Genomic DNA, 56,695 nt, shown 5'->3' on the forward strand with positions numbered 1-56,695 from the left:
CCGGTGCAGCTGCCCGGCGTCGGCGGCGGCCCGGGCGGCCAGGGCCAGCCGCCGCAGCCGGTGGGGCGTCTCGACGCTGAGCTGGGCCGCGCGGTCGTACGCGGCGGCGACGGCGGCGTATCCGCCGCGGGCCCGCGCGAACTCGGCGGTCTCCTCCAGAACGGACGCCACGTACTCGTCGGGCTCGCTGGTGGCGGCGGCGAGGTGCCACGCGCGCCGGTCGATGTTGCCGACGCAGGGCAGCGCGTCGGCGAGGGCACGATGCGCGGCGAGCCGGGTGCCGACCGGGACGCTTTGGTACGCGGCGGCCCGGATCAGGGGATGCCGGAACGCCAGCCGCCCCTCCGCCAGCCGGACGAGGTCCCTGCGTTCGGCGGGTTCGAGGTCCTCGATCCGCGCGCCGAGCCGCGACGCCGCGGCGATCACGGGCGTGAGGTCGCCGGTGCCCTCGGCGGCGGCGACCGCCAGCACGGTCCGGGTCGGCTCGGGGAGCGCCGCGATGCGTTCGGCGAAGGTCTGCTGGATGCGCGTGTGGGGCAGCGCGCCGAGATACTCGCCGATCCGGCCCTCGCGTTGCGCGGCCGGAAGCTCGCGCAGCGCCAGCGGATTGCCCCGGGCCTCGCCCATGATCTGGTCGCGGACATAGCGCGGCAGGTCACCGGCGTGCTCGGCCAGCAGCTCGGCCGCCGCCGCCGCGTCCAGCCCGGTGAGCCTCAGCTCGTCGAGGCCGGGCGCCGGGAACGGAGGCGCATGCACGTCACGGGCCGCGAAGACCAGCACCACGCCCTCGGCGTTCAGCCGCCGCGCGGCGAACAGCAGCGCGTCCGCCGACGCCGGGTCGAGCCAGTGCGCGTCGTCCAGCAGCACCAGGAGCGGGCGTTCCTCGGCGAGGTCGCCCAGCAGCGTCAGCACGGCCAGCCCGATCAGGAACCGGTCGGCACCGGACTCGGCGAGCCCGAGCGCCCCGTTCAGCGCGTGCGCCTGGCGCTCGGGCAGCTTGCCTACCCGGTCGGTGACCCGGCTCAGCAGCAGGCTGAGCCCGGCGAACGGAAGGTCGCTCTCGGCCTCGACACCGACGGCCCGGAGCACCTGGAACTCCGGGGCGGCGGCATCGGCTAGGTGGCCGAGCAAGGTCGACTTGCCGATGCCCGCCTCGCCCCGGACGACCACGGCGGTGCTGCGCCCGTCACGGGCGCCGGCCAGCATCCGGTCGAACTGGGCGATCTCGTCGGCTCTGCCATGCAGCATGGTCAGGAGCGTACGCCCTGAATGACCTGACCGGATCAGGCGCCGGACCTAGGCCTTACGGCCGAGGCCCTACGGCCGGGGAGTCCGGGACCAGGACCACCTTGCCGACCGTGCCCCGGCCGAGCAGCTCGGTGTGCGCCCGTGCCGCCTCCCGTAGCGGGAAGCTCTGCACGGCCGGAACGAGCCGTCCCGCCGCGGCCTCGGCCAGGGCCTTCTCCTGCATGGCCCGGAGGCCGCCCGGCACGTTCACCAGCCGGGTTCCCAGCGCGACGGTGACCTCGGCCATCTTGTCGAACAGATCCCTGGTGGTCAGCTCGGTCATCGTCCCGGAGGACCAGCCGAACAGCAGCATCCGGCCGCCGAACCCGAGCAGCTCGAACGCCTCGCGTCCCGCCGTTCCGCCGACCCCGTCGTAGACCAGCGTCACGGCCCGCCCGCCGAGCGCGTCCTCGACCTCCTTGGACCAGCCGGGCACGCTGTAGTCGACCGCCACGTCCGCGCCCGCCGCCCGCACTCGTTCGACCTTGGCCGTCCCGCCCGCGACGCCGGCGACCGTGGCCCCCGCAGCCTTCGCCGCCTGGACGAGCAGCAGCCCGATCCCGCCCGCCGCCGCTGTGACCAGCACCACGTCGTCACGTGTCACCGCGCCGATGTGGTGGATGGCCAGCGCCGTCCGTCCCGTGCCCACCATCGCCACGGCCGTCCCGAAGTCCAGGCTGTCCGGGATCTCGAAAAGCGCATCGGCCTCGCGCACCGCGAGCTCGGCGTAACCGGCGTTGACCAGCCCGAGATGGGTGACGACCCGCCTGCCCAGCCAGCTCTCGTTCACACCCTCGCCGACCTGGTCGACGATCCCGGCGACCTCGCGGCCCGGGGTGACGGGAAGATCGGGCAGCGGGAAGGGCAACCCGTCGGCGTCACCGGCCTGCACCGCCGTGTCCAGCAGGTGGACCCCGGCGGCCCGGACGGCGATCCGCACCTGGCCGGGGCCCGCCACCGGGTCGTCGACCTCTTCGTACCGCAGGTTCTCGGCCGGGCCGAACTCGTGCAGTCGGATGGCACGCATGTCGATCACTCCCTTCGTTCGATGCCCTCACGCTAGGAATGTCGATCACCCGCTCGCCTCCGTCAGGTGACTGGGGTCGGCCCGGTCGGCCCCGACCCGGTCACGCGACAGAGGCGACCCGGACACGCCGGTTCCTAGCGTCACCGCCATGAACAAGAACCTCTCCCTTGAAGCCCTCGAAGCCCCTGGCACCCCGGCCCCGCCCATGCGCTGGGCGCCCGTGATGGTGACCGCGCTCGCCATGCTGATGGTCACCCTCGAACTGAGCCTCTCCTCGGTCACCCTGCCCGCCATCGGATCGGAACTGGACGTCGGATCCGCCGCGACCAAGTGGGTGATCCTGGCGTACGCGCTGCCCACGGCCGCGCTGGCGATCCCGCTCGGCCGCTGGGTCGACCACGCCGACGCCCGGAAGGTCTTCCTATACGCGGTGACGGGCGTCGCGATCTCCAGCGTGCTGGCGGCGGCGGCCCCGACGTTCTGGCTGCTCGTGGTCGCCCGCGTCCTCCAGGGAGTCCTCGGAGCCGCCGTCGCGGCCGTCTACATGCCGATCGTCGCCGCGTCCGTGCCGCCCGAACGGCGCGGCCGTGCCCTCGGCTACGTCGCGACGGTCATGCCTCTCGGCGCGATGGCGGGCACGTCGATCGGCGGCTTCGTCGCCGACGGCCTGGGCTGGCGGCCCGTTCTCCTCCTCAAGCTGCCGATCCTGGTGGTGGTTCTCTGGCTCGGCTACCGGGTCCTCCCGCGCGGTGAAGGCGCCCTGCCGCGGCCCGACCGCGCGCTGTACAGCGACACGCTGATCCTCGGCGGAGCCGTGACGGCGCTGCTTCTGGCCTTCGACCGGGTCGAGGCCGACGCGTTCGCCCTCGCCGCGGTCCTCGCCGTCATCGCGATCGGACTGGGCGTCTGGTGGACGCGCCTTCCGAGCTCCCGTCCGATCCTCACCCTGTCCCGGCGTCCCGCGTTCGGCCTGCCACTGCTGGGTCTTCTGCTTCTGGCCTCCTACATCGGGCTGACGCTCTTCCTCCTGCCGTTCTACGTGTCGGACGTCGTGGACGGCGGCCCGTCGATGATGGGTCTCGCGCTGATGTTCTTCGTCGGCGCCTTCGCGGCGGGCTCACCGATCAGCGGCAACCTCGCCGACAGGTTCCCGGTCCGGCTGGTCGCCACCGCCGGCGCCGCGTTGAGCCTGGCCGGAACGCTGCTGACCCTGACCCTGGGCCCGGACGCCGGGGTCGTGGACCTGGCCTGGCGCCTGGCTCTGATCGGCCTGGGGCAGAGCCTGTTCAACGTGCCCAACAACACCGCGATCCTGGCCGCGACCCCGCCGGACATGGTCGGTGCGGGCAGCGGCGTGAGCATGACCGTCCGGACCCTGGCGTTCACGGTCGGCCCGTCCCTGGCGGCGCTCGCCTACACGCTGGGCGGATCCGGGGCCGGCGGGTTCCGCGCCGGTGTGATCCTCATCGCCGTCCTCCAGGCCGCGGGCCTTCTGGCGGCCGTGGCCGCCCGCCCCGCGCGGTCATGAACGGCCGGCGGTCCGGACGAACGAACACGACGGACAACCCGTGCGCCTCCGTGGGCACGGGTTGTCCGTCGACTTCGTTCGTACGGGCATTCGTTCGTTCGGGCATCCGGTCCTCAGCGTCCGGTGACGCGGCGCACCAGGTCACGGGTCTCGGTGCGGCGCTTCCAGGCGATGACCGCGAAGATGACGCCCATCACCGCGGGCAGGACGGCCAGCTCGGGCGCGTCCAGCGCGGTGCACTGGGCGATGATCGCACCGGTCATCACGCCGATCAGCCCGGTCGCGGCGGCGCCGGCGAGGCGCGGGACCAGCAGTCCGATGCCGCCCGCCAGCTCGACGGCGCCGGTGACGTACATGAACCAGTCACCCCAGCCGATCTTGGTGAAGGTCTCCACCGCGTCCTTCTGGCCGGCGAACTTCGGCGACGCCGAGGCGATGACGAGGAACAGGCCGAGGACGATCTGGAAGCCCCACAGCACCCGGTGCACGGTGCGGCGGTCGGTGGCGGGGGCGGCGGTGGTGGCGTGGGCGGCCATGGTGGTGTTTCCCTTCGTGACGAGCGGTGCTCCAGCTGCATCCGTTGTGTCTCGTCGGGATAGACCGGCCCCTCATCGCGGACTCATCGCGATCCGGGGAATTTTTTCGAAGAACTTTCCCGGGCTCCCGCGGCCGGGAAGGGCGGCGGCGGGAGCCCGGGTCAGGCCGTGCTCAGGCCGTGCTCGGGCAGGCTCAGGAGAACGACGGCATGATCTCGTCGTGGATGAGGCGGAGCTGGGTGTTCACGTCCGCGACGCCGGCGACCTCGCGGCCGGTGAAGGACTTCACCAGGGCGCTGTCGGTGATGGCGAGGATCATGTGGTTGACGCCGGACGGTGCGATCTCGCTCTCGATCTTGGCGGTGACCTCGGCCGGGGTGCCCGCGAGCGAGAGCTTCTCGGTGATGTCCGGGGTGGTCAGCTCGATGGCCCTGGCCAGGTCGCCGCCGCCGATCGCCTCGATGATCGGCGCGACGTCCGCCGGGCTCACCCCGTTGCGCTCCAGCTGCTCGGCGGGCATCGCCGAGGCGTAGAGGCCCACCATGCTGCGGGCGGCCTCCTTGGCGGCGGCCGAGTCGGGGCCCGTCGCGAAGACCACCCACGCGCCGATGTCCATCGACCGCCAGTCCTTGCCCGCGCGCTCGGCACCGATGCGGAAGTGCTTCACCGCGTAGTCGTACGCCTCGCGCGAGTAGGACAGCGCGTGGTGCACACCGTCGGACAGTTCGCCGGCCGCCTCGAACGACTTCGGCCCGCGCATCGCACCGATCTTGACGGGCAGGTGCTCCTGGACCGGGCGGGCGAACGTGAACAGGCCGTCGTAGGAGTAGAACTCGCCGTCCCGCGTGATCGTGCCCTCGTCGAGGAGCGTCCGGACGACCCCGACGGCCTCCTTCACCCGGGTGAGCGGCTTGGTCTTCGTCCAGTCAATCTTGTATTGGGCGAGCACCCCGAAGTTGCCGCTGCCCAGCACGACCTCGGCGCGGCCACCGGTGAGCTCGTCCAGGGTCGCGGCGGCCTGCGCGATGAGCGTCGGCTCGCGGAGCGTCACGGCGGAGACGCTCGGGCCGAGGCGGATCTGGGAGGTCTGCGCCGCGGCGGCCGCGAACAGCAGCCACAGGTCCTTGTGCCACGGCTCGTCGGCCGCGTAACAGGCGTAGAAGCCGAGCTCGTCGGCGAGCCTGATGGAGGCGAGCGACTCCGTGAGCGGGTAGTCCGGGAGCATCGCGTAGCTGAACTTCATGGATCTCCTTGCCTTTCGGGTCAGCCCTTGATCTGGGTCCAGGCGCGGGCCCAGCCGTCGTAGTCGACGCAGGAGGCGCCGCGGTCGTCGCCGCAGTCGGCCACCGGCGTCCGCCAGAACGCGATGCGGCGGTAGAACGCGGCGTCGCCGACCTGGAAGTTCTTGCAGAACCCCGGCGCGGTGAACCGGCACGCCTTCGGGTTGGCGGGGGCCTCGCCGAACCACTGCGCGACCTGCGCCTGGACGCGGGCCGAGGTCACCCAGTTCATCCACCGGTACATGCAGTTCGGATGCTGGGCCTTCGACGAGATCATCCAGGTGTCCGACCAGCCGGTCGCCCCCTCGGTGGGGATGGTGGTGTCGACCGGGACCTTCTGGTCCTTGGCCAGGTTGGCGATGACCTGCCACGACGTTCCCGCGTGGTTGTCGCCGCTCTTGAACGACTGGACCTCGTCGAGGTAGTTGTGCCAGTACTGGTTGATGCTGGGCCGCTGCTTCTTGAGCAGGTCCACGGCCGCGTCGAACTGCTTCTGGTCGAGCGCGTAGACGTCCTCGATGCCGAGGTCGGGCCGGTGGGCCTTGAGGTAGAGCGCGGCGTCGGCGATGTAGATGGGCGAGTCGTAGGCGGCGACGTGACCGGCGGCGGGTGAACGCGGGTCCCAGACGACGTTCCAGGACGTGGGCGGCTGGGCGAACTTGTCGGTCCGGTACATCAGCAGGTTCGCGCCGTAGCCGTGCGGCGCCCCGTACATCTGGCCCTTCACCGAGTTGTAGGGCTGGTTCTTGAGGTAGCCCGCGATGTCGCCGTAGTTGGCAAGCAGCCCCGTGTTGACCGGCGCGACGTCGCCGCCGTAGATGAGCCGCAGGCTCGCGTCGCCGGACGCCGAGACGCCGTCGTAGCGGCCGGTCTTCATGAGGGCGACCATCGAGTCCGAGGTGTCGGCGATCTTCGCGTCGACCCTGCAACCGGTCGCCCGCTGGAACGGGGTGACCCAGTCGGCGGACCTGTCGTTCGAGCCGTTCTCGGCGTAGCCGGCCCAGACGACGAGGTTGAGCCGGCCCTCGCCGCGGCCGATTTCCTGCTGGACCGGAATCGCGGGTGGGGCCGCCTCTCCCTTCGGATCGCCGCCGCTGCAGGCGACGGCCGCGGCGGCCGTCAGGACGGCCGTCAGCACGGTGCGGACGAGGCGTACGGATCGAACGTTGATCACGATCGACGGAGTCTAGGGGCACGGAGGGTCGCCACGGGGTGCGATTCGCGTTATCTCGTCTTGATCGCCAAAATTCTCGACATAGAAGCCCATATAGATCGCTTCGGTAGTAGCCTCTCCTGGGTTCGTCGCTATCCGTCACCGACTGAAAGCCTTCCGCTGTGCGAACAAGGGGCCGCCGAGTGGGTTCGGGAGCTGGTCATCGGCGTGGCCGATCGGGACCGGGCCGGTTCAGATCCGTCCGCTTCAAGGTCGTGGCGCTGGTGCTGGTGTCGCTGGTGTCGCTGAGCGCGCTGTGGGCGTTCGCGGCGAGCCTCACGCTGGGCGACGGGTTGAACCTGCGCAAAGTGGACACCGTTCACGACCATTTCGGTTATCCGTCCGGCGCGCTCGCGAGCGCGCTGCAGGCCGAACGCCGGCTGTCGGCGGTCTTCCTCGGCAGCGGCACGGCTGGCGACCAGGCGGCGATGGAGTCCGGCCGGCTGGTGACCGACCGGCAGGCCGAGCTGTTCCGCCGGCTGGCCGCCGACCGCGGCGCCCAGGACGCCGCCTCGGCGCAGGCCAAACGGCTGGCGGGCCGGATCGTCGAGCAGCTCGACGGGCTCCCGGCCACGCGGGCGGCGGTCGAGCGCAAGCGCATGACGCGCGCACAGGCGTTCGGCAACTACACGGCGCTGATCACCGACCTGGGAACGTTGCAGGGCGCGCTGTCCACGCTCCGCAACGCCGACGTGGCCCGGGACGCGCGCAACCAGGTCGCGCTGGTCCGTGCTCGCGAGATGCTCTCCCAGGAGGACGCGTTGCTGGCGGGCGCGCTGGCGGCGGGCCGTGTGACGGCGTCGGAACGCGCCGAGTTCAGCCGGATGGTCGGCGCCCAGCGTACCCTCTACAACCTCGCGGCCCCGGAGCTGACGGACGCCGAGCGGACCTACCTCCAGCGCATCACCGGGACGCCGGAGTACGGCCGGCTCCGCGTGCTGGAGGACCGGTTCGCCGGGCTGAGCCGCCGCAAGCCGGAGGCGGGCGCGGACGTGCTGTGGAAGACGACCGCCGACTCCAACCTCACCCGGCTGCGCGGCCTGGAGCTCGCCCTGGCCGAGGCCGCCGAGCGCCGCGCCGAGCCGATCTCGGACCGCATCATGCTGCGCCTCGTCGTCGCCGGCGCGCTCGGCCTCGTCGCGGTCATCGTCTCGATCGTGCTGGCGATCTGGGTCGCCCGCTCGGTCATCCGCGACCTGTCCGGCCTGCGCCGGGAGGCGCTCGACCTCGCCAACGTCCGGCTGCCCCGGGTGATCCGGCGGCTCCGCCGCGGCGAGGAGGTCGACGTCGCGGCCGAGGCGCCGCCGCTGGCGTTCGGCACCGCGGAGATCGACCAGGTGGGCCAGGCGTTCAACGCCGCGCGGCGCACCGCCATCCAGGGCGCGGTCGAGGAGGCCGCCCTGCGCCGCAGCATCAACGACGTCTTCGTCAACCTGGCCCGCCGCAGCCAGGCGCTCCTGCACCGCCAGCTCGGCCTGCTCGACGCGATGGAACGGCGGATCACCGAGCCGGAGGACCTGGAGGACCTGTTCCGCGTCGACCACCTCGCCGCCCGCATGCGGCGCCACGCCGAGGGCCTGATCATCCTGTCCGGCCAGGCGCCCGGCCGGGCCTGGCGCAACCCGGTGGCGGCCATGGACGTCGCCCGCGCCGCCGCCTCCGAGGTCGAGGACTACACGCGGGTCAACGTGGCGCCGATGCCGAGCGCGGCCGTGGCCGGCATCGCCGTCGCCGACATCGTCCACCTGCTCGCCGAGCTCATCGAGAACGCCGCGATCTTCTCACCGCCGCACACGACCGTCCAGGTCAGCGGGCAGCAGGCGGCGCGCGGCCTCACCATCGAGATCGACGACCGCGGCCTCGGCATGACGCCCGAGGCGCTCGCCGCGGCCAACGAGCGGCTGGCCTCCACGGGCGACTTCGACCTGTCCGACACCGCGCAGCTCGGCCTGTTCGTGGTCGGCCGCCTCGCGCGGCGCCACAACGTCAAGGTGTCGTTGCGCGCGTCCCCGTACGGTGGCACGACAGCGATCGTCCTGCTGCCGCTCGACATCGTCACGCTGGGCGAGCAGCACGAGCTCGACGCGGGACCGGCCGCCCTCACCCGCCGAGCCGAGGACGCGCGCGTCCCGGCCGGCGTGTCGCACGGCCTGCGGGAGGGGACCGGTCCCCTTCCCGAGCTCGGCCCCGGCACGGGCGGCTCGCTGCTGCGCCTGCCGCTGGAAGCGGGCTCCCAGCCGCCGCAGCCCGAGGTGCCGCGGCCTGGCGTTCTGCAGCCGGAGGCGCTGCAACCCGAGGTGCCGCAGCCCGAGGTGTTGCGGGCGCAGGCGCCGCCGCCCACCGGCCCGCCGGTCACCTCCGTGCCGCCGCCGGTGTTCGACGAACGTTCGCCCGCGCCGGTGGTGCCGCCCGAGTCCGCTCTGCCGCCGGTGCCGCCGGGAGAACGGCCCGAGCTCCCGACCCGCCGCAGAGACCCGCAAGACCCCGCCGGGGCCCGGCCCGCCCTGCCGCAGCGCGTCCGCCAGGCCAACCTGGCGCCACAGCTGCGCAGGGACGCCACGGGCACGACGGGCGAGCTGGTCCTTCCGGCGCCGGTCGAAGCCCGCACCGAACGCTCGCCCGACGAAGTCCGCTCGATGATGTCGGCCATCCAGGCGGGCACCAGGCGCGGGCGTGCCGAGCCTGTGGAGGGCGGCGAGGAGTCGTGATCAGGTGATGGCCGGACCCGGGCACGAGTGGTTCGACGAGGAGGCCGGTCCCCTCGTGCGTTCGTACGCGCTGACGCGCGGGCGGGCCCGCCCGGTCACCCGCGAGGGCTTCGACATGATGGCCGTCGTCGAGACCCGGGGACGTCCGGCGTACGGCCAGCAGGGGATCGGGCCCGAGCACCTGGCCATCCTCGACCTGTGCGAGCGGCCGCTGCCCGTCGCGGAGATCTCCGGGCAGCTGCGGCTCCCGCTGGTCGTCGTGCGGGTGCTTCTCGGCGACCTGCTCGACCAGAGCCTCATCGGTGTGGTGCGCCCCCGGCGCGAGGAGACGGTCTACAACGACGGGACCGTCAGCGAACAACTGCTCAGGGAAGTGCTGCATGGACTCGAAGCCCTCTGAAACGGTCCCGTACCCGGTGAAGATCCTGGTGGCGGGCGGCTTCGGAGTCGGGAAGACCACGCTGGTCGGCAGCGTCAGTGAGATCCGCCCGCTGCAGACCGAGGAACTGCTCACCGAGCAGAGCGTCGGCGTCGACGACACCTCCGGCGTGGAACGCAAGACCACGACGACCGTCGCCATGGACTTCGGCCGCATCACGCTCAGCGAACGGCTCGTCCTCTACCTGTTCGGCACGCCGGGCCAGGACCGGTTCTGGTTCATGTGGGACGAGCTCGCGGAGGGCGCGCTCGGCGCCGTCGTGCTGGCCGACACGCGCCGGCTGGCGGAGTGCTTCCCGGCCGTCGACTACTTCGAGCGACGCGGCCTGCCGTTCATCATCGGCGTGAACTGCTTCGACGACGGCTACGACTACACCGCCGAGGAGATCTCCGCCGCGCTCGACCTGGGCGCGGACATTCCCGTCGTGCTCTGCGACGTACGCCGGCGCGAGTCGGGCAAGCAGGTCCTCACCATGCTGGTCCGCCACGTCATCGGCCGCCAGGCCGCCCGGCGCACGGCGGCCGAGGCCACGTCCGGCTGATCGCCCGGGGCCGCGCATGGTCCACCCCACGTGCTCGACAGCGCGGGCCGGGTGCCCGGCCCGCGCGACGGCGTCCTCACCGAGCCCGTCCCGGCGTGACGAGCTCGGCGTCGGCCGCGCGTTCGTCCGGCGGGACCGGCCGCTGTTCGGCGGCCCGGTCGGCGGGGGTCTTGAGCGGGACCTGCTGGACGAACCAGGTCGCGGCGAAGGCCAGCACGCCGAGGGCCGTCGCCAGCAGGAACACCTGGCTGGTGCCGGCCGCCACCGCCTGCTCGTACACGTGGCGCACGGCGTCCGGCAGCTTGGCGAGCGCGGCCGAGTCGAGCTGCGCGTTCTCGCTCGCGCCGGAGGCCGCGCCGCGGTCGGCCATGACCTCCCGCACCCGGCCGTTGAAGAGCGCGCCCGCGACCGCCACGCCGATCGAGCCGCCGATCGTGCGGGAGAGGGTGGCGGTGGACGAGGCGACGCCGATGTCCTTCAGCTCGACGCTCTGCATCGTGATGATCATGGTGGTCTGCATCAGGCAGCCCATCCCGGCGCCGAGGAAGGCCATGAAGACCATCGACATCGGACGGCTGGTGCCGGTGTCCATCCGGCAGAGCAGCAGCATGCCGGTCGTGATCAGCGCGCCGCCGGCGACGACGATCGGCTTGTAGTCGCCGGTCCGGGTGATGAACGGGCCGGCGAAGGCGTTGATCAGCACCATCGACAGGAAGACCGGCATCATCAGGATCCCGGCGTTGGTGGCCGACGCGCCCTGCACCGCCTGCTGGAAGAGGGGCAGGAAGGTCATGGCGCCGAACATCATGACGCCGAGCATGAAACCGATCAGCGTGACCAGGGTGAAGTTGCGGTTGCGGAAGAGACCGAGCGGCAGCACCGGCTCGGCGGCGCGGCGTTCGACGAACAGGAACGCGGCGCCCGTGGTCACGGTGAGCACGCCGAGGCCGACGATCGTGGCCGAGTCCCACGCGTACTGGTTGCCGCCCCAGGTGGTGGCCAGCACCAGTGACGCGATCGCGGTGCCGAGCAGCGCCACGCCGAGGTAGTCGATGCGCGCCTCGCTGCGCTGTTTGGGCAGGTGGAGCACGGTCGCGACCATCACGAGGGCGAGCGCGCCGAGCGGGAGGTTGACGTAGAAGCACCAGCGCCAGCTCAGGTTGTCGGTGATGAAACCGCCGATCAGCGGGCCGCCGATCATGGTCAGCCCCATGACGGCCGAGATCATGCCCTGGTACCTGCCCTGCTCGCTCGGCGGGAAGAGGCTGGCGATCAGCGCGAACGCGCCGACCATCAGCCCGCCGCCGCCGAGCCCCTGGACGGCACGGAACGCGATCAGCTGGGTCATGTCCTGGGACACGCCCGCGAGCACCGAGCCGATGAGGAAGATGACGATCGAGGTCAGGAAGACGCCCTTGCGGCCGTACAGGTCGCCGAGCTTGCCCCAGACCGGGGTCGACACGGCGGTGGCCAGGGTGTAGGCGGTGACCACCCAGGACAGATGCGCCATCCCGCCGAGGTCGCCGACGATCGTGGGCATCGCGGTGCCCAGGATGAGGTTGTCGAGGGACGCCAGCATCATCGCGATCAGCACGGCGCCGAGGACGACGTACTGGTTCCTGGCCTTCGGTGGTGACTCGGCGGTGACGGCCGGCACTTCGGACATGAACGGCTCCTGGGGGCGAGGCCGGAGCGCAACTTACTTGCCGCCCGGCTAGTTATCTTGGGCGACCGTACGGCGCTAACTAGCCGGGCGTCAAGTAAGTTAGGCTCCGACCATCGACCTAGGCCCACGGGGAAGGAGCGTGTCGTGGCCAAGACGCAGACCCGCCGCAAGGACACGCGCCAGCGCATCCAGGACACGGCTCTGGAGCTGTTCCTCGAACACGGCTACGAGAAGACATCGCTGCGCGAGATCGCCGAACGGCTGGAGGTCACCAAGGCGGCGCTCTACTACCACTTCAAGACCAAGGAGGACATCGTCCTCAGCCTCTTCGACCGGCTCGGCACGTCGTTCGACGAGCTGATCGCTTGGGCCGAGGGGGAGCCGCCGACCCTGGAGACCCGGCGCGAGCTGCTCCGGCGTCTCAACGAGGAGCTCGCCGGGAGCACACCGCTCTTCCGTTTCCTGCAGGAGAACCAGGCGGCCATGCGCGACATGCGTCCGGGCGAGGACTTCAAGGACCGGATGCAGTCACTCGCCCGCCTGATCATCGACCAGGAGGCGGACGTCGTCGGGCGCGTCCGCTCGGTGAGCGCCCTGTTCACCGTCTACTTCGGCGGATTCGCGGTGCAGGCCATGGAGGGGCCGATGGAGGAGAAGCGGGCCGCCCTTCTCCAGGTCGCCGACGAGATGCTGACCGCCGCGCACGTGCGCGAGCCCGGCCAAGACGCGGCGAGCGAGGACGCGTCCAGTGGGGACGCGTCCTAGCTCGCGGCATGTCGTCGACAGCGTTATGAGGCCGCCGGACGGATGTGGTGCGTGAGCCGGAACATGTCCCTGGGGTCGTAGACCGCCTTCAGTTCGGCCAGCCGCCGGTAGTCCTCCGGCTCGTACGCGGCGCGCACCTGCTCCTCGGTCGCGTTGTCGCCGAAGAGGAAGTTGAGGTGGCGGCCTCCCGTCGCCCACGGCTTCATGACGTCGGCGAAGGCGCCGTGGACCGGCTCGGGGGCGCCCGGCGTCTCCGAAGGCTCAAGCTTGGTCAGCACGCCGATCAGATACTGCGCGCCACGGTGGCCCACGGCACTCGGGATCGCGGGCGCCGCGGCCAGCGCGCCGCCGAGGTGGCGTACTTCGACGATGGCCCGTTCGGGGGCGCCCGGCCCGGTCAGGTCGAGCACGGCCTGGACCGACTCCGCGCTCAGCTCGTTCAGGAGAACGTGGCTGGAGCGGTAGGCCATCGGCTGATCCGGTTCGTTGTGGATCGTCGCGCTCTTGGCGTACGGCATCGTCTCGACCGTGTCGATGAGGCGCGGCCCCAGGGCGCGCAGGGGCGCGACGAGGCGTTCGCCTTCGGCGGGATCACCGGCGTAGGCGATCCGGATGTGCGCGACATGGCGGCCGCGGAAGACCTCGGGGATCTGCGGAACGTCCGGGAACGGCATCAGCGCGATCGACGAGGTCATCTCGTCGGGGACGCCGGCGGACCACTCCCGGAACGTCCGCAGCGCCTCCGCCGCGAGATCGGTGTCGAAGTAGAGGCCGCCGCCGTAGATCGTGTCGACCGGAACGAGTTCGATCTCCATCCCCGTCACGACGCCGAAGTTGCCGCGCCCGCCGCGCAGCGCCCAGAACAGGTCCGGATCGGTGTCCGGGGTGACGGTGCGCAGGGCGGCGTCGGCGGTGACGACCTCGACGCGGCGGACGCGGTCGGCGGCGTTGCCGTAGCGGCGGGCCAGCAGGCCGACGCCGCCGCCGAGCGTGTACGAGACCGCGCCTACGCCGGGGTACGAGCCGTTCAGCGGAGCGAGGCCGTGGCGCGCAGCTTCCTGGACGACCTCGGCCCAGCGCACCCCCGCCTCAACCCAGGCCGTCCGGGACCCGGCGTCGACGCTCAGGCCGGTCATCCGGCGGGTGCTGATCAACAGGCCGCCCGTCGCGTCGGCGGGCATCCCGTGCCCGGTGGCCTGCACCGCGACCGGCAGCCCGTGCGCGCCCGCGTACTCCACCGCCGCCCGGACGTCCGAGGCGGAGACGGCCGCGACGATCAGTTCCGGCCGGTGCGGTCCGGCGAGCTGGTAGCCGACGCGCTCGCCGTCGTAGCCGTCGTCGCCGGGCCGGATCACCGTCCCGTCCACGCGCGCGGCCAGCGTCTCGAAGTCGTTCATGCTTGCTTCCCCCTCGATGTGGTGCCTTGCGTTATCCACCCTGCCGTCCGGTTTGCCAGAAGTCCAAGAGATAGATCTTCTCGCTGCTAGCATCGTTGGTTATGGAGCTTCGGCAGCTCGAATACCTCGTGGCGGTCACCGAGGAGGCGAGCTTCACCCGCGCCGCCGCGCGGCTGCACGTCGCCCAGCCAGGGGTGAGCGCCCAGATCCGCCAGCTCGAACGCGAGCTCGGGCAACCGCTGTTCGACCGCTCCGGCCGCACGGTGCGCCTCACCGAGGCGGGCAAGGCCGTACTGCCCTACGCGCGGGCCGCCCTGTCCGCGGTCGCCGGGGCGCGGCTCGTGGTGGACGAGCTGACCGGGCTGGTCCGCGGGCACGTCACCGTCGGGGTGATCGAATGGATGAAGATCCTTGACCTGCCCGGGCTGCTGGCCGACTTCCACCGGGACCACCCGCAGGTGGAGATCACCCTGTCCGAGTCCCGCGCCGCCGACATGATCGACTCGCTCCGCGCCGGCCGGCTCGACCTCGGCTTCATCAGCATGGGCACGACGCCGCCGGAGGGCCTGGAGACCCAGATCATCCTGGCGCAGGACGTGGTCGCCGTCGTCGCCCCGGGCGACCCGCTGGCCCGGCGCGACACGATTCCGCTGACCGCCCTCCGGGACCGGGCGCTCATCTGCCTGCCGAAGGGCACCGGGCTGCGCGCGATCATCGACGAGGCGTGCGCCGCCGCCGGCTTCACGCCCGGCGTCTCGTTCGAGATCGGTGACCCGCCGATGCTCGCGCAGCTGGCCGCGCTCGGCCTCGGCGTCGCGGTCCTGCCGCGCTCGGCCGCGCTCGCCTACCGCGACGGGCTGCGGCTGATCGAGATCACGCGGCCCCGCATGACCGGGCGGATCGCGCTCGCCTGGCGGTCGGGAGGGCCGACGAGCCCCGCCGCCCGAGCGCTCATCGAGCTCGCCCGCACGCGCCTGCCCGAGGACGATCAGCGGTGATCAACCGGTGAGGTCGACCAGGCGGCCGTGATCGACCGGTGACGTCGTCCAGGCGGCCGTGCTCGACCGGTGACGTCGTCCAGCCGAGCGTGATCAGCCGGCGGCGTCGTCCAGCCGGCTGAGCGCGGGATTGCGGACCTGCTGGAAGATCACGGAGGTGCGGAAACCGGCGATCTCCTTGCGCTTGCTGAGCCGGTCGAGCAGGAACGAGTGCAGGTGGTCGAGATCCCGCACCCCCACGTGCAGCAGGAAGTCGTCGCCGCCCGCGACGACGAAGACGCTGATCACCTCCGGCAGGCCCGAGGCGAACTCCTTGAACGTGTTGATGACCGAGCGGTTCAGCGGCCGTACCTGGATCGAGACCAGCGCCTGCACGCCTCGGTTGAGCGCGGCGAGGTCGATGTCGGCGTGGTAGCCGCGGATCACGCCGCGCCGGGTGAGTGACCGGACCCGTTCCAGGCAGGTGGACGGGGCGATGCCGAGGCGCCTGGCCAGTTCGCGGTTGGACTGGCGCGCATCCGTTTGGAGGAGGCGCACGATCTCCGAATCAAGTTCGTCCATGACCGGATTATGGCTGGTGTTTCCGGTCAAACGTTCATCTGAGGGGCTATCCGGCCATACAGGTGACTACGTTCACCCTCACTGTCTCGAACGTATGGGGGGATCGTGGTGACATCGGCGACAAAGGGCAGCTCCGTCCGGCCCGTCCGGAACACGGGCGGACTGGGACTGGGAGAGGGCACGGCGCTGCTGGTCGGTTCGGTGCTAGGCCCCGGTGTCCTGGCATTGCCCCACCTCGCCGCGGCGGCGGCCGGACCGGCGTCGATCCTGGCCTGGCTCGCTTTGCTGGCGCTGAGCGTGCCGGTGGCGACCACGTTCGCGGCTCTCGGTTCGCGGCTTCCTGATGGCGGCGGTGCAGCGACCTACGTGGCCCGTGCCTTCGGGGCGCGGGCGGGCGCCGTCGTGGGCTGGTGGTTCTATGCCGCGGTGCCGGTCGGCACGCTGGCGGGAGCGCTGATCGGCGGCGAGTACGTCGCGGCGTCCCTCGGCGGCGGCCGGGCCATGGCGGTGGCGATCGCCTGCGGCCTGCTGGCCCTGGCGTTCGCGGCCAACCACGCGGGCCTGCGCATGTCGGGCCGGATTCAGCTGTTCCTCGTCACGGCGCTGGCCATGCTCCTGGTGACCGCCATCGTGGTCGCGGCTCCACGGGCGGACGCCGCCAACTTCACCCCGTTCGCGCCGCACGGCGCGATGGGCGTCGTGCACGCCGCGGGGGTGCTCTTCTTCGCGTTCGCGGGCTGGGAGGCGGTCAGCCACCTGTCGGCCGAGTTCGCCGACAGCCGCCTGCTGCCGCGTGCGACGTCGCTGACGCTGGGCATCGTCGGCGTGCTCTACCTCGGCCTCGCCCTGATCGTGACCGGTGTCCTCGGCGAACGCGCCGCCACCTCCGCCGTGCCCCTCGCCCTCCTGCTCGAAGAGGGCTTCGGTGGCGCGGCGCGGCCGGTAACCGCCGTAGCGGCGCTCGTGCTGAGCTTCATCGCCATCAACACCTACGTCGCCGGAGGATCTCGCCTGGGCGCCGTGCTCGCCCGCGACCATGCTCTGCCGGGATGGTTCGCCCGCGGCGCCGAGCCTGGCCGGCCGCCCCACCGCAGCCTGGCCCTGCTGGCCGTCCTCACCGGCGCCGGCGCCGTTCCGGTCGTGGTCAGCGGGCTCGGGCTGGACGCCCTGATGCGCGCCACGGCCGCCTGCCTCGCCGCGGTCACCGTGCTCGCCATGGCGGCGGCCGTGCGACTGCTGGCGGGGCGCGGCCGGGTCGTCGCGCTGGCGGCGACCGCGTTCACGGCCGTCGTGGTGGCCTCCTGTGGCGCCTTCCTGCTGCTGCCCGCCCTCCTCGCCGTGGCGGGGCTGCGGCCGAACGCGCGCCGTACGGAGGTTGGCCGTACGGAGGTTGAAGGCGGAGGTGTCAGAGACCGTACTCTTCCAGCAGGCGCAGCCAGATCTCGCTGACGGTGGGGAACGACGGGACCGCGTGCCACAGCTTTTCGAGCGGGACCTCGGCGGTGACGGCGATCGTGGCCGCGTGCACGAGCTCGGCGACGCCCGGACCGGCGAACGTCACGCCGAGCAGCACCTTGCGGCGTTCGTCGACGACCGCCTTGGCCCGGCCCTTGTAGCCATCGCCCAGCAGGTATGCGCCACCGACGTTGCCGAGGTCGTACTCGACGGCCCGTACGTCGAAGCCCTTGTCGCGGGCGGCGGCCTCGGTCAGGCCGACCGCCGAGACCTGCGGGTCGGTGAACACCACCTGCGGAGCGCCGTAGCCGTCGGCCGTGTCATGCAGGGACGGCCGGTCGTCGCTCTCGCCCTTGGCGCGGGCCGCGATGACGTCACCGCAAACGCGCGCCTGGTATTTGCCCATGTGGGTGAGCAGGTTGCGCCCATTGAGGTCGCCGACCGCGTACAGCCACTCGCTGCCCGGGACGCGCATGCTGTCGTCCACCTCGACCGGCTTCTTGACGTCGAGCCCCGCCACGTCCAGCCCGAGATCGCCGGTGGCGGGACGGCGGCCGGTGGCCACCAGCAGCTCGTCCGCCTCGACCGTCGACCCGTCCGACAGGTGCAGGGTGACCGTGCCGTCCGCGCTCCGCTCCACGCGCCGTGCCTCGGTGTTGAACCGGACGTCGATCCCGCTCTTGCCGAACGCCTCGGCCAGCAGTTCCCCGGCGAACGGCTCGACGCGTTCCAGCAGCCGCCCGCCCCGGACGATGAGCGTCGTCTCCTCCGCGCCGAGCGCGTGCAGGGCCTGCGTCATCTCGCACGCCACCACACCGCCGCCGATCACGGCCAGCCGGCGGGGCACCTCGCGGACGGTCGTGGCGTCCCGGCTGGACCACGGCTTGGCCTCGGCCAGCCCTTCGACCGGCGGAACGACCGGCACGCTGCCGGTCGCCAGCACCACCGCGTGCCGGGCGCGGACGACCGTGACCGCGCCGTCGGCCCCGGTCACCGTCACCTCGCGCTCGCCGGTCAGGCGGCCGCGGCCGCGCAGCAGCGTCGCGGGCAGCTTCGCGATCCACTCCGCCTGCCCGCTGTCGTCCAGATGGGAGATCGCCTCGTCCCGCCGGGCCAGCACTTTCGACACGTTCACCGGGCCGAGCTCCAGCCCGGGAACCCGTCCGACCTCGCCCATCAGGTCCATCGGCCTCAGCAGCGCCTTGCTGGGGATGCACGCGTAGTAGGAGCACTCACCCCCGGCCAGATGTTCTTCGACCACCGCGCAGGTCAGCCCGGCGCGCACCACCCGGTCGGCCACGTTCTCACCGGCGGGGCCGGCGCCCACAACGACAACGTCGATCTCTACATCGGCCATGTGACCACGGTATCCTTCCGCACTCTCCGGCTACGTCCGGGACGCCTGGCCGGACTGTGCCCCGGCGCGTTGGCTGGTGACGACGTACTTCGGGTCCGCGGCCGACGCGCGACCGGCCTCGAACACCGCGAAACGGGTCGCCGCCGAACCCGCGAGGAGCGCGGCGCCGGCGACCGCCGCGACGACGCGGCTACGGCCGCCCGCCAGCACACCCGTGATTGCGCCGGAGGCGGCGAGGACCTCCGCCGCCTTCATCAGCCGGCTCGCCTTTCCGCGCTCGTACGGCTCGGCGAGCGGGCCGAGGCGGCGGCGCATCAGATGGGCCGTGCCAAGTTCGACCGCCGTGCCGAAGGCGGCGGTGCCGCGGGGGAGGGCGTTCTCGGCGCGGGGTGCGGTGAGCAGGCCGAGACCTCCGGCCGCCGTGGCAGCCGAGCCCGCGAACAGGAACGGCAGTTCGCGGTAGGCGCCGTGCCAGGCCGGTATGGCCGTGTCGGCGAAGAGCACGCCCGTGTACGTGGCGACCGCGGGCCCGGTCAAGGCGGCCCATCCGGTAGCCGCGCGTCCGATCCCCGGGAACCTGCCGGTGACCGCTGTCACGGCCGCCAGCCCGGCGGCCGGGCCGTACCCGAGCAGAATCCAGGAGCCGACACTCATCGGCGAGGTCGGCTTGAGAACGCGCAGCATGTTGACGAACCGGCTAGGCCGCCCCAAGTCGTGGATAAGCGCGGCCGTAGACAACGAGATGGCGCCGAGCGCCCCAACCTTGGTTGAGGTGGCGAGCCTGTGGCGGCCGGTGGCCTGTGCACCCGCGGCCAGCACCGACGAGGCGCCCGCAAGCCCGCCTAGGAAGAGGTAACCCGCGATGTCGCGGGCACGCCAGGTCGGCTCCTTGATGATGGGACGCCCGTAGTAGCTCGTGAAGTCGGCGTCCGGCACCATGCTGCGTTCGCCGCGCCGGTCCCTGCGCTGTCGCTTGGTGCGGCCGCCCTTGGCGCCTGGCACGGCCTGCCTGCCGGGGCGTTGACCGTGCAGGCCGTCGGTACGTACCTCCGCCTCGCTCATCGCCGCCTCCGGGTCGCCAGCGTGATCGCGGCCATGCCGCCCAGCAGGGTCAGCGCCGCCGCACCGGCATGCCGCCACATGGACGGCAGGTCGCGGGTGGTGACGACCGGGCCCGGCGGCAGCCCGTAGACCTCCGGCTCGTCCAGCAGCAGGAAGAACGCGCCGTTCCCGCCAACCCCGTCGCCGGGATCGGCGCCGTACAACCGCGCGTCGGTCACGCCGCCCTCGTGCAGTTGCTCGACCCGGACGGCAGCACGTTCGCGCAGCTCATCGAGGGGGCCGTACTGGATGGAGTCGGTGGGACACGCCTTGGCGCAGGCGGGTTCGAGGCCGTCGCCGAGCCGGTCGTAGCACATCGTGCACTTCCAGACCCGGCCGTCGCCCTCCCGCTGGTCGATCACGCCGTACGGGCAGGCCGGTACGCAGTAGCCGCAGCCGTTGCAGATGTCCTCCTGCACGACCACGGTGCCGAACTCGGTGCGGAAGAGCGAGCCGGTCGGGCAGACGTCCAGGCAGGCGGCGTGCGTGCAGTGCTTGCACACGTCCGAGGCCATCAGCCAGCGCAGGTCGCCGTCCCGGCCCGCGTCGGCCGCCATCCCGAGCACGTCCAACCCCTCGTACGCAGAGTGATCGACACCGTGTTCCTGGAGGCCGACCGGCTTGCGCTGCTCGATGAACGCGACGTGCCGCCACGTGTCGGCGCCGAGGCCCTGGGTGTTGTCGTACGACATCCCGGTGAACGTGAGCCCGTCCTCGGGGATCGCGTTCCACTCCTTGCAGGCGACCTCGCAGGCCTTGCAGCCGATGCAGACGGAGGTGTCGGTGAAGAAGCCCATCCGCGGCGGGTGGTCGTGGTGACCGGCGTCGCCCGCCACGTCCGGTTCGGTACCCGAGAGAAGTCCCGTTTCGGTTTCCGAGAGAAGACCCATCGGTCATACCTCCGTGCCGGTCGTCGCGGTGATTCCGGCGCGCTCGCGGTAGCCGCGGACGAGGTCCGGGAGCGCCGGACCGCGCGGCCTCCGGCCCGGCCGGATGTCGGCCGTCAACGCCTTGACCTCCTGGATGTGCACGTTCGGGTCGAGCGACATCGAGGCCAGCTCGTTGGCGGCGTCGCCGCGGCTGTACCCGTTCGGCCCCCAGTGGAAGGGCAGCCCGATCTGGTGCACGACACGGCCTGCGACACGCAGCGGCGCCATCCGGTCGGTCACCATCACCCTGGCCTCGATGGCATTGCGGGCGCTGACGATCGTGGCCCAGCCGCCGTGCTCCAGCCCGCATTCGGCCGCCAGCTCCGGTGAGACCTCGCAGAAGAACTCCGGCTGCAACTCCGCCAGGTAGGGAGACCAGCGCGACATGCCGCCTGCGGTGAAGTGTTCGGTCAGCCGGTACGTGGTGACGACAAAGGGATAAACCCCTGCGCCAGGGTCGGAACCACTTGGATGGAGCCGGTTGTCGGGGCGTGAGAACACCTCGCGTACGGGATTGCTCCTGTGCCTCTCGTACAGCGGGTTGTCGAACGGCGATTCCTGCGGTTCGTAGTGGGTGGGCATCGGCCCGTCCACCATCCCAGCGGGCGCGTACAGCCAGCCCTTACCGTCGGCTTGCAGGATGAAGGGCTCGGTTCCGGCGATGGAGTCGGGCCCTATGGCGCCGTCCTGCGGGCGGTAGGAGGGCGCCTTGGTCTTCTGGAAATCCGGTACGTCATGACCGGCCCACTCGTTCGCCGAGCCGTCCCACCAGACGAGCGCCTTACGGTCGCTCCACGGCCGTCCCTCTGGATCGGCGGAGGCGCGGTTGTAGAGGATGCGCCGGTTGGCGGGCCACGCCCACGCCCATTCCGGCGCGATCCAGCTCTGCTCGGAGCCGGGTTTGCGCCGCGCCGCCTGGTTGACGCCGTCCGCGTACACGCCGCAGTAGATCCAGCAGCCGCAGCTCGTGGTGCCGTCCCCGGCGAGCTGCTCGTACGTCGAGAGAGGCCCGCCGTCCGGGCCGTACCCGTTGATCTCCGCGAGCACCGCCTCCGCGCTCGGCTCGCCGTGCGGCCCGTGCGTCGGATAGTCCCAGGTCAGATCCAGCACCGGGCGATCGCGCGGATCGGCCGAGCCGTCCAGCCTGTCCCGGACCAGCCGGCCCAGGTGGTACATGAACCACAGGTCGCTGCGCGCCTCGCCGCCGGGCTCGACCGCGGCGTGGTGCCACTGCAGCGTCCGGTTGGTGTTGGTGAAGCTGCCGTCCTTCTCGGTGTGCGAGGCGGCCGGGAAGAAGAAGACCTCCGTGCCGATGTCCTCGGTACGGAGCTCGCCGGTGTCGATCTCGGGGCCGTCCTGCCACCAGGTCGCGCTCTCGATCAGTGAGAAGTCCCGGACGACCAGCCAGTCGAGGTTGGCCATGCCGAGCCGCTGGACGCGCGCGTTGGCCGACCCGACCGCCGGGTTCTCGCCCATCAGGAAGTAGCCCTTGCAGATACCGTCCATCTGGGCCATCGCCGTCTCGTAGGTGCTGTGGCTCCCGGTCAGGCGCGGCAGATAGTCGAAGCAGAAGTCGTTGTCGGCGGTCGCCGCGTCGCCCCACCAGGCCTTGAGCAGGCTCACCACGTACGCCCGCATGTTGCCCCAGTAGCCCCTGTCCGGGGCGTCCGCTTTCACGAACGAATCGAGGTCCTGCTGCGCGTGCGCGTGGGGCATCGGGATGTAGCCGGGCAACAGGTCGAACAGGGTCGGAATGTCGCTCGACCCTTGGATGCTCGCATGGCCGCGCAAGGCCTGGATGCCGCCGCCGGGGCGTCCGATGTTGCCGAGCAGCAACTGCAGGATCGAGGCGGCCCGGATGTACTGCGCGCCGACCGTGTGCTGCGTCCATCCCACGGCATAGGCGAACGCGCTTGTACGGTCACGGCCTGAGTTGTTGACCAGGGCTTCGCAGACCTTGGCGAAGAGGTGGGGTGGGATACCGCACACCTGTTCCACCAGTTCCGGCGTATACCGCGCGAAGTGACGCTTGAGTACCTGGAAGACGCAGCGTGGATGCTGCAACGTGTCGTCCGTTCGGACGCCGTTGGTATTGACCGGGGCGCCTCCTGCCCCGTGGCTCTCACCGCGCCCAGACTCGCGTATGCGCCGCATGCGCTCCTCGTACCGCGCGTCCCGTTCTCCCGCCGCGGCTGCTACGTCAGAGCCCTCGTAGCGCCAGCTCGCGAAGTCGTAGTGCCGCGTCTCCTCGTCCAACCCGGAGAACACGCCGCCTAGGTCCTCGGTGTCGCGGAAGTCCTCGCTCAGGATCGTCGACGCGTTCGTGTAGGCGAGGACGTACTCGCGGAAGAACGCCTCGTTCTCCAGGACGTGGTTGATGATCCCACCCAGGAAAGCGATGTCGGAGCCCGCCCGGATGGGCACGTGCAGGTCCGCCACGGCGCTCGTCCGCGTGTACCGCGGATCCACATGGATCACCGTCGCGCCGCGAGCCTTGGCCTCCATCACCCACTGGAAACCGACCGGATGCGCCTCCGCGTAGTTCGAGCCCTGGATGACGATGCAGTCAGAGTTCTGCAGATCCTGCATGAACGTGGTCGCGCCGCCTCTGCCGAAGGACGTGCCCAGCCCCGCCACGGTCGAGCTGTGACACACGCGGGCCTGGTTCTCCACCTGGACGACGCCGAGCGCCGTCAGGAGCTTCTTGATGAGGTAGTTCTCCTCGTTGTCGAGCGTGGCTCCGCCCAGGCTGGCGATCCCGAGCGTTCGCCGGACCGGCAATCCGTCGGCCTCGTCCTCCCAGGTCTGCCGGCGCGTACGTACGACACGGTCGGCCACCATCTCCATGGCCGTCTCCAAGTCGAGCTCTTCCCAGTCCATGCCGTGAGGACGGCGATAGAGCACCTTGTGCCGCCGAGCCGATCCCGTGATCAGCTGCAGGGTCGCCGACCCCTTGGGACAGAGCCGCCCCCGGCTCACCGGCGAATCCGGATCGCCCTCGACCTGGACGACCTTCTCGTCCCGTACGTACACGTTCTGGCCGCACCCCACCGCGCAGTACGGGCAGACGGACTTCACTACGCGGTCCGCCGTCGCCGTCCTCGCCCGTAGCCCGGCCGTACGAACGGACTGTACGGCTGCTCCCCGTCCCAGCAGGTCACCACCCGTGAACTGTCGATAGACCGGCCACTCCGCGATCCGGCTACGAAGGCTCATAGGCCCACCGTGCCCCGGAAGCAGAGCCCGTATGCGGAGCCGGTCATCGCGGCGTGGCACAGAAGCGGACTCTTGGTGCTTTCTTGGGGCCCTCTGTCGGATAAGGGACGGCTATGGGGGAAGGACCGGGTCCGGAGCAGCGACGATGGGAGCAACGCCATGACGGACGTGTCGAGCCAGGGATCGCAATCCGACGATCAGCGAGAGGTGCTGACCAACCGGCAGGGCCATCCTGTCTATGACAACCAGAACCAGCGGACGGTCGGCTCGCGGGGGCCGGCGACGCTGGAGAACTACCAGTTCCTGGAGAAGATCAGCCACTTCGACCGGGAGCGCATCCCCGAACGGGTCGTCCACGCGCGCGGCGTGACGTCCTTCGGCTACTTCGAGGCCTACGGCAAATGGGGCGACGAGCCGATCGGCACCTACACCCGCGCCAAGCTGTTTCAGCGCGAGGGTGCACGTACCCCAGTCGCCGTCAGGTTCTCCACGGTGATCGGCGGTCGCGACTCCGCCGAGACCGCCCGCGACCCGCGCGGGTTCGCGGTGAAGTTCTACACCGAGGACGGCAACTGGGACCTGGTCGGCAACAACCTGGCCGTGTTCTTCATCAGGGACGCCATCAAGTTCCCCGACGTCATCCACGCGCTCAAGCCCGACCCGATCACGTTCCGGCAGGAGCCCAACCGCATCTTCGACTTCATGTCGCAGACGCCGGAGAGCATGCACATGCTCGTGAACCTCTTCAGCCCGCGCGGTATCCCCGCCGACTACCGGCACATGCAGGGCTTCGGAGTGAACACCTACAAATGGGTGAACGAGCAGGGGGACACCAAGCTCGTCAAATACCACTGGATGCCCCAGCAAGGCGTACGCAGCATGACAGCGGCCGACGCGGCGGCCATTCAGGCCGGCGACCTGGGCCACGCCACCAAGGACCTGCACGAGGCCATCGAACGGGGCGACTACCCCGTGTGGGAGCTCCTCGTGCAGATGATGAGCGACGAGGAGCATCCCGAACTCGACTTCGACCCGCTCGACGACACCAAGGTATGGCCGGAGAACCAGTTCCCGGCCCGCCCGGTCGGCCGCATGGTCCTGGACCGCAACGTCGACGACAATTTCGCCGAGAACGAGCAGATCGCGTTCGGTACCGGCGTGCTCGTCGACGGCCTGGACTTCTCCGACGACAAGATGCTCGTCGGCCGTACGTTCTCCTACAGCGACACCCAGCGATACCGGGTCGGCCCCAACTACCTGCAAGTGCCGGTCAACCAGGCCAAGAACAGCGATGTCCGAACAAACCAGCGCGACGGCCTGATGACCTATTTCGTAGACAAGGCAGGCGAGAACCCGCACGTCAACTACGAGCCATCCATAACAGGCGGCCTTCGCGAAGCCCAGTACCCCACCCACGACGACCAAGGCCCGCAAATCACAGGACGCCTGACCCGGAAACGTATTCCGCGCACCAACGACTACCTCCAGGCGGGCCAGCGCTACCTCCTCATGCACGACTGGGAACGCGACGACCTCGTCCACAATCTCGTCACGGCCTTGTCCCAGTGCGTACGACCCATCCAGGAACGAATGGTCTGGCACTTCCTGCTAGCCGAGGACGACCTCGGCCTACGCGTCGGACAAGGCCTGGGCATCACACCGGACCAGGTATCGCACCTGGAGCCGCTGGCCAGCCAGGACCTAACAGAGGAGGACCGGAAGCGCCTAGCGAACCTCGGCAAGAACGGCCCACGCGACGTAACCGGCCTAGAAATGACGCACTGCGTACCAGACGACCGTGCCGTTCACCATTTCAGCGACGAAACCTAAACAAGCAAACCGCACCACAACCACCGACATGCCAAGTGGCCGCCATAACCCGGTCACCGCCGGGGCGGCGCAACCCGCAGGTATGGCGTGGCAGCCGGGATGCGTCACCGCCGGTGCAGTGTGGCCGCCCGGTGCGGTGTGACCGCCGGGATGCGTCACCGCCGGGATGGCGAAACGCCGGGTGCGGCTTGACCGCCAGTGCGACATCACCCTTGGCTGGCGTCACCGCCGGGGCGGCGCGGCCGCGGGCTTTGGCAGGGCAGGCAGCCGGGGTGCGTCACCGCTTGGGTGGCGTGACTACTGGGGCGGCATGACCGCTTGTGGCGTGACCACCGGGGTGCGGTACCGCCGGGATGGCGGAACGCCGGTGCGGCGGGACCGCTAGTGCGGCATCACCCCTGGCTGGCGTCACCGCCGGGGCGGCGCGACCGCCTGGTGGCGTGACCGCGCCGGTATGGCTGCACCGCTCGGATGGCGTGACTGCTTGGGTGGCGTGACCACCGGGATGCGTGACCGCCGGTGCGGCGTGACCGCTGGGGCGGCATCACCGCTGGGGCGTGACCCGCCGGTACGGCGCGGCCCGCCGGGCGTCATCGCCGGTGCGGTGTGAACGCTGGTGCGGCGTCATCGCCGGGGTGGCGTGACCCGCCGGTATGGAGTGGCCACCGGGGATGCGTGGCCGCCGGTGCGGTGTATGGCCGACCGAGGTGGCGTGGCCGCCTGGTGTGGCGTAGTCGGTAGGGCGGCATCAGCCTTGGCTGGCGTCATCGCCGGGATGGCCTGACCGCCGGAATGCGTGACCGCCGGGGCGGCGTGACTGCCGGGATGGGCGGCCGCCCGGGGCGGCGTGACCGCTTGGTGGCGTGTCCGCCAGGAAGCGTCACCGCCGGTGCGACGCGGCCGCCCAGGGTGGACTGATCGCCGGTATGGCGTCACCGCTCGGATGGCGTGGCTGCTTGGGTGGCGTGATTGCTGGGGTGGCGTGACCGCTGGGGCGGCATCACAGCGGGGGCGTGACCGCCCGGGATGGCGAGACCGCCGGTGCGGCGTGGCCGCCCGGAGCCGGAGTGAACCGCGGGTATGGCGTGACTGCGGGGATGCGTCACCGCCGGGGCGGCGTCACCTCCTGGGGTGGTGTGACCGCTGGTGTGGCGTGATCGATAGTGCGGCATCAGCCTTGGCTGGCGTTGCCGGGGCGGCGTGACCGCTTGGTGGCGTGTCCGCCGGGACGGCCTGACCGCCGGGATGCGTGACCGCCGGGATGCGTGACTGCTTGGGTGGCGTGACCGCTGGAGCGGCATCATCGCTGGGGTGTGATTGCTTGGGTGGGGTGACGGCCGGATGGGCGGACCCCCGATGCGTCCTGATCGCGGGGCGGAGGGACCGGTCTGGATGGCGTCGCTGCCGCTTGGGTGGCGTCATCGGTAAATCCGCGCGGGGCAATCCGGGGCGATCTACGCTTACCGGCGTGAGCGATGAGGTCCTTGTGTCCACGACGGTGCACAGTCGTGAAGCCGCGCTCGAACTCCTGCGGTCGGCGGTGGGCGCGAAGCTGGCGGCTTCGGGGCAGGTTCTCGGTCCTGCGGTATCGGTCTTCTGGCATAAGGGTCACCTTGGGGAAGGCGAAGAATGGCAGTTGCTCCTCAGGACCACGGCCGCCCGGTATGAGGAGTTGGAAGCTCACCTGATCGAAGAACATCCCTGGGAGAACCCCGAGGTGACCTATACGCGCATCGATGGCGGGTCACCTTCGAACGGTGCCGGTCGGCGATAGCGGAGCCGCTGCGAGGCCCGGACTCTTCAACCGCATTGTGCGTATTTGGGTGATGTCGACATCGCCGGACGAGCGTGGGGCTGGCTTTACCAGCTCCCTTGTTACTGTTGGTAGTTGATGCTATACGTAGAGTCGCTGGCTCCAATCGGGAGCGAGTCGGGTTGCGTTCGGTACTCGAGCGGACCCCGCACTTGGCGATTGGGAAAGGAAACCATGAAGTCCTTCAGCTACGCGGAGCTCGACCAGTTGGTCGGCGAGGTCCTGCCAGAACGTGCCGTCCTCTCCACGCTGCTCCTCGCGGCCGATGGAGACTCCTTCAACAACAACAACGCAGGCAACCTCGGCGGGGCCTCCGCCGGTACGACCGGCTCCACCGTGGTCACCCACGCCTGCCAGAGCAACATCACCACGCCCCACGGCGGCCTGCTGCAGCAGGTCGGCCTGAACGCCGTACCGCAGAACGCGTCGTTCGTTTGCGCCCCGGGCACCGCCGTCTCGGGCCACTGATCGCCTAGCGGGCGGCCCGGCCGCCCGCGACGTGCACGGAGAAGGGCCGGCCTGTGCCGGCCCTTCTCCCGATTCGCATTGAACCGGAGGAACGAAGTGGCCATTCGCGAGTTCGAAGACGTGGAGTTGGAAGGGCTCTCGGGCGAGGTGCTGCCGGAAAGGGTGCTGATGTCGGTCATCGTCCCCTCGCCCGTCCGGGGCCAGCGGACCGAAGTGTTCTACGCCTGCCAGACCACCCACTACCACGGCACGTCCGGCATTCTCGGCACGGGCTTGCTGGCGCAGGAACCGAGAGAAACAACGACCTGCATCCCCGCCGTCGTTCACGCGTACTGATCATGGAGTCCGAGCCGCTCAGCTTCCCGACCCTCACCGAAGGGGCCGAGCTCGTAGGCGAGTTCAAGGGCTCCGGTTATCGTCGGCCGCCGCAGCTCGTCCGCCTGGCCAATCGCCAGGTCGTACAACTGCCGGCTCTGTTGTTCCTGGTCGCCAAGGCCCTGTACGACCACCGCCATCTGTCGGCGGACCCCCGCGCCGCTCTGGCCCAGGTAGCCGATGCCGTGACGACCGCGACGGGCACCCGGCTCTCCGTCGAGCAGCTGCTCTACCTCGTCGATCACAAGCTCGCCCCGCTCGGCGTCACGACCTACAGCGACGGCACCTCACCACGGCTCGTCAAGGCCGACACTTTCCTGGCGCTGCGCTTCCGCGTGGCCGTCATCCCGGAGTCCGCCACCTGGTTCGTCAGTGGCCTGTTCGCCTGGTTGTTCCGGCCCACCGTCCTGCTGCCGACGATCAGTGTGATCACAGCGTGCGAACTTCTGCTCGTCACCCAGCCGCTGGCCGAGGCGCTCAACAATGCCATCTTCTCCCCGTCCAGCATCCTGCTGGTGCTGGCGCTCGCCGTTCTCTCGTGCGGTTTCCACGAGATCGGCCATGCCAGCGCCTGCCGCTACAGCGGCGTGCGCCCCGGGGCCATGGGCTGCGGCATCTATCTGGTCTGGCCGGCCTTCTACACCGACATCACCGACTCCTACCGCCTGGGACGCGCCGGACGACTCCGTACCGATCTGGGCGGCGTCTACTTCAACGGCATCTTCCTCGTCGCCCTGACGGCGCTCTACGGTCTGACCGGCTACACCCCTCTCCTGGTGGCGATCCTCGCCGTCAACCTGGAGATCATGCAGCAGTTGCTCCCCACGCTCCGCTTCGACGGCTACTACATCGTCTCCGACCTGGTCGGCATCCCCGACCTGTTCAAATACATCGGCCCGATCCTGCGCCGGACCCTCCTGCGCCGCCCTGCCGACGAACGACTCCACGCACTGAAACGGTGGCCCCAGCTCATCGTCACCTTCTGGGTACTGACCATCATCCCGGCGCTCGTCTTCCAATTGAGCCTGCTGGCGCTCCAGGTCCCCACCCTGATCCTGGCCACCTGGCAACGCCTGAGCATCCTGATTTCAATGGCCCAATCCGGAGCGGGCCCTCTCGAACTGCTTGTAGGCGCAATCGAACTCGTCATCCTGACGTTGCCCCTCCTGGGTTTCATCCTTCTCACCTACCTGATGCTGCGCTGGCTGGCTAACAAACTGATCCCAAACACCCCCCGCCCCATAACTACCGAAGCCTCCTAACGCCACAAGCGCTGAATGGCAAACGGCTGCCCAGAACCACCAGGCCGCTCGACTCAAGATGGGGCCTCTATAGTTGGGCACGGCAACCTGGCGGCAAGAAAGCCAGCATCAGTGATGCCATCGACGACTTTCGTTGTCGCGCTGGTGGGGAAATGGGTGTATTAATTGATAGTAATGCTCTTGCCCCGTAAGTAATCTGTTGCTACCCGATCACGATGCATGCATTCTGGCTGGTGGCCGCCTGTGGTGGGCAGGGTGTGCCCGAGATCGGAAGCCACTTCCTGGCGACGGCCGCCTCTCACCCGTGCAGACACCGGACACGGTTCGGGGGGCGTGAGGACGGTGGGTTCCATGCAGTGATGGCCACTTCGGGCCAGCTGTGTAAATCACCAGCTTGCTGACCGAAACAAACTTGGTCAGAGTCATCTCGCTCGTTCTTCTCGTTGACCCGGCCACAGAGCGCTCTATACCGTTCGATCTGCCATGCAAGCGATCGGGGAGAGGTATGCCGAATCGATTCGGCTTCCATGCCGAGCTTGCCATTGCAACGGCTGTGCTTGTCGCCGGCCCTGTGTCTGCCAGCGCGACTGAACGTTCGGAGGCGACGGGGTCACCAGGTGTTGACGGAGACGGAACCTCCGAAACTGTTCCCGCGCTTGCCGCGGCCCTTCAGAACGATGGAAGTACGGCGGCCAGCGGTCCGTCAGCGGGCATCTATGCAGACAAGGGTTTTCGTATCGACCGTAAGGCACAGGCTGATTTCGATCGGAAGGCTCGTGCCCACGCCGCGAAGATCAACGCTGAACTCGCGCAGTACGCGGCGGTGCGCCGTGACCCGCCGTCCAGGATCCGTAAGCTCGGCATTGTGGCCCAGACGCAGAAGACCGGCTACTGGTGCGCGCCGGCCTCTGCGCGAGCGATGATTTCGCGGTACCGATCCAAGTCCAAGCTACCCAGCCAGAAGACTCTCGCCAAGAAAATGCGCACCGGCAAGCGCGGCACAAGCCTGAGGTACGTCGCTGGCGCCGTCAACGCCTACACGGCTAAGAAGAAGCGCTTCAATTGGTACGACCACCGCAATCAGAATGACTACTACTGGGGACTGGGTTACGACCTGGACCGGGGTCATACTCTAATGGGGACCTTGCAGTGGGGCGGGACCCCGTGGCGATACAACAGGAACGGCGCTGCAGGGCACGCCGCGGTGATCCGCGGGTACTCATCGGTCTACCGCAGGGACAGCTATACCGTGCACTGGTGGGACCCGTGGAGGAATACCGGATACAAGAACGGCTCCAAGTACCGTTCCTGGTATTGGCAGGCTGTATATGGGCAGAACGTGCTAGGCGCGAACGGAGCCGTCAGCCTTGGCTGACCGCATGAGGCGATGCTTTCCCGGTGGGCTGGTGACGGCGCTCGTCGCAGTGACCAGCCCATTGGTCGCCTGTACCGCCGACTCGCCCGCCAAGCCATCGCGTACTCCTGGGACCGAGGCCTACTCGGGCTACCGTGTCGCCAGACCGTCGGCGCTGGCCCGGTTGGGTGTCTCGGCGGACGGCCGGGCTTTCCGCCTGGGCAAGAGCGGCGCCTTCGCCGTTGCAGAACCCGTTCCCAACGGTGTTCTCCTCTCCATCCCTCGAATCGATCGTCAGCCGCCGCGCTCCCGCCAAGGCGGCACGGTGACCCCGGGCGAGCCGCACACGAACACGAAGACCGCACCCATGCAGGCCGCGATCCTCAACCCCGCCGACGGCAGGATCACCCGAATTCCGCTGGTCAAGCCCGATCACGAGCTGGCGAGTTTTTACATCGCCCCCAGCGGTGCCTTCGTCTGGGTGGAGACGCGTCAGAGTTCTTCGCCCTGCGCTGACCCGGAGTTCGGCTGCTTCACCTGGTCGCTGTACGTGGCGTCGCAGGCCGGAGGGCCCGCCCGTCTGATCGCCGAAGAGAAACGCTCCTCGCCCAAACGCGGTGTTCCCGATCCCAAGCTCTCGGGGGAGACGGTCTGCTGGGCTCAGTCGACGAACAACCGGCACTGGACCGTCACCCGCCAGGACCTCACGGCGCAAGCCAAACCCATGACGAGCCGTTGGAACACCTGGGTCGACAAGTGTGTCCCCTCAGGCCGCGGCATTGTCGTCAGCCAAGTGCACGGCTTCGCCCACGCAAGACCAGGCAAGTTCGCCGTGGGAACCATCGATCTGCGCGATGAAACCGGCAAGCACCGACGGCTCGGCAAGAGAACCGAAGAATTCGCACTGCACGGCACGCAACTGGCCTACATCCGGAACAAAGACCCCGAACAAGGAACCGGGCAAGTCTGGCTAACCAGCCTCGCCGACAGCCGTAGCGCACGCAAGCTTCTTGACAAGAACGAAGGCGTCGACAACCTTGTCTGGATAGACGACCACCGCCTCATGGTGAAGACCACTCATGCATGGCTGTTGCTCGATACCCGCACCGGCGAGCGATCCCAACTTCTCGGCGACAAAGAAGGCGTCGTCTGGCCGACCGTCGGCTACGGCAAGTTTGTCTACGGCAACCCGATAGAACCTGGCCTCGACATCGAACTGCGAATCTACGACCTACCTGCTCAATAGACGTCGCAGAGAACGGCCGAGTGTCAGTGCTTTCCGCCGACTCGGGCCTGATCCTGCCTGGCAACGGGGTTGGTACGAGGCTGGCACCGCTATGGACCAGCGCCTCCGACTTACCTTTACCCGCGCCGCGTGGGTGGACGCCGCCACGATGATCGGTATCGACACTCGTGCGCCCACGGTGGAGGTCAGGTGGGGCTGGGCGAGCCCACCGCCGGAGGCGGAGCGCAACTGGCCGCCACTGTCGCCGAGACGACCGGCGCCAACCGGTGCTGCGCGCAGATGAGCAGCATCTGGCTGCTCCTGGCAGCCGCCTGGTACGCCCTCAACAGACACATCACGTTCGCCTGGAACGCCGATCGGGCATGCCGCCGCCACTCAGACCGGCATCGGCATCACGACCACTCCACCTGGGCTGACAGACCAGGAATCTCGAAAAACGAAATCGATCAGTGCCGAGGGTGGAGGATAACGGTGCCAGCCCGCGGTGGGTGATCAGACCTCACTCATCATCCGGATGCTTGGAGGATGCGCATGGTCGAGGCGTTCGAGTTCGAAGATGACCTGCTCCGCATCTCGCGGAGCAGCAGACCGCCGGGACTACGGATTGAGGGTGAACTGGACGCCGCCCGCCACACGGTGCTGGACCGCCTCCTGCTAATAGCAGGTATCGAGCATCAGCGAGCCCATCTGGACTTCTCCGGCCTGGAGTTCGTCGACCTCGGCGCGATGAATCTCATTATTGATCACGCCAGGAAACTGCCGGACGGGCACGTTCTGGTACTCGACTTTCTGCCGCCCGAACTGGAACGTATGTTCAACGAGGTTCCCGAGGGCCTCCTCGCTGGCTTGATCATCGGACGAAGCCGAGCATCATGACACGGCTGCCCCATTGCCGTTCCGCTGTCGGCGAGCTTGGCTTCCCTAAAAGGCCGGGTTAGCGCGGGCGTCGACCGACAGGTGCCACGGCATGGGTGCGAGCGGCCGAACGGCAGATGGCCACTGGGTGGTACGCCCTCGCGCTTTCGTTGACTCCGCTCTCCATACCGGCGCCCCCGCGCACGCGACCGCGGTCATCACCGACCTTGAGGCGACGGTCCTGGCCCGGCGGAGGCTGCGGATGCCCGCCGGGTATCCGCCCGACTACGGATTCGACGCGCCCTCCGGCCTGGTCGACGAGCTTCTGGAGGCCACCCATGGAGCACGTGACCGCGTCCTGGGCATCGGGGTGGGCATCGGGGTGGGCATCGGTGTGGGCATCGGCGGCCACGTCGATTCCGCCACCGGCCGCTGCGTGCGCTCGGGGATCATGGGCTGGAACGACGTCGACGTCGCAGGCGGCCTCGGCTCTGCCACCGGCCTGCCCGTCGCTGTGAACAACGACGTCAACGCCCTGGTGACCGCGGAACGCTGGTTCGGTGCCGGACGCGACAGCGACCACTTCGCCGTCGTCACCGTCGGCGCCGGCGTGGGCTGCGGCCTCGTCCTGGGCGGCGATCTCTACACCGGCTCGGGCGTCCTGGCCGGCGAGTTCGGCCACATACCGCTCGTGCCCGACGGCCACTACTGCTCGTGCCCGACGGCCACTACTGCTCGTGCGGCAACCGAGGGTGCCTGGAGACCGTCGCGTCCGACATCGCCGTCCTGCGCGACCTGCTCAACGCCGACGTCAAGGTCGAGACCATCGAGGACGCCATCGCACGCGCCCGCGACGGTGAGCCCGCCGCCGTCCAGGCGTTCCGCGCGATGGGCGAAGCGCTCGGCCGCGGCCTCGCGGTCCTCTGCAACCTCCTCAACCTGGAATAGATCATCATCACCGGCGAGCGTGCCGGGGCCTACGACCTGTTCGGGCCCGCCTGCCAGGCCGCCTTCGCCACCCACGGCTTCTCCACCGCCGCCCACGACTGCCAGATCATCGTCGATCGGGCGGACGACAACCTGTGGGCCCGTGGCGCCGCCTGCCTCATCATCAGCCACGCCGTCTACTCCGGCGGCTGACCAAGACCTCGTCAAGCGATCTTCCAGACGTTGGCCCGCCGGCAAAAACCGGTGACCGAAGCCTGACGAGACAGGGGTCAGCCGGCACCCTGGCTGACCCCTGCCTGTGCGAGGTCCTATCTGGCTCCTGTCTGTTCTGGGCCCCTGTCTGTTCTGGGCCCGTCTGTGCGGGTCCTATCCGGGCCCTGTCTGTGCGAGGTCCTATCCGGGCCCTGCCTGTGTGGGGTCCTGTCTGAGCCCTGTCCGTGTGAGGTCCTATCTGGGCGTGCGTCCGGCGGGGCCGCTGGACGCGGCGGTCGCGCCGATCTCGGCGGCCGTGGTCCAGGGGCCTCGGCTCCCGGCCTCGGTCAGGGCGCGGAGTTTCAGATAACGCGCCCGTTTCGGGGTGAAGGCCACGCGTTGCTCGGCGCTGGTGTCGGTGAAGGTTCCGCTCGCCACCGAGCTGCCCCAGGTGGTTCCGTCGGTGGAGGCGTAGATCTCGTACCGGCCGATGCGCCCATTGACGCCGCCGTCCTGCCGCGGCAGGTAATCGAGCCCGTCGACCGTGTACTCGGCGGCCATGTCGATCACGATCTCGTGGGGGAGCGGGGCGGCGGGGCTGGTCCACTGGGTGTGCCAGATCGTGGCGGGGTCGGCGTCGATGGCGTTGGCGGCGGCGCCGTTCTCGGAGGCCGTCTCCTGGCTGTCGACCGACCTGATCTTCCAGTCGGTCTTGGGGATGCTGTTCCGCTCGGCAGGCGGGGTGCCGGTGGCCGGGATCCCGGCGGGCACCTTGGCGCCCGAGGCCACCACGGTGAACGCGGTACTGGTCGGCTTCGACCCGGCCTTGACGTGGAGCACGCCAGAGCGTTCGGCGCCGTCGAAGTACCACCCAGTGGCCGCCGCGTCGAAGGCAGCCCGGGTGGCGTGGGCGGTGAGGGCCGTACCGTCGAGCGTCACCGCCGTCGGCGCAGCGCTGACATGCAGGTCCATCTGGTAACCGCGTGAATTCGCCTTGCCGGTGAAGTCTCCCTGGGAGGCGCCTACGGTGACGGTGATGTCGCCGGCGCCCTGGACGGGCGCGGTGACGTCGACCTTCTGGCGAGCGGATGCGCCGGTCTTGTAGGAACGGGTCACCCCATCGTCTTCGTAAAGGCTGAAGGACGAGGAGCCGCGCGGGTAGATGTCGAACGTGATCGGCGTCCGGGGCTTCTCGCCGCTGTGGTTCATCTGGGGCCACATCGGCACTATCGACCCGCCTCTGACGAGGAGCGGAAGGGTGTCGAGCGGCGCGTCGTAGCCGTCGAGCCACCCTGGCCCCGTCCAGGTTTTGCCCGTCCAGTAGTCGGTCCAGGTGCCGGCCGGCAGATAGATGTCGTCGCGCACCGAGGTGTCGGAGGTGACGGGCGCGACGAGGAAGGCGTCGCCCGTCATGAACTGCTGGGAGGTGAGATCGCCGCGGGCGGTGCGGTCGGCGGGGAACTCCAGCGGCATGGCGCGTACGGTCGGCACGCCGGTGTCGGCGGCGTTGCGGGCGTGCGTGTAGAGGTAGGGCATCAGCCGCATCTTCAGCTTCAGGTACTTGCGGTTGATCGACAGGTAGGGCTCGGCCCACCGCCAGGGCTGCTTGTCCCTGTAGCCGGTCGACGGGTTGGTCGCCCCCCAGCCGGACATCGTCATGAACGCCGGAGTGAACGCCTTCCATTGCAGGTCGCGGGCGAACGTGGGGCCGGAGCCGCTGTAGATGCCGTCGACGTCGCCCGAGGCGTAGTTGAACGCGGAGAAACCGGCGCCCGCGATGGCCGGGACGTGCCAGCGCATGTCGTTCCAGTTGCCGAAGGTGTCGCCCGTCCACACCACGGCGTTGCGGTGGGTGCCCGCCCAGCCGTCGACGGTCCAGACAAATCGCCGGGCGCCCGAATTGCCTTCGATTCCGTTCACCGCGGACTGGACGCCGTCGAAGGCCGGCTCGTAGCCGCCGCCGACCCAGGCGACGTCGGTCTTCACCCCTCGGGTGCCGGCCGTGCCGACCTCCCAGGCGATGTTGGACAGGCTGCGTTCGGTCCACAGACCGGTGGCGAATCCGAGCTTCTTCAGCTCGCCCACAGTGGAGACAAGGTCCTCATAGCCACAGCTGTAGCCGTCGTTCGGCAGGAACCAGCCGGACGGCATGTCCTTGTTCCGCGCCTCTCGCGCGTAGTTGATGACGTCGGGCGTCTTGAGGTGTCCGGCCCTGTTCTGAGGCCCGGTATCCGGCGGGGTGTCATAGGTCGACCAGCAGTCGGCGTTGCCGAGCTCCAGACCCCAGATCGGCGCCAGGAACGGCTTGCCGGTGACATCGGCGTAGTCGCCCAGCAGGTTCTTGGGGGTGTCGCCGACGAAGAAGAAGGCGTCGAGTCGGTTCTCCTCGTGCTTGGTCGTGACGGGGGACAGGAAGTTGTACTGGCCGGGCTTCCACGTGTTGCGCATGACCGCGTACCCGTTGGTGGAGATGTAGAACGGGGCCGGACTGGCGTTGCTGTTCTCCTTCCAGGAGTTGGTGACCCGCACCGGGACGCTCTTGCCCCGCAGCGCCCAGTTGCCCAGCCGGAGCCCGGTGCCGTAGTACTGCTCGTCCGCGCCGCGCGACAGGCTCTGCGTGGTGCCGGAGGTGTCCCAGGTCAGTCCGCTGGTCTCGGACCAGATCAGCGTCGTGTTGTCGGCCTTGTAGAGCGCGAACCGAAGCGGCGACTTGTAGACCCGCAGGGTGAGTGCGCTGGTCGTGATCCTGTAGTGGTCCCCGGCATCGGCCGAAGCCGGGGTCACCGTGCCGAAGTCCGTCCTCGTGGCGAGTTTGCCTCCGGCGGGGTCGGTGAACGTGCCGTCGGGGGCCAGCCAGAGCCGGAAGATATCGGCGCGGGCGAAGTCCACCCGGACCTTGGCCGTGCCCGCGGAGATCGTGAACGTGTCACCCGACTGGCTGAAACCGGTGACCGAGCCGATCGTCGTCGCGGACGCGGGTGGCGCCGCGGTCAGCACACGGACCAGGCAGGCGGTGAGGAGCAGGGTGAGGAGGACACCGGCGGTTCTTCGCCGGTCCAGGGGGTGGGACATGGCGGGACCTCTCTGATGGCGGGCGCCGGTTCCGGGCGCCTCTCGCACGGCTCCGGCGCTCAGGTCGGAGCCACGCGGCGGTCGAGGAAAGCGCACGATGGAGATCGGCCTGCGCCTGGCCGTGATGGGTGCGCTGCGGCGGGGGAGGACGGCGTTGCGACGCGGGGGGCGGCTCTACGTCTCTGACCAGGGCCCCGAGAAGAGCCGCCGGGAGCTCGGGGTGGTCAGGTGTCGGCGCCGACCCGTTCTGCCGTCAAGCCTGGTCGCCGACCACGCACATCGCTGGATGACTGGAACTCTTCGATCGAAGGAGGTTTTGAGCAAGTTCAATCATCTGGGTGCCCTGAGTATGCACCGAGAGCGCGCCGAGGTCTAGAAGCGGTCGCCGGGCTATCCTGAACTGGATGCGCGCCGCCCGCCATCACCGTGACCATGCATGTCTGATGCGTGATTGTGCAAGCGAGTCCGTTGCCGCGGTGCCGTGCACGCGGTTCAAGGGAGAGGCGGGCGGATGTCGAAGCACGAGCGGTGGAGCGCGCTCCTGGAGTATCTGGCCGAACATGGCCGCCTGGAGGTCGAGGAAGCCGCCACGGTGCTCGAGGTGTCGGCGGCGACGATCCGCAGGGATCTCGACGAGCTCGCGGCACAGCAGTTGCTCGTGCGGACCCGGGGCGGCGCGGTTCCGCACGGTGTGTCCTACGAACTGCCGCTGCGCTACAGGTCCGTGCGCCAGGCTCCGGAGAAGCAGCGGATCGCCGCCGCCGTCGTCGATCTGATCGGCGACGGAGCCGTGGTCGGCATCAACGGAGGCACGACCATGACCGAGGTCGCGCACCTGCTGGCGCTGCGGACCGCCGGCGTCGGCGCGGAACAGTTCACCGCGTCCGCGCCCAGCCTGACCGTGGTCACCAACGCTCTGAACATCGCGGGTGCCCTGGCGGTCCGGCCGCAGATCAAGCTGGTGATGACCGGTGGCGTGGTGCGGCCGCAGACCTACGAGCTCGTCGGTCCGCTGGCCGGCAGTGTGCTGAGCGAGGTGGCGCTGGACGTCGCGGTCCTCGGGGTGGACGGGGTCGATTCACAACTGGGCCTCATGACGCACCAGGAGGAGGAGGCGAACATCAGCCGCCTGTTCGTCGAACGCGCCCACCGGGTGATCGTGGCCGCGGACTCCTCGAAGATGGAACGGCGGGCCTTCGCCCGGATCTGCGGCCTCGACCGCGTCGACGTCCTGGTGACCGACTCGGCCGTCCCCGCCGGCGCGATCGCGCGCCTCGCCGACGCCGGCATCAAAGTGATCAACGTCTGAACGCGGCCGCAGCGCCACCGACCCGCTCTCGGGACCCTTCTCTGCCGCACGATCCTCGCCGACTTCGGCTTCGCGCCGTTGCACCAGGCTCGATGGCGCCGGCCGGGTGGGTGGCCGCCGCGGGACGACGATGCTCGCCTGCCCACGGCGCCATGCACCGTACGAACGAATCAGTGTTGAGGGCTGATTGATTTCGGCATAAATTACGCATCAGCGAGCAATCGGGGGGCCCGAGGACGGAAGGAACTTCCGATGCTCTCTCCCAGAACACGACCGAGCGGCACTCGACGGAACGGTGACTGCAGGAGGCGCTGGCGGGCTGTGATCGTCACGTTCTGCGCCGCCTCCCTCGCCTCGCTCGGAACGGTGCCCGCCCACGCCACCAGCGCCGGGGTATGGACCTGGTGGCGCTACCCCACGGGCTCGCAGCTGTGGAACCTGGACCAGAACGTCCGGATCACCCAATCGGCACCGACCCGGTTCTGGTCGCACCAGTTCGGCTTCGTCGGAGGCGACGGCGGATACCTCGGGCTGCAGACCGACGGCTCGGTCGGCAACGGCCAGCGTGGCAAGCTCGCCATCTTCTCGATCTGGAACGCGGCCGACGCGCGCCCGGGCCCCGGCGCGGTCTGCGTCGACTTCGGCGGCGAAGGCGTGGGAAAGAGCTGCCGGATCCTCTACAACTGGCAGCCCGGCACAACGTACAAGTACCGTCTGTGGTACCTGGGAGCCGAAACCGGTGACCGGCACCGCTGGGGCGCCTGGATGATCGACACCAGTACCGGCAAGGAGACCCACATCGGCTCCATCCTGGCCCCCGCCGGTAAAAGCCGCATCACCAATTCGGTCAGCTGGATCGAAGACTTCGGCGGCACGCCCTGCGATCAGGCCGCACCCGCCGCCGGCGTCTTCGGCCACCCCACCGCCAACAACGGACAGGTCCACGGCACCTTCGACAGCGGCCCCACCCGGTCCTGCGGGCGCTCCAGAGCCACCGTGAGCAACGACCCGTCCGCCCGCACCGTCACCATGCGGACCTACCTAGCCTGACCTGAAACGCATGACACCGTGTTCACGAGCGAGTGATCGTTGACTGGAGTGTGGACCACGGCTGGTGGTACGAGGGCCGCGGGACACCGCGCGGCCGCTTCGACCTCCGACCGTTGGGGCCACTGGGGCACGTCGATCGGCCCGGCTCATGGTCAGGCTCACGCCCTCCGGCGACGCGCGATTGTCAGTGCTCGACCAATCTTCCGCCCAAGAAGCTAAGTCGTCCCGATAGTCGACGGCTCGCTGTGTGACACAGACTGTGGTACACGCGTCGGGTGCGAAGCGATCGCACTGGACAGCCGTACATCAGCCACCCCTCGAATGGAGGCCTCGGTAATGCGGGTCCGAACCAGAGTCATCGCCAGGGTCGTGACGGGCGCAGTTGCCGCCGCCGCCGCGTTCACGGGCTTCGCCCAGCCCGGCTACGCCGCCCCGCGCGACTACAACTACTCAGGAACCTCCCAGACCAAGATCACCGGAATCGGCGCCGATCTCACCTTCACGCCCACCAAGGCCACGGTTCGCGCCGATGTGGACAGCGGCGAGATCTCCTCGGTGACCGTCACCACTCCGGAGGCCCGCAGCGAGTTCAACCTCTTCGGGTTCCTGCCGACCAACATCAAAGTCAAGGTCACCCAGGCGGGTGAATGGAAGGGCACCATCAAGGCCGACACCGTCAACGTCACCGGGCCCATCGACATCCAGATCCTCGAGACCGGCCACTTCGGCATCCCCATCCCGCTGCCGGACTGCAAGACGACCAAGCCCGCGCAACTCAACCTCGTGTCGCAGGGCCCCTTCGACATCGCAACCGGCGGAACCCTCGTCGGCACCTACAAGATCCCCGAAATGTCATGGGGTTGCCTTTTCGATACCCCCATCATCAACGCGCTTGTCGGTGGAAAGGACAACCCGCTCACCATCAAACTGACCGGCGGCGTCGGCCGATAACGCAGTCCGGCGAATCCGGCTCCCCAGCCGGGCCGCCTTACCCGGCCCGGCTGGGGAAGCGGAGACTTCGCTCCGCGGCGTGAGACAGCCACCGACGGAGACGATCCATGACCCCAGCCTCAGCATCCGAACCCGAATCCCGTCAGACGCCCGACATTTGTGGACGCCGTCCTCACCACGACGCCGTACTCCGGATTCACGTGAGCCAGCAATCACGTCCCAGTATCAGCGGCACGGGAGGCCACAGCGCCACCCAGTACGCCGTCTACGGACAGCACGCCGACGGCACCCCGCTGTCGCTGGACGATGCCGAGATCCCGCTGATTCCGGACGACTACGACACGACGCGCGACCTTGCCGCCGCACTCCAGAGGGCCTTCCCCGGCACGGTCATCATCATCGAATACGCCGACACCCGAGATCAGCCCGAGCCTTACGAGCCCGGCGCCACCATCAGCGACGAACCCTTGCTCATCTACCAGGTCACTCGATAAGACCCCAGCCGTCGACTACCTCCCCACCCACCACGCCGCGACCGCGACAACCCTCACGGCGGGCCCTGGGTTCCCTGCACCGACGGCGTGCACCCTCCCACGGCCAGGTCCTGCAGCTGGACGCCTCACCCATCGCGATCCACACCGCCGACGAACCCGACCCCGCCCCATGGTCGGCCTCGACTGGTTCCCGACAGTTGGTGTTACGGGGCCCTTTCCGGATGGCGGTCTGAGGGCTGGTCGTGTGAGGTGGCGGGACTGGGTTGGCACAGCACCATGGCCAGGTCGTCATGGAAGTGGCCGTGGGTGTGGGTCAGCACCAGGTCGAGCAGGCCTTGGAGCGCTTCGTCCAGGAAGGGTGTGCGCAAGATAGCGCTGACGCGTTCATCCAGGGGGAACATGGCGCCATAGGGGTCTTTGGCCTCGATGAGCCCGTCGGTGAAGAACAGCAGGCGTTCGCCAGCGGTCAGGTGGGCGTACTGGAGTACCGGCTCGGGGTCTAGGCCGAGTGGTGGTGACGGTTGCGGTGCGTCCAGCAGTTGGGTGTGTGATCCGATGCGGAGTGGTGGTGGGTGGCCGCAGTTGACCAGGCGTACGTGGCCGGGGATGAACTCGGCCAGCAGTACGGTGACGAAGTCCTCGGCGGCCAGTTCCGGGGCTATGCGGGCATCGAGTTCCTTGGCCAGGTGGGTGAGGGCGGCGGTGGTGAACACCGTTTCGCGGAAGCAGCGCAGCACGGCGGCCGCCTGCTGGATGGCCGGAAGTCCCTTGCCCTTGACGTCTCCGATGATCAGCCGCAGTCCGTGTGGGGTGAGCGCGACGTCGTACAGGTCCCCGCCGATCTGGGCTTTGCGGGCCGCCGACCGGTAGCGGTGGGCGAAGGCCAGCCCGCCGATGTCGGGTGGGATGGGACGAAGCAGCGCCTGCTGGGCCACCTCGGCCACATGGGTCATATGTGTCAGCGCGTCTTCTCGGTTGGTGCGGATGTAGGCGGTGAGGGTGGCGAAGGCGCCGCCGACCGCCACGATGAGGCACCGCAACAGGTGGTCGTGGCTGCCGAAGATGTGATCGGGGACGCCCAACGCCAGGCCCAACAGCACCGCATAGCCGCCCACCAGTGCCGTGGCCGCGCTCTTGAGCCGTGCTGAGGCGAGCAGCGGGCCGACGATCAGCAGGCCGATGAAGATCACGTTGTTGGTCAGTGCCGCATCGGCGGCCGCGATCGCGGTGTCGGCCGTCAACGCCAGCCACAACCATGCCCTGTCGGAGTGCATCTGCGAGCGCATCGGCTCTCCCTGCGGGGTGCGTACGGGTGCACCCGCTTTGGCACCAAGTAGTCACCTTTTCACAAACAGTGACGCATGCCCGTGGGAACAAACAAACAATCGGCACCTTTTTGCCAACCGCACCGCGCAGGACAACGCCCCGCTAGTTCGGTGCGGATCGTCCGGCGGCAGCTGAGGAGCGGGCCTGCCGCCAGCAGGACGGCGAAGGCCGCGTAGCCGATACCGCACTGGTGCCGTCGCTCTGCGCTACACCCATACTTTCGACCTGATGGCCGCTGACAGCGCCCGACACCAACGCCGGCCCCATCCACCTACCTCTCCCGCCTGAAGACCAGACCGACCGGCTAGGAGACCACGTGCTCGTGGCGCGAGCCGTGGTGGTCGGCACCGAGCTTGGTGAAGTGCGCGTCGGGTCAGACGGCAGGTGGTAGGCGATGGTCAGTACCGAATTGCCGACGGCCACCGGGGCGCGGCGCTTGCCGCGGCGTTTGACGATGCGGCGGTGCTGGAGGAACTCCCGCAGCTACCAATCAAGCAGGGGGAGTTGTCCGAGGAACTGCGACGCCGCCTCTACGACGCCTTCCAGCTTCAAGCCCGCTACAACAAGCCACGGCACGAGGCCGTGATCCGTGTCACGGTTCGAGAGGACATCGCGCACACACTCAACGCCGCAACATCAGGGGCCATCAACCCGAACAAGCGCCGCGATCGGCGCCCGCCCGGCGCCGCCCCGAGTTTCCCATGTTCTGTGCGCCCCCGGCAGGATTCGAACCTGCGACACCCGCTTTAGGAGTCAGGGTAGCTATGCATTCGGATCATCACCCTGACCTGCGCCGAATCAGCGGGAGAACGCAGGCCGGTGGCGGCATGGGGGCGCATGGGGGGAACGACCATGATTGGGTAACGCTTGAAGCCCGGTGTCGGTCCTGCCGGGCAGGCATGGCTCAGACCCCTGGAGCTCCAAGGTCACACAGGGGTCACGCATCCCCCGATACGCCGTGTGTTTGCCCCTTCCCAGGTTGGATGCCGTGAGCGCCCGGCGGTCGCCGAACCTGACCGCACGTGAGCGGCACCAGCTCGCTCCCATCCGCGAGAGCGCCAGCGTCGCGTCCCGAGTTAGGAAGACCGCGCTCATCGGCGCCGCGGTGTAGCTGAGTGGCGTAGGTGCGCCGGAGTCGACGGCGGGGGGCGCGGCAAGCTCGGCAGGTGTCCCGGCAAGGTTTTGCTGCGGCCCCGCACCGTGGTGCTCTCCACGGCGCGGTTGAGTGTAACCGGGCATTTCGGTCCAACTAGAAGTGGGGCTATTTGCAACCCGCTTTGTATGATATGCGGGAGGTGACCCAACTCCGTTGGAATGGCCTATATCCTTCCGCAGAGGTCATCCGTCCGGCCTGGGGAGGCGGGAGTAAACGGGGGCCGCACCACCACAACTGAACGGGGTCAAGATGAGTGATCAGGCTCAACTGGTGGCTATGGCGGGGGCCGCTGCTGCCGCGCTCGTGGCGGAGATGACCAAGGAGGGCTGGGCTTCGATGCGGGCTGCCGTCGCCCGGTTCTTCGGGCATGGCGGTGAGGACGAGCAGGAGCGCCAACTGCGTCGGCTGGACGCCGACCAGGCCCAGGTGTCCGAAGTGAGTGATGAGGAACTGGTCGACCGCTGGAAGAGACGCTTCCTCACGCTGGCTGAGGACTTCCCAGCCGCAGTGCAGGACCTGGCGGCCCTAGCCGCCTCCCGTCCCGAAGATGCCGTGCTGCCGCGGCAGAACGCCGTGGGTAACCAAGGCTCAGTCGTCCAGATCGGGCGTGATAACTCCGGCGATGTGCAAACGGGGAGAAAGTGAGCGTGCAGGAGGAACCGCTTGGTGCGCGTCCGCGTCAGTACGCGCAGGGCAATACCGCCCCGACCGTTCAAATTGGCGGAAGCAACACGGCACCTATCAATATCCATCGGCTGCCGAAGCTGCCCGTCTATCCAGTGTCACAGAAAGAACTTGCTGCAACCATAGATCCATTGTGGGCGTTTACCTCCACGCCTCAGCACGTGCGGAAGGAACTCAGCCTGCACGGGTTGGCCGTCATCATCGGGGAGCATGGGACCGGGCGCAGGACGTCGGCCCTGCGGGCCTTGCGCGACTACCTCTCGCTACCTGAGTCAGCGGACCCGTCATCCACGGAGTCCCATGCCGCGCAGATCTGGGATCTGTCTCCTGACTGGGAAGAGGGTGAGGTACCGCCCCTAGAGGTTCTTCCCGACCCGCTACCCGGACAGGGTTACGTACTGGACGCCGCCCAGAGGACTGTGAGTCCGGCGGCAGCACAGGCCCTCAGGTCGTGGGCCGCAGGGCTCCAACAGATCCGTTCGGGGCTGGTGGTGGTCGGCGGTCTCACAGACTGGCCGGACGGCCGACTGTCTGAGCCAGCGTCTCGCCCCGACGCCGCGCAGGTGGCCCGCAACCACCTACTCCACCGGCTTGACTGTCCCGTTCAGGCACACTGGCTTCAGGCCGACACGAGCAGGGCCGCTAGCCGTGCTGGGTTGTTGCGCCAGACGTCGCCCCCCGATCAGACCGCCGGCATTTTCGCGGACCTGATCCCTCGCAGTGTCAGCCCGGCCGACGCAGTCCGCATCGCCGAACGTCTCGCCCAGGTCAAGCCGGAGCATGTAGACACTGCGGTTCAGGACCAACACAGCCAGGATGCCGCAGTAGCCGAGCGAGGCCGACAGAATCTGCAGGCCATTCGCGAGTGGGTCCTGGAATGGACCGACTACCTTGAGAAGCTTCTCGCTGAGGGCGGTACTCGCGGCCAGGATCGCGTCATGCTGCTGGCCGCCTCGTATTTCGAAGGTGCACCGCTGGAACTATGCATCAAGGCCGCGATCGAGTTCGACCCGCGCGGCGACCAGACTCGGCAGCGCTTCCGTGAGGGGCGTAGCCCTCGGCGCCGACTGCGCGACGTCGGAGTGGATGTCACCGAGACCGACACTGCCAGCTTCGCCAGCCGACCCGGACTTGCGATGGCGGCCATCCGCACCGACTGGTATCACTGGGCCGACGAACGCACTCAGACGCGCGAGTGGCTCCAACGCATCACTGCTCCCGGTGCAGTAGCGGAGAAGTGGAGCAAACAGGTCGGTCAGCGTGTACTGGAGCTCTCACGCACTGCGGTAGACCCTCCCTTCTTCGCCGTCCTGGAGTCATGGGCAACACCAGGCATCGACGGCGATCGGATTACTCTCATCGCAGAGCTGCTGACCGAAGCAGCCATAACCGAAGAACTCGCTCGGCTGGCCCATGCGAAACTACTGGACTGGGCCGGATCAAAGAACGCGGCTCGAAGGCAGGTCGTGGCGCATGTCTGTGCCGGTCCCTATGGGCTACGGTGGCCAAGCCACGCCCTGGTTCGGCTCCGACACATCTTGGCCCATGACGATGAAGCTGCTCAGATGGCCGCCGCGGCCTTGGTGAGACACGCAGAGCAGGGTCGCTTGGAACGGATCATCGAAACCATCGAAACGTGGCTGGAACGATTCCCGGACCATGCCGCCGGACCGCGTGCCTTCCTGGCACTGATCGACCCCTCGGACCACGGTGCGGCAGCCGGTGCCTCGCCCGCCAGCGGCCTGGTGAGCGGCCTGATCACTTTCGCTCAAGGCACTCCGCAGGTTCGTGACTTCCTCATCAGCGGATGGGCTACCACCTTGCAGCAGCCCGACGTACGCGACGCTGCTTACCGTGTACTCCTTGCCTGGGCCGAGGCTGTGCACCGGGCCTGGCTGGACCGGGACGTTACCTTCGGCATCCTCACCGAAGTCCGCAACCTGCACACCCCAGTGGACGCCATGTCCCGCTTCCTATATGGCAGCCCCGAGCACGACGCCCCCGCTGTCGTCGACGCACGCTACGCCCTAGCCAACCTGAACACCTGCACGCATGCGCACTGCCCCCGCCCAGACTGCCCACTACTCCACACCAGCGGTACCGGTCCGCCTGAAGCGGAAGCGACGCCCCGAGGCGATCAGGAGAGAACCCCGAACGGGCAGGACACAAGCTCAACCGATCCGGACGCAGAGGGGAACACGTCGCCGCGTTAGGCACGCGGGTGCACTTCGCGCCTAGGGGCTGGGGGCGTAGCTAAAGGCCGCACAGGATGCGAAAGGGCCGCGGCTGTCCACCTCCAGCCGCGGCCCGCTTGTGTCGGACTACTCGCCTAGGTATTCGAATGTCGGCTTGGGGTGCATTAGGAAGTCGTAGTGAGAGATGTTCCAGGCGTAGGCGCCGGCCATGGAGAAGGCGATCAGGTCGCCCACTGTGATCCGTTCCGTGGGAACAGCGCGTGCGAAGACGTCTTTCGGGGTGCAGAGTTGCCCCACGAGGGTGACAGGCTCATTGGTGACTGTGGGTCCGGTGCCGTCGCGGTTGAGCACGATGAATGGTTGATTGTGCTGCTTGGTGACCGGCGTGCGGATGTGCATGGTGCCGCCGCGTAGGGCGGCGTACCACTGGCCATGGGCTTCCTTGACGTCCAGGACTTCGGTGACGTACCAGCCTGAGTAGACGCTGATGGCTCGGCCGGGCTCGATGCGAAGGGTCTCGCCGGGTCGGGCTAGCGCGGCGACCTCGGTGCCGTACTGCTTCCAGTCGAATCGGGTGTCGGGTGCTGCGTAGTCAACGGCCATGCCGCCGCCGAGGTTGAACTCACGCGGGCCGGTGTGGCCGATCTTGTCGAGCCAGGAGCGTCCCCAGGTGAGGATCTCGGTGGATTGGGCCACCATGGCGGAGGCGTTCAGTCCGGAGGCCAGATGCGCATGGATGCCGTGCAGGCGGACCCATGGTGAGGCGGTCAGGATGTCGGTGCAGGACTCCATGAGCTTGGGGTCCATGCCGAAGGGGCCGCTCATGGCCAGGGCGACGCCGCTGCGGTCGCCTGCGAGGTTGAGTCGCAGGAGGATATCGACTTCCTGGCCGGCCGTTCGGGCGATGTTCGCCAGGCGGGACAGCTCGTGAGGGCTTTCGACATGGATGCGCTCGACGCCCAGCTTCAACGCCAGTTCCAGTTCGTCGTCGGTCTTGGCGGGACCGCCGAAGGCCAAGCGGGCGTCTGGGAGCGCCTCGCGGACATGGGCCAGCTCGCCACCAGAGGCGACCTCGATGCCATCTACGTACGGCGCGAGCGTGCGGAGAATCGGCACGTCCGGGTTGGCCTTGGCCGCGTAGAAGATTTCCGGTGCGCCAGGAGCCGTGAGCGCTGCCTTGACCTCGGCCGCGTGCTCGCGGAGTGCGGCCAGATCGTAGACGAATGCGGGTAGTCGGGCATCGGCTGCCAGCTGGTGAGCGTGGTCTTGGACGAGGCGCGTGATCATGTGGTTGAGGTCTCCGATGTCAGGCGAGCGGGAATTCGTACTGGGCCGTCAGGTAGTGCGCGGGGGCGACCGAGATGGTCACCTCAACGGCTCGTCCTTCGGCGGTCATGCCCACGTGGGTGATCTCCACGACGGTGCGCTCGGGACTGATCTCCAACGCGTTTGCTTCTGCGGTGCTGGGCAGGCGGCTGGGCACGATCTCCTCTCGTGCTGATACCTGTGCATAGCCGAGTTCGGACAGGGCGCTCTTGACGCCACCGACGATGACAGGGCCGTTCTCCTCCAGGACGGTGCCCTCCGCGATGTCGAGGGGGAACCAGCTGGCATTGAGCCGGACGGGGATGCCGCTGGCGAGCAGGCGCCGGCGTCGCACTAGGCAGTTGACCTCTCCAGTTGGCAGGCCGAAGATCTCGGCGACGTTCGTTGGGGGCTCGGCGTGCTCGGTGCTGATTTCATGCTGGGGTTCCAGTCCGCGAGCGCGTACCTCGGCGTCGAATGCTCCGCGCGCGCCCTGGTTCTCACGGGTAGCTCGGTCGTAGCGCGCGGGAGAGTGGAGCATGGGCGGTAGCCAGGTGACCATGGTTCCCCGTCCCTGCCGGGGTCGGACCATGCCCTCGGCGGCGAGTACTTGCATCGCTCTGTTCACCAAGCTACGGGAAGCGCCGTACCGCTCGGCAAGTTCCGGCTCGGGAGGCAGGACCGCCCCGGTCGGCCACTGGCCCTCGATGATCTCTTGACGGATTTTCGAGGCGATCTCGCGGAACCCGTGTCGCTCGGAGTGCTGCATCTACCTGCCCTTCCTAGCTCTGTTAGGACTACCTAACCAGAGATTTCGCCAAACGCCAAACGATTGACGCCTCTTGACATTCGCTCGGAGGTGGCCACAATCAGAGGCACAGACGCCAAACGTTTGGCGACTAGCTTACAACTCAAGAAGGCATCGGTGGCTGTTGCCCTCGTGTGTACGGGTTGACGTTCGTCCCTGGACCGGCGCTGTCAGGCGATGCCGAGGAAGGTCTGTAGCGCTTGCGCTGCCTGTCCCGCACGGCGGGCCCTGAATCGTAATGGTCTGGGCCATCCTCCGTGCGGGGTGGAGAACGCAAGGTCACAGTCTCAACCCTGGAGGACTCGCCCCATGCGATCCAACGGCCGCCCGATCATCCTGGCCAGCAAGCTCCCTCCGAACCTGCTCAGCCTGTCCGATCGTGGTGGCTGCACCTTGATCGGGTGTCCCGAGTGCGGTGTGTGGCGTTCGATCAAGCGCAGCATGATCACGCCGCACCGCGGCCCGAACGTGCCGGGCGCGGATGCCTGGCCAGCTGAGTTCCGGCCACCGGCGCCGTGGTGTCCAGGCAGTGGCCAGAAGGTCAAAGTCGATCTCAGTTTCGAGGAGTGGCGAGCCCGGCTGGCCGAGGCATCCCGGCACGCTGGTCAGCGTCGCCGGACTCGGGTGATCCCGCGGCCCAAGCCGCCGGCGGCCCCGCCGGTGCATCGGCTGGCGGTCGCCCGCTGAGTCCCAGCGTCTTCCCCTCACCCCCTGTTCTTGCAGCGCTTCGGCCGTCCTGGCCGGGGCGCTGCTTGCTGTGTTCACCACCCCGAAGGAAAGGGAGTCTGTTCATGTTGATTGCCAAGCGGGATCGTACGCGGGCCGGGTACATCGCGGGTCTGCGGATGCTGGCTGATCTGCTGGAGCGCCTGCCGGAGGTTCCGCACAGTCCCCACCATTGGGTCTCGTTCGCGCTGGCCGGGACTGAGACCGAGGCGTTCGAGGTGATCGAGCGGGCCGCCGCGGCGCTGACCGCGGCGGGAATCGAGATCGACCACCAGGCGACCGAGCATTCCCAGTGCGTCGAGTTCGAGCTGGCCGGGATGAGATACAGCTTCTCCAAGCTGCGGGACGTCGAGGTCGAGGCCATGGAGGCCCGCCGGTCCTACGAACCCAACGTGCAGGTGGCCTGACCTGATGGTGAAGATCAGACTCACCGGACTGCCGGCGGAGGTGCAGGCCGCTGCCGACCGCATCGCGGACGTGGTGACGCTGCTGGAGACCTCCCGGCCCTACCCGCGCCGCGGCAACTCGCGTCTGGTCTCGCTCTACCTGGAAGCCGACGTGAGCACCGCGCCCACTGCTGGCGACACCGACGACCACCCGTCCGACAAGTAGCCGCGCCCGCGGCACCCACACCCCTGCAACCCGTCCAGGCCCGCCCCAGATCACCCCCCGGGGGCGGGCCTGGACGCGTTGCACGGGTTCGTCCTGAAGGGACCCCTTGCTCATGCGCAGCATCCCCACCCACTCCGCGTCGATCGTCACCGCCCTGCCCACGCGAACCAAGCCGACCGGGAACGCGGTCGGGTTCTACGTCTCGGTGCGCACCAGTGCCCGGATGGCCGAATCAGCGCTGGCGCTCGGCCCGTTCTGCGACCGCGACAGTGCGCACGGCTGCGTGCCGCTGGTGCGTGCATTCGTAGCGGCCCGGCACCGGGGCGGGGAGTGGTGGCGGTTCTCTGTCACCCGAGTCACCGTCGGCCCCGGTCGGACGCTACCGGCAGGGACCCTGAACGACCTCATCCCCGAGGCCGGCGCCGGTCTGGCCGCCTAACACGCGCCACCCAGGGTCCTTGCTCGGGGGCTGACATCGAGTCCGGACGGCCCCGCCCTCGCCCGCGCCGCAGGTGGGCGGCGGCGGGGCCGTCTCACCCGGTGCCAGACACCCGGACCCTTCGTCATCCGATGTCCCCCACCCGGGGAGAAGGGAGCGCTGTGCGCGATGACGAACCCGATGATGATGCCGGTCCATGCGGCCGGTCCACGTCCCGACCTCACCAGCTGGCCTGGCCTGTCGGCGCCCACGGGCACCGAACGTGCGGCCGGGTGCTCCAACTGTGGTTCGGTCCGCTCCGTGCAGGTGCTGCCGGACGGGCGGCACCGGTGCGGGTGCGGGCACCGCTGGACCCCCAACCGGCACGGCGCCGATGGCACGCCGTAGCCCGGCCCGGTTCTTCGACCCGCGCGGCGACCGGTACGGCATCCCCACCTATCCGTGGCGGATGGCGCCGCCGCACCTGGCCACCCGCCGCCAGCTGGCCGCCGAAGGGCTCCGCCCCGGCGGCCAGGACGTGGCCGCGCAAGTGCTGTGGTACCGCCGACGCGGACTCGGGGTCGCCTACCTCTATGACCGGCGCTTGGCGCTACCCAAACGCGCCCCCTCCCCAGCCCAGCGGGCCGCCCTGGACAAGGCCATGGCGGCCCGGCGGACCTGCCCGCGATGCGGCCTGGATCGCGGCTATGTGCTGCGCCGCCGCCTGGGCTGCTGCCACGACTGCGCCACCCCCTGGGAGCGGGACGCGGCCTAGCGCCGCGCCCGCTTCCGTCTGGCCTTTTCCGTTTCGACCGTGCTGACCTGCTGTGAAAGGACACCGCTGTGACCGCCTCCGCACTGAACACTTCCGAGCCCTCGGCCGACCGGGGCCGTGGGATGCCCTCGCCGTGGGTGCTACCGGACGACGGGATCGTGGATCCGATCGCGGTTGAGATCGCCGCCGCCGGTGCACGGCGGGTGGCGCTGACTGGGACCGAACGCCTTCTGGCCGCTGCTCAGATCCTGACCGCTGGTCATCACCCCACCGAGGTCGCGCGGCGGCTGCACCTGTCGAACGACACCGCCCGCACGCTGGTCGCCCAGGTGCATCGCTTTGGCCTGCTGCCCGTACCGAACCTGTGGGCACTGGCCTACCCGCCGGCCGATGCCGAGGTGTCCGCGGCCTGACGCTGTGCCTCGTCCCGGAACGTGTGTGTCCGGGACGGGCCAGAACGCCAGACCTTTCGCGTGACCGAAGGTCGCCGTTCTTCCCCTCTCACCTCGTGGCAAGGAGCCGCCATGCCTTCGTCCCTGACCTCCCATTCCTCTACCTCTGCCGACCGCGACGCCACGCGGGCTGCGGACCTGGCCGCGCTGCACCGGCGCGACCGGACCGACCGCCGTACCCGCGCCGCATTCGCGGCCACCTTCGCGCTGATCGGGGCCGGGCTCGCTGCCCCGGTCCTGGCAACCGTCCCCGCCCGACTCACGGCCGTTGCCGCCCTGGTGGCGCTGGCCGTGGTCGGCGCCGGAGGACTGGCCAGCGCCCTGGCCACCTGGGTGTCGGGCCGGTATGAGGTGTCCCGGCCCCACTCCTGGCGGGTGTGGCGGTGGCGGATCACGCGCCGCTGGTACGCCCCCGGCGCCACCGTGTGGCACACCGACCCCGCCAGCGGCACCGGCCCACTGGCCGTACTGGGCTGGATCACCGACCCGGCCTGCCCAGTGCCGTGGGCGCTGATCTACGACGGCACCCCGCTGATGGCCGGCGGGGGCGCGCTGTGGCTGCCGCTGACCGCGCTGGCCCCGGCCCCGGCCGCCGCCGACTCCATCTGCCAGGCACTGCTTCACCGAGACCGTGCTGACCAGCTCGCTGACCTCGCCGAGCATCTGGACCCCGAGACCGGGCTTGCCGACGTGTATGCCAGGGCTGGTCGTCCTCGCCCTCAGAACCGCGGTGCGCGCTGATGTGGACCCGCTGGAGGGCCCATCTGGCACTGATCGACGTGCTGCTGCTGACCGGCATCACCGCCGGTGTGGTGTGGCTGGTGTGCACGCACCTGACCGCCATGCGTCCACCCGCCGCGCTGCTGGTCTCGGTGCTGGCCGCGGTCGCTGCGTTCAGCGTGCTGGCCCGATACCGACGCACCTGACCCCGCTGGTTGCTGTTCACCGATGCGGCACCCCACCCCGAGCCGATCGGCCCGCGGGTGGGGTGCCGGCGTTGTGAAGGAGAGTCCTGATGAACACCCACCCCGCGCCGACCGGTGAGCGTTCACCACGATCGGACCAAGCGTTCACCGCGTTCACGGCTACCCCGCCTGCGGTGAACAGTGCGATGAACGCCGAACAGATCCGTTCAGCCGAGCGGATGCTGTCGGCCGGCACGTGGTTGATCGTGTGCGGCGCGATGCTGTACTCGGTGCTGACCGTCACCCCGTTGATGCGCAGGCACACCGCCGATGACTGGGACTGGACCGCGCCGATCCTGCCGCTGGTGGTGGACGCCGCCGTGGTCATCGTCGTCCGGCTGGATGCGGTGCTGTCGCGTCTCGGCCATCACGGTGGTCGCTGGCCGGTGGCGCTGCGGTGGATCACCGGCACCATCACCCTGGCCCTCAACATCGCAGATTCGGCGCTGAAGAAGGACCCGGTGGGGGTGGCAGTGCATGCGGTGGCGCCGCTGCTGTTGATCGTGACCGCCGAAACTGGCCTGGCTTACCGACGCGCCATCACCGCCGCGCTGGCCGCCCAGACCAAACGCCAGCAGGCCGAGGCCGCCGCCCGCGAGCGCGCCGCCCGCGAGCGCGCCGAGACCGAGGAACGCCGCGTCCGTGAGGAGCGCGAGCATCAGGCTCGACTGGCGCGTGAGCAACGCGAGCATGAGGCCGAGATGGCCCGCCAGGAGGCTGAGCGACGCGAGTGGCTGGCGGCCGAGGAACGCCGTCGCGCCGAGGAAGCTGAACGCGCCCGGCAGGCCGAACGCGAACGTCTCGAACGCGAGCGTGAACAGTGCGAGCGTGAACGCCAACGCGAACGCGACCAAGCCCAGGCGCGTGAACGCGAACGTGAACAGGCCCGGCAACGTGCCGAACGTGAACACGCCGAGCGCGCCGAACGCCAGCGCCAAGCGCTGTTGGCGGCCGGGCCCGCCGCCGGCAAGCTCCCCGAAGACCAAGCCCGGCAGATCGTGACCGCCGCGTTTGTGGCGGGGCTGTCGGTACGCGCCGCCGCGCAGCGGTGCGGCTGGTCCATCGGCTGGGTCGCCGCCCGCTACCAAGAACTGCGCGACCACCACCCCAACGGGCAAGGCCCCGCCGAACCCCGGCCCCTGGCCGAACTGCCACACGGCACCTGACCCCACATCACCGGCCCGTCTTGCGGATCTCGCCCACACCCTCACCCCGACACGGCCTGCGCTGTGCCGGGGTGGTCGGCGTGGGCGGGATCGGTGGTACGGACCGCCGAACCCCCTGCTGTCTCCCCCCGACCGAAGGGACGATCTCCATGATTCTGCTGGCCCTGCTGACCGGCGGGCTGATCTTCATGATCTGGGCCCGCCAGGTCTCCTACGTGATGCTGCTCGCGCTGTGCTCGTGGGGGCTGCTGGCCGCCTCCACCCCGATCGGAGCCAAGCTGGTGGCCGCGCTGAACTCGCTGTCCAACTCCATCGACGGGTGGTTCGCATGACCGCCCCCACACGCCCCCGACCGCGCCGCCCACGGGCCGTGCTGGTCCGGCTGTGGGCCAACCGGCCCACCCTGGGCACGCTGGCGTTCCTGCTGGCCGGACCCGGTATCGCCAACGTGGCGTTGGGCTGGCCGCTGTGGTGGACCACCGCCGGGCAATGGTCGCTGTGGCTGCTGCTCCTAGTGAGCGTCTCCATCATCGAGGCCCGCCGCGCACCCCTGCCCGCCAACCACGACGACGATGTTCCCAGCGGGCACGACGTGCCGCCTGACCTCGGCACCCGCGCCCCCGCCGGTGAGGAGAACCCCCGGTGATCGAGCTGCTGTTTCTGGGCTCAGCCGCGTTCGCCGGCGGCGCGCACGCCATGCGCCAGTCCCGCGCCGCCCGCCACCCGCGCCCCCGCGCACAGCCCCGGCAACATTCGCTGCTGGTCAAGGCATGGAACTCCGCTGGCGCTCCGCACACCGAGGAGACCATGCTGGCCGATGCGGTGGCCGACCTGGGCGGACGCGCAATCGGCCGAACCGTCCGCCGCACCGCCCCCCGCGTCAAGAGCCGCGGCCAGGCGGTGCGCAACGGGGCTGCGTCGCGGTGGCAACGCCGCCGAGACCAGGACCGCACCGTGACGTTCTGGCGCCGCCGCAACCGCCCCACCAACACGACGAACGGCGCCGAGCCAGCCACCAGCACACCCGGTGGCGGGCAGGGTCCACAGACCAAGCGTCCCGGCGATGCGCCGCCGCTACCGGGCGGCTCGACGCCCACGGCACTGCCGCGCGGCCGCTCCCCGCGGCCGCTGCCGCCCGGATCTAATCCCTCCGCCCCGAACACACCGATCCCAATGCCACCCGGACCCACTGGGTCCACCGGTTCCACCGGCCGCCCCACGCACCGCGGCACCGCTGGCGGCCGGACGCGTGGCGCGTCCAGGGCCCCGGCTCGCCGGCGGCGGGCTCGGTCGCGGATGCGGGCCGCGGTGCCGTTGAACCTGGACGCGCCCGGCACCGATGTGGAGTTCCTGGACGCCTGCGCGGACCTGCAACAGATGCTGCGCGGCATCGGGGTCGCCGTCGAGGACTGGACCGACGAGCTGATGGTCCGCCGCTTGCCCTCGGTCGTGACCGGGCCGCTGGAGCAGGTGAGTGAGGGGCTGGTGGATGGGGCTGCGTGCACCGCGCTGGCCACCGCTTTGTTTGAGAACTGGTTCGCCGAGGCGCGCGAGATCGCCGCCGCCGGGATCGAGTTCACCGGCGACGACCCCGAATAACCCCTGCATCGCAACTCTGAGAGGAATGAACCGAGGATGCTTCCGCGTCCCCGCGGCCGGCGTCCCGGCCGCTACACCGTCGAATTCGAGACCCCCGACTCAGACGGCGAGTTCATCGCCACCGCCCTGGCCATCGCCGCCCTGATGGGCGGGCTGGCCGATGCCGTCGAGGACTGGACCGGCGAGTTGACCCGCCGCGGCATGCCGCCGGCGATCGTGCTCCAGTTCGAGTACCTGGCCGACGACCTGGCCGACGCCGAACACGCCGCCCGCACCGCGGCGGCCCACTTCGCCGACTACTTCGAAGACGCCCGCACCATCGCCGCCCGCGGCATCCGCATCATCGGCACCCCCCGCCGCGGACACCGAGCCGCCTAACCACCTGCCAGTTCCCGCGCACCGGCCGTGCCACCGCCCCGACCCCGGGAGGTGGCACGGCCGTTGGCGTGCCCGTCCTGCAAGGGAGTTCGCTCGCATGATTCGTCGTCCCGCCCGCCCCGCCTTCGGCCGCCCGCAGCGCCGCAGCGCGGGGCGCGGTCGCTTCGGGGGCCGCCGCCGTGACCGCTACACCGATGCCGAGATGTTCGACCCGCTGTACCCGGCCGTCATCGCCCACCAGGTGGCGCCGCGGCACCCGGTAGCCGGGCCGCTGGCCCGCGCCGCCGCCCGCGGCTACATCCGCTGGATGCTGGCCTCACCCGACACCCGCGGCCTGGGCACCGGCCTGGCCGCCCTCTACCCCGCCGGTCACCTGGCGCACGAGTACGCCGCCGGTGATGCGCTGCTGCTGGGCGCGTTCGCGCCGCCGGCCGCGCTGGCCGCCTGGGTGGCCACCTACAAGACCCACGGATCGCCCCGCTACTCCGGCGCCATCGCCGCCATCGCCGCCGGGATCCCGGCATGGTTCGCCACCGCAGCCACCACCGGCATCACCAACCTGCCCACCCTGCTGGGCTACACCCTCACCGCCACCACCGCATGGTCGGCCTACACCTGGTCCGACGTGCTGAAGGAGCGGCGCCGGTTCGCCGAGGCCCAAGCCAAGTGGGAGACCATCGCCGGTCTGGCCGGGCTGGAGGGTTCGCGGCTGCTGCGCACCGAACGCACCCGCACCGGCGTCAAGTTCAAAATCGACCTCGGAGTCGAGGGGCCGTCCGCGTCTCGGCTGGAACGCGGTGACCTGGCCGAACAGATCGCCCGCTGCTACGGCATCGGCGCCGATCAGGTCCGCATCCGCACCCACCGCAAAAACGCCCGGATCGCCTGGATCATCATCCAGTTGGTA

General features: G+C 69.4%; 54 protein-coding genes and 1 pseudogene (2 of these 55 running past the window's edge). 39 read left to right on the forward strand and 16 right to left on the reverse strand.

The window, feature by feature from the left end; translation table 11 throughout:
- Positions 1-1,248, reverse strand: partial view of an ATP-binding protein gene (locus ABD333_RS39695; RefSeq protein ID WP_344547779.1) — the 5' end (the start) only. Its footprint begins 1,455 nt before the window's first position; the window shows 1,248 of its 2,703 coding nt (coding positions 1-1,248); its start codon is at positions 1,246-1,248; its stop codon lies off the left edge, out of view.
- 55 nt (positions 1,249-1,303) lie between these two features.
- The gene (locus ABD333_RS39700; RefSeq protein ID WP_344547780.1) at positions 1,304-2,314 is read right to left on the reverse strand and encodes a zinc-binding dehydrogenase; all 1,011 of its coding nucleotides are present in this window, start codon (positions 2,312-2,314) and stop codon (positions 1,304-1,306) included.
- 148 nt (positions 2,315-2,462) lie between these two features.
- Here ABD333_RS39700 and ABD333_RS39705 point away from each other — a divergent pair, with 148 nt between their 5' ends.
- Positions 2,463-3,842, forward strand: coding sequence for an MFS transporter (locus ABD333_RS39705; RefSeq protein WP_344547781.1), 1,380 nt, complete (start codon positions 2,463-2,465; stop codon positions 3,840-3,842).
- 113 nt (positions 3,843-3,955) lie between these two features.
- Here ABD333_RS39705 and ABD333_RS39710 read toward each other — a convergent pair whose 3' ends face one another.
- From ABD333_RS39710 to ABD333_RS39720, 3 genes are all read right to left on the reverse strand, one after another.
- Positions 3,956-4,378: a DoxX family protein gene (locus ABD333_RS39710; RefSeq protein ID WP_344547782.1), complete on the reverse strand. Its 423-nt coding sequence runs from the start codon at positions 4,376-4,378 to the stop codon at positions 3,956-3,958.
- A gap of 193 nt (positions 4,379-4,571) precedes the next feature.
- Positions 4,572-5,621, reverse strand: a complete 1,050-nt coding sequence (locus ABD333_RS39715; RefSeq protein WP_344547783.1) for an LLM class flavin-dependent oxidoreductase — start codon at positions 5,619-5,621, stop codon at positions 4,572-4,574.
- Between the two features lie 20 nt (positions 5,622-5,641).
- Positions 5,642-6,832 (reverse strand): ABC transporter substrate-binding protein, encoded by a 1,191-nt coding sequence (locus ABD333_RS39720; protein WP_344547784.1) that lies wholly within the window; start codon positions 6,830-6,832, stop codon positions 5,642-5,644.
- A 254-nt stretch (positions 6,833-7,086) separates the two neighbouring features.
- Here ABD333_RS39720 and ABD333_RS39725 point away from each other — a divergent pair, with 254 nt between their 5' ends.
- The 3 genes from ABD333_RS39725 to ABD333_RS39735 are packed head-to-tail and all read left to right on the forward strand — an operon-like array spanning position 7,087 to position 10,559.
- The gene (locus ABD333_RS39725) at positions 7,087-9,579 is read left to right on the forward strand and encodes a nitrate- and nitrite sensing domain-containing protein (protein WP_344547785.1); all 2,493 of its coding nucleotides are present in this window, start codon (positions 7,087-7,089) and stop codon (positions 9,577-9,579) included.
- A gap of 7 nt (positions 9,580-9,586) precedes the next feature.
- Complete coding sequence (locus ABD333_RS39730; protein ID WP_344547856.1) at positions 9,587-9,979, forward strand: DUF742 domain-containing protein; 393 nt, start codon at positions 9,587-9,589, stop codon at positions 9,977-9,979.
- Positions 9,960-10,559 (forward strand): GTP-binding protein, encoded by a 600-nt coding sequence (locus ABD333_RS39735; protein ID WP_344547786.1) that lies wholly within the window; start codon positions 9,960-9,962, stop codon positions 10,557-10,559. Before ABD333_RS39730 ends, ABD333_RS39735 begins: the two co-directional genes overlap by 20 nt.
- Before the next feature lie 76 nt (positions 10,560-10,635).
- Here ABD333_RS39735 and ABD333_RS39740 read toward each other — a convergent pair whose 3' ends face one another.
- Positions 10,636-12,225, reverse strand: coding sequence for an MDR family MFS transporter (locus ABD333_RS39740; protein WP_344547787.1), 1,590 nt, complete (start codon positions 12,223-12,225; stop codon positions 10,636-10,638).
- A 144-nt stretch (positions 12,226-12,369) separates the two neighbouring features.
- Between ABD333_RS39740 and ABD333_RS39745 the strand changes: the two genes are divergently transcribed.
- The gene (locus ABD333_RS39745) at positions 12,370-12,990 is read left to right on the forward strand and encodes a TetR/AcrR family transcriptional regulator (protein WP_344547788.1); all 621 of its coding nucleotides are present in this window, start codon (positions 12,370-12,372) and stop codon (positions 12,988-12,990) included.
- 23 nt (positions 12,991-13,013) lie between these two features.
- Here ABD333_RS39745 and ABD333_RS39750 read toward each other — a convergent pair whose 3' ends face one another.
- The gene (locus tag ABD333_RS39750; protein WP_344547789.1) at positions 13,014-14,387 is read right to left on the reverse strand and encodes an FAD-binding oxidoreductase; all 1,374 of its coding nucleotides are present in this window, start codon (positions 14,385-14,387) and stop codon (positions 13,014-13,016) included.
- Between the two features lie 101 nt (positions 14,388-14,488).
- Here ABD333_RS39750 and ABD333_RS39755 point away from each other — a divergent pair, with 101 nt between their 5' ends.
- On the forward strand, positions 14,489-15,385 hold the full coding sequence (locus ABD333_RS39755; RefSeq protein ID WP_344547790.1) for a LysR family transcriptional regulator: 897 nt from the start codon (positions 14,489-14,491) through the stop codon (positions 15,383-15,385).
- Positions 15,386-15,478: 93 nt separating this feature from the next.
- Here the strand turns inward: ABD333_RS39755 and ABD333_RS39760 are convergent, their stop codons facing one another.
- On the reverse strand, positions 15,479-15,946 hold the full coding sequence (locus ABD333_RS39760) for an Lrp/AsnC family transcriptional regulator (RefSeq protein WP_344547791.1): 468 nt from the start codon (positions 15,944-15,946) through the stop codon (positions 15,479-15,481).
- A gap of 108 nt (positions 15,947-16,054) precedes the next feature.
- Here ABD333_RS39760 and ABD333_RS39765 point away from each other — a divergent pair, with 108 nt between their 5' ends.
- Positions 16,055-17,395 carry an APC family permease gene (locus ABD333_RS39765; RefSeq protein WP_344547792.1) on the forward strand — a complete coding sequence of 447 codons (1,341 nt, stop codon included), beginning with the start codon at positions 16,055-16,057 and terminating at the stop codon, positions 17,393-17,395.
- Here ABD333_RS39765 and ABD333_RS39770 read toward each other — a convergent pair.
- From ABD333_RS39770 to fdh, 4 genes are all read right to left on the reverse strand, one after another.
- Positions 17,352-18,758, reverse strand: coding sequence for a dihydrolipoyl dehydrogenase family protein (locus ABD333_RS39770; protein WP_344547793.1), 1,407 nt, complete (start codon positions 18,756-18,758; stop codon positions 17,352-17,354). The two genes, ABD333_RS39765 and ABD333_RS39770, sit on opposite strands and share 44 nt — an antisense overlap.
- A 30-nt stretch (positions 18,759-18,788) precedes the next feature.
- Positions 18,789-19,820, reverse strand: coding sequence for an NrfD/PsrC family molybdoenzyme membrane anchor subunit (nrfD, locus tag ABD333_RS39775; protein ID WP_344547794.1), 1,032 nt, complete (start codon positions 19,818-19,820; stop codon positions 18,789-18,791).
- Positions 19,817-20,656, reverse strand: a complete 840-nt coding sequence (locus ABD333_RS39780; protein ID WP_344547857.1) for a 4Fe-4S dicluster domain-containing protein — start codon at positions 20,654-20,656, stop codon at positions 19,817-19,819. Before ABD333_RS39780 ends, nrfD begins: the two co-directional genes overlap by 4 nt.
- A 96-nt stretch (positions 20,657-20,752) precedes the next feature.
- Positions 20,753-24,004 carry a formate dehydrogenase gene (fdh, locus tag ABD333_RS39785; RefSeq protein ID WP_344547795.1) on the reverse strand — a complete coding sequence of 1,084 codons (3,252 nt, stop codon included), beginning with the start codon at positions 24,002-24,004 and terminating at the stop codon, positions 20,753-20,755.
- Between the two features lie 159 nt (positions 24,005-24,163).
- On the opposite strand from fdh, the gene ABD333_RS39790 reads away from it, so the two are divergent.
- From ABD333_RS39790 to ABD333_RS39835, 10 genes and pseudogenes are all read left to right on the forward strand, one after another.
- The gene (locus ABD333_RS39790; protein WP_344547796.1) at positions 24,164-25,834 is read left to right on the forward strand and encodes a catalase; all 1,671 of its coding nucleotides are present in this window, start codon (positions 24,164-24,166) and stop codon (positions 25,832-25,834) included.
- Positions 25,835-27,302: 1,468 nt separating this feature from the next.
- Positions 27,303-27,608, forward strand: a complete 306-nt coding sequence (gene cutA / locus ABD333_RS39795) for a divalent-cation tolerance protein CutA (protein WP_344547797.1) — start codon at positions 27,303-27,305, stop codon at positions 27,606-27,608.
- 213 nt (positions 27,609-27,821) lie between these two features.
- Positions 27,822-28,115 carry a hypothetical protein gene (locus ABD333_RS39800; RefSeq protein WP_344547798.1) on the forward strand — a complete coding sequence of 98 codons (294 nt, stop codon included), beginning with the start codon at positions 27,822-27,824 and terminating at the stop codon, positions 28,113-28,115.
- A gap of 96 nt (positions 28,116-28,211) precedes the next feature.
- A complete protein-coding gene (locus ABD333_RS39805; RefSeq protein WP_344547799.1) occupies positions 28,212-28,451 on the forward strand; it encodes a hypothetical protein in 240 nt (79 codons plus the stop codon).
- A 2-nt stretch (positions 28,452-28,453) separates the two neighbouring features.
- Positions 28,454-29,752 (forward strand): hypothetical protein, encoded by a 1,299-nt coding sequence (locus ABD333_RS39810; RefSeq protein WP_344547800.1) that lies wholly within the window; start codon positions 28,454-28,456, stop codon positions 29,750-29,752.
- A 505-nt stretch (positions 29,753-30,257) separates the two neighbouring features.
- Complete coding sequence (locus ABD333_RS39815; protein WP_344547801.1) at positions 30,258-31,127, forward strand: C39 family peptidase; 870 nt, start codon at positions 30,258-30,260, stop codon at positions 31,125-31,127.
- A gap of 31 nt (positions 31,128-31,158) precedes the next feature.
- Positions 31,159-32,352 carry a hypothetical protein gene (locus ABD333_RS39820; RefSeq protein ID WP_344547802.1) on the forward strand — a complete coding sequence of 398 codons (1,194 nt, stop codon included), beginning with the start codon at positions 31,159-31,161 and terminating at the stop codon, positions 32,350-32,352.
- A 525-nt stretch (positions 32,353-32,877) separates the two neighbouring features.
- Positions 32,878-33,228, forward strand: a complete 351-nt coding sequence (locus ABD333_RS39825) for an STAS domain-containing protein (RefSeq protein WP_344547803.1) — start codon at positions 32,878-32,880, stop codon at positions 33,226-33,228.
- 241 nt (positions 33,229-33,469) lie between these two features.
- Positions 33,470-33,835, forward strand: a pseudogene (locus ABD333_RS47710) (ROK family protein); the annotation flags it as partial.
- A gap of 86 nt (positions 33,836-33,921) precedes the next feature.
- Entirely contained in the window at positions 33,922-34,155 is a 234-nt protein-coding gene (locus ABD333_RS39835) for an ROK family protein (protein ID WP_344547805.1), read from the forward strand.
- Positions 34,156-34,602: 447 nt separating this feature from the next.
- Here the strand turns inward: ABD333_RS39835 and ABD333_RS39840 are convergent, their stop codons facing one another.
- Positions 34,603-37,419: a discoidin domain-containing protein gene (locus tag ABD333_RS39840; RefSeq protein WP_344547806.1), complete on the reverse strand. Its 2,817-nt coding sequence runs from the start codon at positions 37,417-37,419 to the stop codon at positions 34,603-34,605.
- A gap of 511 nt (positions 37,420-37,930) precedes the next feature.
- Between ABD333_RS39840 and ABD333_RS39845 the strand changes: the two genes are divergently transcribed.
- The 4 genes from ABD333_RS39845 to ABD333_RS39860 all read left to right on the forward strand — a co-directional run bounded on the left by ABD333_RS39845 (position 37,931) and on the right by ABD333_RS39860 (position 41,223).
- Entirely contained in the window at positions 37,931-38,728 is a 798-nt protein-coding gene (locus tag ABD333_RS39845; protein ID WP_344547807.1) for a DeoR/GlpR family DNA-binding transcription regulator, read from the forward strand.
- 321 nt (positions 38,729-39,049) lie between these two features.
- Positions 39,050-39,778, forward strand: coding sequence for a DUF3472 domain-containing protein (locus tag ABD333_RS39850; RefSeq protein ID WP_344547808.1), 729 nt, complete (start codon positions 39,050-39,052; stop codon positions 39,776-39,778).
- A 369-nt stretch (positions 39,779-40,147) separates the two neighbouring features.
- Positions 40,148-40,729 (forward strand): hypothetical protein, encoded by a 582-nt coding sequence (locus tag ABD333_RS39855; protein ID WP_344547809.1) that lies wholly within the window; start codon positions 40,148-40,150, stop codon positions 40,727-40,729.
- Positions 40,730-40,929: 200 nt separating this feature from the next.
- Positions 40,930-41,223: a hypothetical protein gene (locus ABD333_RS39860; RefSeq protein WP_344547810.1), complete on the forward strand. Its 294-nt coding sequence runs from the start codon at positions 40,930-40,932 to the stop codon at positions 41,221-41,223.
- A 203-nt stretch (positions 41,224-41,426) separates the two neighbouring features.
- Here the strand turns inward: ABD333_RS39860 and ABD333_RS39865 are convergent, their stop codons facing one another.
- Positions 41,427-42,509 carry a PP2C family protein-serine/threonine phosphatase gene (locus tag ABD333_RS39865; protein ID WP_344547811.1) on the reverse strand — a complete coding sequence of 361 codons (1,083 nt, stop codon included), beginning with the start codon at positions 42,507-42,509 and terminating at the stop codon, positions 41,427-41,429.
- A 502-nt stretch (positions 42,510-43,011) separates the two neighbouring features.
- Here ABD333_RS39865 and ABD333_RS39870 point away from each other — a divergent pair.
- The 4 genes from ABD333_RS39870 to ABD333_RS39885 all read left to right on the forward strand — a co-directional run bounded on the left by ABD333_RS39870 (position 43,012) and on the right by ABD333_RS39885 (position 46,602).
- Positions 43,012-43,299, forward strand: coding sequence for a hypothetical protein (locus ABD333_RS39870; RefSeq protein ID WP_344547812.1), 288 nt, complete (start codon positions 43,012-43,014; stop codon positions 43,297-43,299).
- Between the two features lie 238 nt (positions 43,300-43,537).
- A complete protein-coding gene (locus tag ABD333_RS39875; protein WP_344547813.1) occupies positions 43,538-43,660 on the forward strand; it encodes a hypothetical protein in 123 nt (40 codons plus the stop codon).
- 294 nt (positions 43,661-43,954) lie between these two features.
- Positions 43,955-44,350: a hypothetical protein gene (locus ABD333_RS39880; RefSeq protein WP_344547814.1), complete on the forward strand. Its 396-nt coding sequence runs from the start codon at positions 43,955-43,957 to the stop codon at positions 44,348-44,350.
- The gene (locus ABD333_RS39885) at positions 44,347-46,602 is read left to right on the forward strand and encodes a hypothetical protein (protein WP_344547815.1); all 2,256 of its coding nucleotides are present in this window, start codon (positions 44,347-44,349) and stop codon (positions 46,600-46,602) included. The genes ABD333_RS39880 and ABD333_RS39885 overlap by 4 nt, the downstream gene beginning before the upstream one ends.
- Positions 46,603-46,710: 108 nt before the next feature.
- Here ABD333_RS39885 and ABD333_RS39890 read toward each other — a convergent pair whose 3' ends face one another.
- Together ABD333_RS39890 and ABD333_RS39895 are read right to left on the reverse strand one after the other, a co-directional pair.
- The gene (locus ABD333_RS39890) at positions 46,711-47,871 is read right to left on the reverse strand and encodes a type III PLP-dependent enzyme (protein WP_344547816.1); all 1,161 of its coding nucleotides are present in this window, start codon (positions 47,869-47,871) and stop codon (positions 46,711-46,713) included.
- A 19-nt stretch (positions 47,872-47,890) separates the two neighbouring features.
- Positions 47,891-48,658, reverse strand: coding sequence for a GntR family transcriptional regulator (locus tag ABD333_RS39895; protein WP_344547817.1), 768 nt, complete (start codon positions 48,656-48,658; stop codon positions 47,891-47,893).
- An 830-nt stretch (positions 48,659-49,488) separates the two neighbouring features.
- Between ABD333_RS39895 and ABD333_RS39900 the strand changes: the two genes are divergently transcribed.
- The 14 genes from ABD333_RS39900 to ABD333_RS39965 all read left to right on the forward strand — a co-directional run.
- The gene (locus ABD333_RS39900) at positions 49,489-49,830 is read left to right on the forward strand and encodes a hypothetical protein (RefSeq protein WP_344547818.1); all 342 of its coding nucleotides are present in this window, start codon (positions 49,489-49,491) and stop codon (positions 49,828-49,830) included.
- 4 nt (positions 49,831-49,834) lie between these two features.
- Positions 49,835-50,035, forward strand: coding sequence for a hypothetical protein (locus ABD333_RS39905; protein ID WP_344547819.1), 201 nt, complete (start codon positions 49,835-49,837; stop codon positions 50,033-50,035).
- A 112-nt stretch (positions 50,036-50,147) separates the two neighbouring features.
- Positions 50,148-50,474 (forward strand): hypothetical protein, encoded by a 327-nt coding sequence (locus ABD333_RS39910; RefSeq protein WP_344547820.1) that lies wholly within the window; start codon positions 50,148-50,150, stop codon positions 50,472-50,474.
- 168 nt (positions 50,475-50,642) lie between these two features.
- Positions 50,643-50,861 (forward strand): hypothetical protein, encoded by a 219-nt coding sequence (locus ABD333_RS39915; RefSeq protein WP_344547821.1) that lies wholly within the window; start codon positions 50,643-50,645, stop codon positions 50,859-50,861.
- Entirely contained in the window at positions 50,848-51,228 is a 381-nt protein-coding gene (locus ABD333_RS39920) for an RRQRL motif-containing zinc-binding protein (RefSeq protein ID WP_344547822.1), read from the forward strand. Before ABD333_RS39915 ends, ABD333_RS39920 begins: the two co-directional genes overlap by 14 nt.
- Positions 51,229-51,296: 68 nt before the next feature.
- The gene (locus tag ABD333_RS39925) at positions 51,297-51,641 is read left to right on the forward strand and encodes a hypothetical protein (protein WP_344547823.1); all 345 of its coding nucleotides are present in this window, start codon (positions 51,297-51,299) and stop codon (positions 51,639-51,641) included.
- Between the two features lie 111 nt (positions 51,642-51,752).
- Complete coding sequence (locus tag ABD333_RS39930; protein WP_344547824.1) at positions 51,753-52,421, forward strand: hypothetical protein; 669 nt, start codon at positions 51,753-51,755, stop codon at positions 52,419-52,421.
- Positions 52,421-52,606: a hypothetical protein gene (locus tag ABD333_RS39935; protein WP_344547825.1), complete on the forward strand. Its 186-nt coding sequence runs from the start codon at positions 52,421-52,423 to the stop codon at positions 52,604-52,606. Before ABD333_RS39930 ends, ABD333_RS39935 begins: the two co-directional genes overlap by 1 nt.
- A gap of 89 nt (positions 52,607-52,695) precedes the next feature.
- Entirely contained in the window at positions 52,696-53,811 is a 1,116-nt protein-coding gene (locus tag ABD333_RS39940) for a hypothetical protein (RefSeq protein ID WP_344547826.1), read from the forward strand.
- A gap of 149 nt (positions 53,812-53,960) precedes the next feature.
- Positions 53,961-54,143, forward strand: coding sequence for a hypothetical protein (locus ABD333_RS39945; protein WP_344547827.1), 183 nt, complete (start codon positions 53,961-53,963; stop codon positions 54,141-54,143).
- Entirely contained in the window at positions 54,140-54,457 is a 318-nt protein-coding gene (locus ABD333_RS39950) for a hypothetical protein (protein ID WP_344547828.1), read from the forward strand. The genes ABD333_RS39945 and ABD333_RS39950 overlap by 4 nt, the downstream gene beginning before the upstream one ends.
- The gene (locus ABD333_RS39955; RefSeq protein ID WP_344547829.1) at positions 54,454-55,410 is read left to right on the forward strand and encodes a hypothetical protein; all 957 of its coding nucleotides are present in this window, start codon (positions 54,454-54,456) and stop codon (positions 55,408-55,410) included. Before ABD333_RS39950 ends, ABD333_RS39955 begins: the two co-directional genes overlap by 4 nt.
- A gap of 36 nt (positions 55,411-55,446) precedes the next feature.
- The gene (locus tag ABD333_RS39960) at positions 55,447-55,788 is read left to right on the forward strand and encodes a hypothetical protein (RefSeq protein WP_344547830.1); all 342 of its coding nucleotides are present in this window, start codon (positions 55,447-55,449) and stop codon (positions 55,786-55,788) included.
- A gap of 97 nt (positions 55,789-55,885) precedes the next feature.
- On the forward strand, positions 55,886-56,695 hold the 5' portion of the coding sequence (locus ABD333_RS39965; RefSeq protein ID WP_344547831.1) for a winged helix-turn-helix domain-containing protein. The gene runs 1,476 nt beyond the window's last position; only the first 810 of its 2,286 coding nucleotides appear in the window; it begins with the start codon at positions 55,886-55,888; its stop codon lies beyond the right edge, outside the window.

Source organism: Actinomadura fulvescens (assembly GCF_039533225.1).
In the GTDB taxonomy this organism is placed as follows: domain Bacteria; phylum Actinomycetota; class Actinomycetes; order Streptosporangiales; family Streptosporangiaceae; genus Spirillospora; species Spirillospora fulvescens.

What these genes read in the sequence shown, in the direction of transcription:
- ABD333_RS39905 (WP_344547819.1), top strand. Translation starts at nt 49,835, where the DNA reads ATGGTGAAGATCAGACTCACCGGACTGCCGGCGGAGGTGCAGGCCGCT.
- ABD333_RS39930 (WP_344547824.1), top strand. Translation starts at nt 51,753, where the DNA reads ATGCCTTCGTCCCTGACCTCCCATTCCTCTACCTCTGCCGACCGCGAC.
- ABD333_RS39910 (WP_344547820.1), top strand. Translation starts at nt 50,148, where the DNA reads ATGCGCAGCATCCCCACCCACTCCGCGTCGATCGTCACCGCCCTGCCC.
- ABD333_RS39705 (WP_344547781.1), top strand. Translation starts at nt 2,463, where the DNA reads ATGAACAAGAACCTCTCCCTTGAAGCCCTCGAAGCCCCTGGCACCCCG.
- ABD333_RS39840 (WP_344547806.1), bottom strand. Translation starts at nt 37,419, where the DNA reads ATGTCCCACCCCCTGGACCGGCGAAGAACCGCCGGTGTCCTCCTCACC.
- ABD333_RS39735 (WP_344547786.1), top strand. Translation starts at nt 9,960, where the DNA reads ATGGACTCGAAGCCCTCTGAAACGGTCCCGTACCCGGTGAAGATCCTG.
- ABD333_RS39760 (WP_344547791.1), bottom strand. Translation starts at nt 15,946, where the DNA reads ATGGACGAACTTGATTCGGAGATCGTGCGCCTCCTCCAAACGGATGCG.
- ABD333_RS39770 (WP_344547793.1), bottom strand. Translation starts at nt 18,758, where the DNA reads ATGGCCGATGTAGAGATCGACGTTGTCGTTGTGGGCGCCGGCCCCGCC.
- ABD333_RS39825 (WP_344547803.1), top strand. Translation starts at nt 32,878, where the DNA reads ATGCGCATGGTCGAGGCGTTCGAGTTCGAAGATGACCTGCTCCGCATC.
- ABD333_RS39935 (WP_344547825.1), top strand. Translation starts at nt 52,421, where the DNA reads ATGTGGACCCGCTGGAGGGCCCATCTGGCACTGATCGACGTGCTGCTG.
- ABD333_RS39915 (WP_344547821.1), top strand. Translation starts at nt 50,643, where the DNA reads ATGACGAACCCGATGATGATGCCGGTCCATGCGGCCGGTCCACGTCCC.
- ABD333_RS39890 (WP_344547816.1), bottom strand. Translation starts at nt 47,871, where the DNA reads ATGATCACGCGCCTCGTCCAAGACCACGCTCACCAGCTGGCAGCCGAT.
- ABD333_RS39740 (WP_344547787.1), bottom strand. Translation starts at nt 12,225, where the DNA reads ATGTCCGAAGTGCCGGCCGTCACCGCCGAGTCACCACCGAAGGCCAGG.
- fdh (WP_344547795.1), bottom strand. Translation starts at nt 24,004, where the DNA reads ATGAGCCTTCGTAGCCGGATCGCGGAGTGGCCGGTCTATCGACAGTTC.
- ABD333_RS39895 (WP_344547817.1), bottom strand. Translation starts at nt 48,658, where the DNA reads ATGCAGCACTCCGAGCGACACGGGTTCCGCGAGATCGCCTCGAAAATC.
- ABD333_RS39950 (WP_344547828.1), top strand. Translation starts at nt 54,140, where the DNA reads ATGACCGCCCCCACACGCCCCCGACCGCGCCGCCCACGGGCCGTGCTG.
- ABD333_RS39900 (WP_344547818.1), top strand. Translation starts at nt 49,489, where the DNA reads ATGTTGATTGCCAAGCGGGATCGTACGCGGGCCGGGTACATCGCGGGT.
- ABD333_RS39755 (WP_344547790.1), top strand. Translation starts at nt 14,489, where the DNA reads ATGGAGCTTCGGCAGCTCGAATACCTCGTGGCGGTCACCGAGGAGGCG.
- ABD333_RS39780 (WP_344547857.1), bottom strand. Translation starts at nt 20,656, where the DNA reads ATGGGCTTCTTCACCGACACCTCCGTCTGCATCGGCTGCAAGGCCTGC.
- ABD333_RS39700 (WP_344547780.1), bottom strand. Translation starts at nt 2,314, where the DNA reads ATGCGTGCCATCCGACTGCACGAGTTCGGCCCGGCCGAGAACCTGCGG.
- ABD333_RS39715 (WP_344547783.1), bottom strand. Translation starts at nt 5,621, where the DNA reads ATGAAGTTCAGCTACGCGATGCTCCCGGACTACCCGCTCACGGAGTCG.
- ABD333_RS39810 (WP_344547800.1), top strand. Translation starts at nt 28,454, where the DNA reads ATGGAGTCCGAGCCGCTCAGCTTCCCGACCCTCACCGAAGGGGCCGAG.
- ABD333_RS39845 (WP_344547807.1), top strand. Translation starts at nt 37,931, where the DNA reads ATGTCGAAGCACGAGCGGTGGAGCGCGCTCCTGGAGTATCTGGCCGAA.
- ABD333_RS39815 (WP_344547801.1), top strand. Translation starts at nt 30,258, where the DNA reads ATGCCGAATCGATTCGGCTTCCATGCCGAGCTTGCCATTGCAACGGCT.
- ABD333_RS39945 (WP_344547827.1), top strand. Translation starts at nt 53,961, where the DNA reads ATGATTCTGCTGGCCCTGCTGACCGGCGGGCTGATCTTCATGATCTGG.
- ABD333_RS39960 (WP_344547830.1), top strand. Translation starts at nt 55,447, where the DNA reads ATGCTTCCGCGTCCCCGCGGCCGGCGTCCCGGCCGCTACACCGTCGAA.
- ABD333_RS39920 (WP_344547822.1), top strand. Translation starts at nt 50,848, where the DNA reads ATGGCACGCCGTAGCCCGGCCCGGTTCTTCGACCCGCGCGGCGACCGG.
- ABD333_RS39750 (WP_344547789.1), bottom strand. Translation starts at nt 14,387, where the DNA reads ATGAACGACTTCGAGACGCTGGCCGCGCGCGTGGACGGGACGGTGATC.
- ABD333_RS39940 (WP_344547826.1), top strand. Translation starts at nt 52,696, where the DNA reads ATGAACACCCACCCCGCGCCGACCGGTGAGCGTTCACCACGATCGGAC.
- nrfD (WP_344547794.1), bottom strand. Translation starts at nt 19,820, where the DNA reads ATGAGCGAGGCGGAGGTACGTACCGACGGCCTGCACGGTCAACGCCCC.
- ABD333_RS39800 (WP_344547798.1), top strand. Translation starts at nt 27,822, where the DNA reads ATGAAGTCCTTCAGCTACGCGGAGCTCGACCAGTTGGTCGGCGAGGTC.
- ABD333_RS39880 (WP_344547814.1), top strand. Translation starts at nt 43,955, where the DNA reads ATGAGTGATCAGGCTCAACTGGTGGCTATGGCGGGGGCCGCTGCTGCC.
- ABD333_RS39730 (WP_344547856.1), top strand. Translation starts at nt 9,587, where the DNA reads ATGGCCGGACCCGGGCACGAGTGGTTCGACGAGGAGGCCGGTCCCCTC.
- ABD333_RS39865 (WP_344547811.1), bottom strand. Translation starts at nt 42,509, where the DNA reads ATGCGCTCGCAGATGCACTCCGACAGGGCATGGTTGTGGCTGGCGTTG.
- ABD333_RS39710 (WP_344547782.1), bottom strand. Translation starts at nt 4,378, where the DNA reads ATGGCCGCCCACGCCACCACCGCCGCCCCCGCCACCGACCGCCGCACC.
- ABD333_RS39790 (WP_344547796.1), top strand. Translation starts at nt 24,164, where the DNA reads ATGACGGACGTGTCGAGCCAGGGATCGCAATCCGACGATCAGCGAGAG.